This is a genomic window from Algoriphagus aestuariicola (assembly GCF_017254835.1).
GTDB classification, from domain to species: Bacteria; Bacteroidota; Bacteroidia; order Cytophagales; family Cyclobacteriaceae; genus Algoriphagus; species Algoriphagus aestuariicola.
On sequence record NZ_JAFKCW010000007.1, the window covers coordinates 55,765 to 109,152 of the forward strand.

General features: G+C 47.9%; 50 protein-coding genes, 4 tRNA genes and 1 rRNA gene (1 of these 55 only partly in view). 27 read left to right on the forward strand and 28 right to left on the reverse strand.

The genetic code is table 11. From position 1 onward, the window contains the following. The 6 genes from J0A67_RS22260 to J0A67_RS22285 form a co-directional block, all read right to left on the reverse strand. Window positions 1-598 carry the beginning of an arylsulfatase gene (locus J0A67_RS22260; RefSeq protein ID WP_206571606.1) on the reverse strand. The gene continues 1,214 nt to the left of window position 1, outside the view, so the window shows 598 of its 1,812 coding nt (coding positions 1-598); the start codon lies at window positions 596-598; the stop codon falls past the left edge of the window. A 193-nt stretch (window positions 599-791) separates the two neighbouring features. Continuing rightward, the gene (locus tag J0A67_RS22265) at window positions 792-1,154 is read right to left on the reverse strand and encodes a VOC family protein (RefSeq protein ID WP_206571607.1); all 363 of its coding nucleotides are present in this window, start codon (window positions 1,152-1,154) and stop codon (window positions 792-794) included. A gap of 112 nt (window positions 1,155-1,266) precedes the next feature. Then, window positions 1,267-1,342: transfer RNA gene (locus J0A67_RS22270), tRNA-Lys, on the reverse strand. Window positions 1,343-1,389: 47 nt separating this feature from the next. Next, a tRNA-Arg gene (locus tag J0A67_RS22275) sits at window positions 1,390-1,463 on the reverse strand. A 26-nt stretch (window positions 1,464-1,489) separates the two neighbouring features. Continuing rightward, window positions 1,490-1,563: transfer RNA gene (locus tag J0A67_RS22280), tRNA-Pro, on the reverse strand. Window positions 1,564-1,599: 36 nt separating this feature from the next. Then, window positions 1,600-1,672 (reverse strand) — tRNA-Lys (locus J0A67_RS22285). 228 nt (window positions 1,673-1,900) lie between these two features. Between J0A67_RS22285 and J0A67_RS22290 the strand changes: the two genes are divergently transcribed. Next, window positions 1,901-2,485 carry an SH3 domain-containing protein gene (locus tag J0A67_RS22290; protein WP_241265302.1) on the forward strand — a complete coding sequence of 195 codons (585 nt, stop codon included), beginning with the start codon at window positions 1,901-1,903 and terminating at the stop codon, window positions 2,483-2,485. Between the two features lie 73 nt (window positions 2,486-2,558). Here J0A67_RS22290 and J0A67_RS22295 read toward each other — a convergent pair whose 3' ends face one another. The 4 genes from J0A67_RS22295 to J0A67_RS22310 all read right to left on the reverse strand — a co-directional run bounded on the left by J0A67_RS22295 (window position 2,559) and on the right by J0A67_RS22310 (window position 6,143). After that, complete coding sequence (locus J0A67_RS22295; RefSeq protein WP_206571609.1) at window positions 2,559-3,302, reverse strand: 3-keto-disaccharide hydrolase; 744 nt, start codon at window positions 3,300-3,302, stop codon at window positions 2,559-2,561. 3 nt (window positions 3,303-3,305) lie between these two features. Beyond that, complete coding sequence (locus J0A67_RS22300; protein ID WP_206571610.1) at window positions 3,306-3,731, reverse strand: c-type cytochrome; 426 nt, start codon at window positions 3,729-3,731, stop codon at window positions 3,306-3,308. 158 nt (window positions 3,732-3,889) lie between these two features. Then, window positions 3,890-4,942, reverse strand: coding sequence for a sugar phosphate isomerase/epimerase family protein (locus tag J0A67_RS22305; RefSeq protein ID WP_206571611.1), 1,053 nt, complete (start codon window positions 4,940-4,942; stop codon window positions 3,890-3,892). Window positions 4,943-4,973: 31 nt separating this feature from the next. Beyond that, window positions 4,974-6,143 carry a Gfo/Idh/MocA family protein gene (locus J0A67_RS22310; RefSeq protein ID WP_206571612.1) on the reverse strand — a complete coding sequence of 390 codons (1,170 nt, stop codon included), beginning with the start codon at window positions 6,141-6,143 and terminating at the stop codon, window positions 4,974-4,976. A 246-nt stretch (window positions 6,144-6,389) separates the two neighbouring features. On the opposite strand from J0A67_RS22310, the gene J0A67_RS22315 reads away from it, so the two are divergent. The 5 genes from J0A67_RS22315 to J0A67_RS22335 are packed head-to-tail and all read left to right on the forward strand — an operon-like array spanning window position 6,390 to window position 11,744. After that, window positions 6,390-7,616 (forward strand): nucleoside permease, encoded by a 1,227-nt coding sequence (locus J0A67_RS22315; protein WP_206571613.1) that lies wholly within the window; start codon window positions 6,390-6,392, stop codon window positions 7,614-7,616. A 12-nt stretch (window positions 7,617-7,628) separates the two neighbouring features. Next, the gene (locus tag J0A67_RS22320) at window positions 7,629-8,504 is read left to right on the forward strand and encodes a hydroxypyruvate isomerase family protein (RefSeq protein ID WP_206571614.1); all 876 of its coding nucleotides are present in this window, start codon (window positions 7,629-7,631) and stop codon (window positions 8,502-8,504) included. A 26-nt stretch (window positions 8,505-8,530) separates the two neighbouring features. After that, window positions 8,531-10,210: a GMC oxidoreductase gene (locus J0A67_RS22325; RefSeq protein ID WP_206571615.1), complete on the forward strand. Its 1,680-nt coding sequence runs from the start codon at window positions 8,531-8,533 to the stop codon at window positions 10,208-10,210. Window positions 10,211-10,230: 20 nt separating this feature from the next. Beyond that, window positions 10,231-10,785 (forward strand): gluconate 2-dehydrogenase subunit 3 family protein, encoded by a 555-nt coding sequence (locus J0A67_RS22330; protein WP_206571657.1) that lies wholly within the window; start codon window positions 10,231-10,233, stop codon window positions 10,783-10,785. 59 nt (window positions 10,786-10,844) lie between these two features. Next, entirely contained in the window at window positions 10,845-11,744 is a 900-nt protein-coding gene (locus J0A67_RS22335) for a sugar phosphate isomerase/epimerase family protein (RefSeq protein ID WP_206571616.1), read from the forward strand. Here J0A67_RS22335 and J0A67_RS22340 read toward each other — a convergent pair. Beyond that, the gene (locus J0A67_RS22340) at window positions 11,741-12,391 is read right to left on the reverse strand and encodes an MCP four helix bundle domain-containing protein (protein ID WP_206571617.1); all 651 of its coding nucleotides are present in this window, start codon (window positions 12,389-12,391) and stop codon (window positions 11,741-11,743) included. The genes J0A67_RS22335 and J0A67_RS22340 overlap by 4 nt on opposite strands. 87 nt (window positions 12,392-12,478) lie before the next feature. Continuing rightward, a complete protein-coding gene (locus J0A67_RS22345) occupies window positions 12,479-13,273 on the reverse strand; it encodes a glycoside hydrolase family 16 protein (RefSeq protein ID WP_206571618.1) in 795 nt (264 codons plus the stop codon). A gap of 142 nt (window positions 13,274-13,415) precedes the next feature. Here J0A67_RS22345 and J0A67_RS22350 point away from each other — a divergent pair, with 142 nt between their 5' ends. After that, window positions 13,416-14,579, forward strand: a complete 1,164-nt coding sequence (locus J0A67_RS22350) for a homogentisate 1,2-dioxygenase (protein WP_206571619.1) — start codon at window positions 13,416-13,418, stop codon at window positions 14,577-14,579. Between the two features lie 155 nt (window positions 14,580-14,734). Here J0A67_RS22350 and pafA read toward each other — a convergent pair whose 3' ends face one another. Next, on the reverse strand, window positions 14,735-16,369 hold the full coding sequence (gene pafA / locus J0A67_RS22355) for an alkaline phosphatase PafA (RefSeq protein ID WP_206571620.1): 1,635 nt from the start codon (window positions 16,367-16,369) through the stop codon (window positions 14,735-14,737). Window positions 16,370-16,472: 103 nt separating this feature from the next. Here pafA and J0A67_RS22360 point away from each other — a divergent pair, with 103 nt between their 5' ends. The 7 genes from J0A67_RS22360 (at window position 16,473) to J0A67_RS22390 (ending at window position 25,362) form a co-directional block, all read left to right on the forward strand. Continuing rightward, complete coding sequence (locus J0A67_RS22360) at window positions 16,473-18,074, forward strand: aminopeptidase P N-terminal domain-containing protein (RefSeq protein ID WP_206571621.1); 1,602 nt, start codon at window positions 16,473-16,475, stop codon at window positions 18,072-18,074. A gap of 114 nt (window positions 18,075-18,188) precedes the next feature. Then, window positions 18,189-19,892 carry a hypothetical protein gene (locus J0A67_RS22365; protein WP_241265303.1) on the forward strand — a complete coding sequence of 568 codons (1,704 nt, stop codon included), beginning with the start codon at window positions 18,189-18,191 and terminating at the stop codon, window positions 19,890-19,892. Between the two features lie 59 nt (window positions 19,893-19,951). Continuing rightward, window positions 19,952-21,784, forward strand: a complete 1,833-nt coding sequence (locus tag J0A67_RS22370) for an ABC transporter ATP-binding protein (protein WP_206571622.1) — start codon at window positions 19,952-19,954, stop codon at window positions 21,782-21,784. Window positions 21,785-21,814: 30 nt separating this feature from the next. Further along, window positions 21,815-22,180, forward strand: a complete 366-nt coding sequence (locus tag J0A67_RS22375; protein ID WP_206571623.1) for a hypothetical protein — start codon at window positions 21,815-21,817, stop codon at window positions 22,178-22,180. Between the two features lie 65 nt (window positions 22,181-22,245). Then, complete coding sequence (locus J0A67_RS22380; RefSeq protein WP_206571624.1) at window positions 22,246-23,784, forward strand: YifB family Mg chelatase-like AAA ATPase; 1,539 nt, start codon at window positions 22,246-22,248, stop codon at window positions 23,782-23,784. A gap of 30 nt (window positions 23,785-23,814) precedes the next feature. Then, window positions 23,815-24,732: an ORF6N domain-containing protein gene (locus J0A67_RS22385; RefSeq protein ID WP_241265304.1), complete on the forward strand. Its 918-nt coding sequence runs from the start codon at window positions 23,815-23,817 to the stop codon at window positions 24,730-24,732. A 138-nt stretch (window positions 24,733-24,870) separates the two neighbouring features. Continuing rightward, window positions 24,871-25,362, forward strand: coding sequence for a GRAM domain-containing protein (locus J0A67_RS22390; protein ID WP_206571626.1), 492 nt, complete (start codon window positions 24,871-24,873; stop codon window positions 25,360-25,362). A gap of 99 nt (window positions 25,363-25,461) precedes the next feature. Here J0A67_RS22390 and J0A67_RS22395 read toward each other — a convergent pair whose 3' ends face one another. The 4 genes from J0A67_RS22395 to J0A67_RS22410 all read right to left on the reverse strand — a co-directional run bounded on the left by J0A67_RS22395 (window position 25,462) and on the right by J0A67_RS22410 (window position 29,672). After that, window positions 25,462-27,645 (reverse strand): xanthine dehydrogenase family protein molybdopterin-binding subunit, encoded by a 2,184-nt coding sequence (locus tag J0A67_RS22395; RefSeq protein ID WP_206571627.1) that lies wholly within the window; start codon window positions 27,643-27,645, stop codon window positions 25,462-25,464. Window positions 27,646-27,648: 3 nt separating this feature from the next. After that, complete coding sequence (locus J0A67_RS22400; RefSeq protein WP_206571628.1) at window positions 27,649-28,110, reverse strand: (2Fe-2S)-binding protein; 462 nt, start codon at window positions 28,108-28,110, stop codon at window positions 27,649-27,651. 336 nt (window positions 28,111-28,446) lie between these two features. Beyond that, window positions 28,447-29,283, reverse strand: a complete 837-nt coding sequence (locus tag J0A67_RS22405) for an MBL fold metallo-hydrolase (protein WP_206571629.1) — start codon at window positions 29,281-29,283, stop codon at window positions 28,447-28,449. Further along, window positions 29,280-29,672, reverse strand: coding sequence for a PAS domain-containing protein (locus J0A67_RS22410; protein ID WP_206571630.1), 393 nt, complete (start codon window positions 29,670-29,672; stop codon window positions 29,280-29,282). Before J0A67_RS22410 ends, J0A67_RS22405 begins: the two co-directional genes overlap by 4 nt. 135 nt (window positions 29,673-29,807) lie before the next feature. On the opposite strand from J0A67_RS22410, the gene J0A67_RS22415 reads away from it, so the two are divergent. After that, complete coding sequence (locus J0A67_RS22415) at window positions 29,808-30,248, forward strand: DUF2214 family protein (protein ID WP_206571631.1); 441 nt, start codon at window positions 29,808-29,810, stop codon at window positions 30,246-30,248. A gap of 129 nt (window positions 30,249-30,377) precedes the next feature. Here J0A67_RS22415 and J0A67_RS22420 read toward each other — a convergent pair whose 3' ends face one another. Together J0A67_RS22420 and J0A67_RS22425 are read right to left on the reverse strand one after the other, a co-directional pair. Then, the gene (locus tag J0A67_RS22420; RefSeq protein ID WP_206571632.1) at window positions 30,378-31,703 is read right to left on the reverse strand and encodes an acetylxylan esterase; all 1,326 of its coding nucleotides are present in this window, start codon (window positions 31,701-31,703) and stop codon (window positions 30,378-30,380) included. 74 nt (window positions 31,704-31,777) lie between these two features. Then, window positions 31,778-32,869, reverse strand: coding sequence for a 6-phosphofructokinase (locus tag J0A67_RS22425; protein WP_206571633.1), 1,092 nt, complete (start codon window positions 32,867-32,869; stop codon window positions 31,778-31,780). Window positions 32,870-33,057: 188 nt separating this feature from the next. On the opposite strand from J0A67_RS22425, the gene J0A67_RS22430 reads away from it, so the two are divergent. Then, entirely contained in the window at window positions 33,058-34,002 is a 945-nt protein-coding gene (locus J0A67_RS22430; protein ID WP_241265305.1) for a polyphosphate kinase 2 family protein, read from the forward strand. Window positions 34,003-34,158: 156 nt separating this feature from the next. Here the strand turns inward: J0A67_RS22430 and amaB are convergent, their stop codons facing one another. Both amaB and J0A67_RS22440 read right to left on the reverse strand, forming a co-directional pair. After that, the gene (gene amaB / locus J0A67_RS22435) at window positions 34,159-35,703 is read right to left on the reverse strand and encodes an L-piperidine-6-carboxylate dehydrogenase (RefSeq protein ID WP_206571634.1); all 1,545 of its coding nucleotides are present in this window, start codon (window positions 35,701-35,703) and stop codon (window positions 34,159-34,161) included. A 65-nt stretch (window positions 35,704-35,768) separates the two neighbouring features. Continuing rightward, on the reverse strand, window positions 35,769-36,779 hold the full coding sequence (locus tag J0A67_RS22440; RefSeq protein WP_206571635.1) for a DUF4421 domain-containing protein: 1,011 nt from the start codon (window positions 36,777-36,779) through the stop codon (window positions 35,769-35,771). Between the two features lie 302 nt (window positions 36,780-37,081). Here J0A67_RS22440 and J0A67_RS22445 point away from each other — a divergent pair, with 302 nt between their 5' ends. Continuing rightward, a complete protein-coding gene (locus J0A67_RS22445; RefSeq protein WP_206571636.1) occupies window positions 37,082-37,861 on the forward strand; it encodes a glycosyltransferase family 2 protein in 780 nt (259 codons plus the stop codon). Here the strand turns inward: J0A67_RS22445 and J0A67_RS22450 are convergent, their stop codons facing one another. Then, window positions 37,862-38,572: a glycosyltransferase family A protein gene (locus tag J0A67_RS22450; RefSeq protein ID WP_206571637.1), complete on the reverse strand. Its 711-nt coding sequence runs from the start codon at window positions 38,570-38,572 to the stop codon at window positions 37,862-37,864. A gap of 94 nt (window positions 38,573-38,666) precedes the next feature. Then, window positions 38,667-39,869 (reverse strand): pyridoxal phosphate-dependent aminotransferase, encoded by a 1,203-nt coding sequence (locus J0A67_RS22455; protein WP_206571638.1) that lies wholly within the window; start codon window positions 39,867-39,869, stop codon window positions 38,667-38,669. A gap of 222 nt (window positions 39,870-40,091) precedes the next feature. On the opposite strand from J0A67_RS22455, the gene J0A67_RS22460 reads away from it, so the two are divergent. Then, entirely contained in the window at window positions 40,092-40,946 is an 855-nt protein-coding gene (locus tag J0A67_RS22460; RefSeq protein ID WP_206571639.1) for a toxin-antitoxin system YwqK family antitoxin, read from the forward strand. On the opposite strand, the gene J0A67_RS22465 is transcribed toward J0A67_RS22460, so the two are convergent. Together J0A67_RS22465 and J0A67_RS22470 are read right to left on the reverse strand one after the other, a co-directional pair. Further along, window positions 40,947-41,465, reverse strand: coding sequence for a lipid-binding SYLF domain-containing protein (locus tag J0A67_RS22465; protein ID WP_206571640.1), 519 nt, complete (start codon window positions 41,463-41,465; stop codon window positions 40,947-40,949). A gap of 11 nt (window positions 41,466-41,476) precedes the next feature. Next, on the reverse strand, window positions 41,477-41,833 hold the full coding sequence (locus J0A67_RS22470; RefSeq protein ID WP_206571641.1) for a YraN family protein: 357 nt from the start codon (window positions 41,831-41,833) through the stop codon (window positions 41,477-41,479). Window positions 41,834-41,918: 85 nt separating this feature from the next. Between J0A67_RS22470 and lipB the strand changes: the two genes are divergently transcribed. From lipB to J0A67_RS22500, 6 genes are all read left to right on the forward strand, one after another. Then, on the forward strand, window positions 41,919-42,635 hold the full coding sequence (lipB, locus tag J0A67_RS22475) for a lipoyl(octanoyl) transferase LipB (protein WP_206571642.1): 717 nt from the start codon (window positions 41,919-41,921) through the stop codon (window positions 42,633-42,635). 80 nt (window positions 42,636-42,715) lie between these two features. After that, window positions 42,716-43,117: a hypothetical protein gene (locus J0A67_RS22480; protein WP_206571643.1), complete on the forward strand. Its 402-nt coding sequence runs from the start codon at window positions 42,716-42,718 to the stop codon at window positions 43,115-43,117. An 11-nt stretch (window positions 43,118-43,128) separates the two neighbouring features. Beyond that, window positions 43,129-43,878, forward strand: a complete 750-nt coding sequence (locus tag J0A67_RS22485) for a 3'-5' exonuclease (RefSeq protein ID WP_206571644.1) — start codon at window positions 43,129-43,131, stop codon at window positions 43,876-43,878. 49 nt (window positions 43,879-43,927) lie between these two features. Further along, window positions 43,928-46,129 carry a ribonuclease R gene (gene rnr / locus J0A67_RS22490; protein WP_206571645.1) on the forward strand — a complete coding sequence of 734 codons (2,202 nt, stop codon included), beginning with the start codon at window positions 43,928-43,930 and terminating at the stop codon, window positions 46,127-46,129. After that, a complete protein-coding gene (locus J0A67_RS22495) occupies window positions 46,092-47,078 on the forward strand; it encodes a polyprenyl synthetase family protein (protein ID WP_206571646.1) in 987 nt (328 codons plus the stop codon). Before rnr ends, J0A67_RS22495 begins: the two co-directional genes overlap by 38 nt. 3 nt (window positions 47,079-47,081) lie before the next feature. Next, window positions 47,082-47,711 (forward strand): rhomboid family intramembrane serine protease, encoded by a 630-nt coding sequence (locus J0A67_RS22500; RefSeq protein ID WP_206571647.1) that lies wholly within the window; start codon window positions 47,082-47,084, stop codon window positions 47,709-47,711. Between the two features lie 204 nt (window positions 47,712-47,915). On the opposite strand, the gene rpmA is transcribed toward J0A67_RS22500, so the two are convergent. Together rpmA and rplU are read right to left on the reverse strand one after the other, a co-directional pair. Continuing rightward, on the reverse strand, window positions 47,916-48,176 hold the full coding sequence (gene rpmA, locus J0A67_RS22505; protein ID WP_206571648.1) for a 50S ribosomal protein L27: 261 nt from the start codon (window positions 48,174-48,176) through the stop codon (window positions 47,916-47,918). A gap of 35 nt (window positions 48,177-48,211) precedes the next feature. After that, window positions 48,212-48,523: a 50S ribosomal protein L21 gene (rplU, locus tag J0A67_RS22510; protein WP_206571649.1), complete on the reverse strand. Its 312-nt coding sequence runs from the start codon at window positions 48,521-48,523 to the stop codon at window positions 48,212-48,214. Window positions 48,524-49,113: 590 nt separating this feature from the next. Here rplU and J0A67_RS22515 point away from each other — a divergent pair. The 3 genes from J0A67_RS22515 (at window position 49,114) to J0A67_RS22525 (ending at window position 53,044) form a co-directional block, all read left to right on the forward strand. Continuing rightward, entirely contained in the window at window positions 49,114-50,094 is a 981-nt protein-coding gene (locus J0A67_RS22515) for a ribonucleotide-diphosphate reductase subunit beta (protein ID WP_206571650.1), read from the forward strand. Between the two features lie 36 nt (window positions 50,095-50,130). Beyond that, window positions 50,131-52,527, forward strand: a complete 2,397-nt coding sequence (locus tag J0A67_RS22520; RefSeq protein WP_206571651.1) for a ribonucleoside-diphosphate reductase subunit alpha — start codon at window positions 50,131-50,133, stop codon at window positions 52,525-52,527. Window positions 52,528-52,603: 76 nt separating this feature from the next. Then, window positions 52,604-53,044: a DUF1569 domain-containing protein gene (locus J0A67_RS22525; protein WP_206571652.1), complete on the forward strand. Its 441-nt coding sequence runs from the start codon at window positions 52,604-52,606 to the stop codon at window positions 53,042-53,044. A 222-nt stretch (window positions 53,045-53,266) separates the two neighbouring features. On the opposite strand, the gene rrf is transcribed toward J0A67_RS22525, so the two are convergent. Then, a 5S ribosomal RNA gene (gene rrf / locus J0A67_RS22530) occupies window positions 53,267-53,378 on the reverse strand. Window positions 53,379-53,388 lie beyond the last annotated feature (10 nt).

Consider the following 53,388-nt stretch of genomic DNA (forward strand, 5'->3'; position numbering starts at 1 on the left):
TCGCCTTGTCAGTCAAGAGATCTGCCATAAATCCCTCTCCTTCGACAATCTTCCCATTGTGCTCCAACATGGGATCGAAATAGTTGCCCCAATGCCCGGAGCAAAACCCATAGAAATCCCCGAATCCCCTACCGTTGGGATGGTAGGGATACTGCGCGCCGCTGTGCCACTTTCCAAATGCGGCAGTACGATATCCCTCCCGACCCAGCACATCCGCGAGGGTGACTTCGTCAAGATCCATTCGCTCCCCTCCCTCAGAAGTGGAATACACGCCCGACCGAAAATGATACCTGCCAGTGAGTAGCTCCGCCCGCGTCGGGGAGCAAACTGGGCTGACATAAAATCTTTCAAACAAAACTCCATTCTGTGCCAAATGATCCAAGTTGGGGGTGGCAACGGATGGGTTGCCGGAAATACTCAGGTCTCCCCAACCCTGGTCGTCCGTAAGAATCAAAATAATATTGGGTCGCTCCTCGGCCCGCTCGCCTTGCGGGATGGAATCTGCAAAAAACGCGGTCGACCGCAACAAAGTGAAACAACAAATGCCGAAAATAAAGCGTACTAGGCGACGCGGTAGCGAATGCAGACTTTTATCCATGATATCAAAAAGGTATAAAATATACGACCACCACACAACAAACCTCCCTCTGTTCCAACCTTGTCTCACGAATACGATGGCTGAGGCAAAACCTAGAAATAAAAAGGGAGGATTTTGGCACTGACTCTCGGTATACCGGCAAACCAAAGTTTTTCGAACTCGACCTGCCCTCGAATCCAACTTATACCCAGAGCTACCTCTTCCCGAATTCTATCAACTCAAACCGATTACCCCAAGGATCCCTAAAAAAGCAGCGATCCCGCCCTTCTATTGCTGTCGAAAAAGCAATTTCTATTCCCTGATCGGCCAGAAATTTCTTCGCTGTTGGGAGATCCATCACTTCAAAAGCCGCATGCCTACCAGATATCCCAACAGCAAGGTCTTCCTCCCGGATATGCAACTCCGCATCCCCCGTCTCAAACCACAAGGCCCCATTCGGATGTTCTCCAGGAATTTCCCTCAGGCCTAGCTGACCGGCATAAAACTCCCTTGCCGCCTCCCTTGAATTCGGAGGAATGCAGATCAGTACATGGTCGATGCGTTTAAAATCTATCACGAGTGGCTTGTAAAAAGTAATTTCTTCCCAAATCTAATCGGGTTTTCAGGTTTGCCAAGCCATCTATCCACTAATGGCCAAAAACACAAAAAGCAGACCTTTCAGTCTGCTTTGGTGATCCCGCTGGGATTCGAACCCAGGACCCATACATTAAAAGTGTATTGCTCTACCAGCTGAGCTACGGAATCGATTAACTACAAATAAAAAGCGGAACGTAATTCCGCTCATTTTTTTGTGATCCGCTTAGGATTCGAACCTAAGACCTACTGCTTAGAAGGCAGTTGCTCTATCCAGCTGAGCTAGCGGACCGAACGACTATCACTAGTCTACTAAAGTCGGGGTGGCAGGATTCGAACCTACGACCTCCACATCCCAAATGTGGCGCGATACCGGGCTACGCTACACCCCGAAACTCTACTTTTTCACTCCTTGCGAGCAAAATCTGTGATCCCGCTGGGATTCGAACCCAGGACCCATACATTAAAAGTGTATTGCTCTACCAGCTGAGCTACGGAATCTTAAATCTTCAAAATTGGCTCCCTGGCCTTGCTTTTTGCCAGATCATTGCCGTAATTGGACTGCAAATTTATGACTCTGATTTCTAAATGCCAAGCCTCAAATCAATCTTTCTCACAAAACTTTCTATATTTTTTCTCCTCTTTTTGCAAAGCATTCATTGTCAAGCCAATGTACCACAACTCCTGGTAGCAGATTCTTTGTTTCAGCAACGGAGCTACAAAGAGGCCATGAAAATCTACCAGGAGAACTACCAGGTTGGCATCTACTCCCCTTCCATGTTGCTCAAAATGGCCTTCATCTCAGAGGGGATTGGCGACAAGGAAAACGCCACACTCTACCTGAGCAAATACTACGATCTCAGCCCAAATCAACAAACCATCACCAAAATCAAAAGTCTGACCGGTCAGTCAGAACTGGAGGGATATCAGGTGAGTGACGGGATGAGGTTTGTCCTCTTTTTGGTGGAGTACAAGGAAATCATCGTCGGCGCCCTGACCTTGTTTCTAGTGATATCCCTGATATTCCTTTGGACCAAAGGAAACAGGTTGACGGAGGCCAGATTCTACTGGCCGTCGGTGATTCTCATCACACTGATATTTGTCACCAACAACTTCCTGAAAGCACAAAATGCCGCCTTGGTCACCAACAGTCCTACTATGATCGTGTCTAAGCCCAGCGCGGGCGGAGAGATGATCGATCTGGTAGAACCAGGACACCGGGTAAAAATCAAAGCATCCAAAGACATCTGGTATGAAGTCGAATGGAAAGAAAAGATCGCCTATATCCGCAAAGACAATGTCACCAGACTTTAGGTTTTGATCACCACTCGATATCAATAACTCATACGAAAAAAATAAGCCCTGAAGATTTTCAGGGCTTTTTCGATTACAGCTTTTTAATTTGAATGTTTCGGTAGTGGACGACATCTCCGTGATCTTGGAGAGCGATTTTACCCTTCTTGTATTTTCCAAATCCGGGCATGTCCTTAAACTTGCTGTCAGCCACCAAAGCATCCCATTCTGGCGTCCAAAGCGTGGTGGAAACCACGGTGACTCCATTGAGGATTAGGTCAAGCTTGCCTTGGTTGACAATTACCTCTGCTTGGTTCCATTCTCCTACCGGCTTAGCCATTTCTTGGCTGCTGATGATCAAGTCATACAGATCACCTGCGCGATGGCTGATGATCTTGCCATCAGGATGGCCGTCGTTATCTAGCACCTGCATCTCAAGGCCGGTGTGGTAAGTTCGCTCAAACTCCGGCGATTCATGTACCAGGAAAATGATCCCGCTGTTGCCATTGGGAGAGATCTTCCATTCAGTCTTGAAATGAAAGTTTTCATACTCCTCATTGGTCACGATGTCCCCACCATCACCTTCCTGCCAACTTTCCTTGTTGGCGGCATCGAGGTAAAGCTCTCCGTTTTCAACTTTCCAAGCTTTGCCGACTTCCCCTCCACCATACTTTGACCACCCATTCAGGGTCTGCCCGTCAAAAAGGGAGATCCACTCTTCCGCAGGCTCTGCTGCAACGGCGACGGTGTCGGCGGCTGTACCTTCCTCTGATTTTGGTGCGGAGCAGGCGGCAAGAAGGCCTGCTGCCGCCAATACTGATAGATAGCTAACTCTCATCTTTTATTTTTTCAGAAGCAAGATGTAGCGAACCATATCCTTTGCATCTTCCTCGCTAAGCGCTGGATGCGGAGACATCATTACTTCACCCCAGACACCTGCTCCACCTTCGATTACCTTCTTGGCAAGCATGGTTACATTCTCCTCAGTGTTTTCGTATTTCGCTGCCACTTCCGCATAGGAAGGCCCGATTATCTTCCTTTCAACCATGTGGCAAGTCATACAGTCAGATCCTTTTACTTTTTCCACTCCTTTGATGTAGATAGGATCATCCTTGTATTTCTCTTCAAGGCTCATTTCCGGCGCGGGAGCAGTAGCCTCTGCTGTAGTCGAAGCCGCTTCAGAACTAGACTCAGCAGTTTTTTCTCCTCCTCCACATGCGAATGCAAAGCCTGCGATTATTGCGAATACCAGATTGCGTTTTTTCATTTGTTGGTTTCTAGGTTTTTTACTTTGTTTTTGAATTGAATAATTAGGTGCTTCGACTAGGAAAACCAATTTGATCGATGGAAACGTGGAAGCTCGCTCCATTCTATCCTTGGGATCCCCCGTGCCGAGGCAATTATTTTGTTTTTTTGACGGGGTAATTATATCCCCAAAATTTTTCTGTTGAAGGCTTCGTCAGCTCCGGTACCCGCGAAATCGTCAAAAGCCTTCTCCGTCACCCGGATAATATGGCTATCGATGAATGGCGCACCTTCGGCAGCACCCTGTTCGGGATGTTTGATCGCGCACTCCCACTCCAACACAGCCCATCCGCTGTAATCGTACTGCGAAAGTTTGGTAAATATTCCCGCAAAATCAACCTGCCCATCTCCCAAAGATCTAAAACGCCCAGCGCGCTCGACCCAACCTTGATAGCCACCATATACTCCCTGCTTTCCTGTAGGGTTAAATTCGGCGTCTTTCACATGGAAAGCCTTGATGCGATCGTGGTAAAAATCAATGAATTGGAGGTAATCCAGGCATTGGAGCACGAAGTGGCTTGGATCGTAAAGAATGTTGGCGCGCTTGTGGCCTCCCACTTTCTCTAGGAACATCTCGAAGGTCACTCCGTCATGCAAGTCTTCGCCAGGGTGCAGTTCGTAGCAGACATCCACACCATAGTTATCAAACTCATTCAGGATCGGCAGCCATCTCTTGGCCAGTTCGCCAAACCCTGTCTCCACCAGTCCAGCAGGACGCTGAGGCCAAGGATAAACCGTGTGCCACATGAGCGCTCCTGAGAACGTCGCGTGGGCGGTCAGACCCAAGTTAGCCGAGGCTTTGGCACCATATTTAAGCTGTTGGGTTGCCCATTCCGATTTGCCTTTGAGGTCGCCTTTTAGATTTGCCGGAGCAAAACCATCAAATAACTCATTGTAGCCGGGATGGACAGCCACCAACTGGCCTTGCAAGTGGGTGGAAAGCTCGGTGATTTCCATACCCGCTTCGGCTACGACGCCTTTGATCTCGTCTGCATAAGTCTTGCTTTCAGCCGCTTTTTGCAAGTCGATCATTCTGGCGTCCCAGCTCGGAATCTGTATTCCCTTATATCCGAGGTCAGCCATGTACTGGCTGATGTTTTTCAGGTTGTTGAAAGGTGCCTTATCGTCGGCAAACTGCGCCAAGAATACTGCGGGCCCTTTGATTGTTTTCATATTAACTGAGGATTTGAGTTATTGTCAATAATTATTTCTCTACGATAAAAGGTGTCCATTTCGTTTCGGACTTGGTACTGGCCAAGACGTGGTCGATGAAAGCCATCCCCCGAATGCCGTCTTCTATGCCCGGATAGTCTTCCCATTCCCACTTAGGTGTTTGACCTTCCCGATCCGCATAGATACATCGGGCGAAATTTCGGTAAAGGTTGGCAAACGCCTCCACATATCCCTCTGGATGGCCAGCCGGTGTACGGGTATTTTCCTGCGCTAGGGACCCGAGATAGCCTGTTCCAGCACGATAGATCTGTGCGGGCTCATTTGGAAATCTAACCGTGAGTGAATTGTTCAGCTCCTGCTCCCATTCCAAGCCTCCTTTCTCCCCGTAGACTCTCACCTTGAGATTGTTTTCGCAGCCGGTATCCGTCTGCGAAGCCATAAGAACCCCAGACGCTCCATTTTCAAATCTAAGAAGGACCACTCCGTCGTCATCGATGGGACGCCCGTCGATTTTGATATACAAGTCCGCGCAAAGCTGGGACACTTTCTCACCGCTGATGTATTCCGCCATATGAAAGGCATGGGTTCCGATATCTCCCATACATCCCGCCAAGCCATTTCGGGCGGGATCGGTTCTCCATTCCGCCTGCTTGTTGTTTTCTGTCTCCAAAAGTTTGTACAGCCAGCCCTGGGGATACTCGACGTAGACTTTGCGTACTTTGCCGATCTTCCCCTCGGCCACCATCTGCCGGGCCTGTTTGATCATCGGATATCCCGAATACGTATGGGTGAGCAAAAAACGCCTGTCCGATTTTCCTACGGCATGATAAAGTTCCTTTGCCTCTTGGTAATTCAATGTCAAAGGCTTGTCCAAAGCGACATGAAATCCATAATTGAGAGCCTTGACAGTGGGATCAAAGTGCACATTGTTAGGGGTGACGATAGCCACCACATCCATGCGCTGCCCCTCGGGCAATTGGGATTCCTTTTCGTACATCTCGTCGTAGGAACCGTACACTCTGGCTGGATCCAGCATGAGCTCTTCGCCTCGCTGTTTGGATTTGGCAGGATTGGAGCTAAACGCACCGCAGACTAGTTCGAACATTCCGTCCATCAATGCCCCATTCAGGTGGATCGCGCCGATGAAGGAACCCGGTCCTCCGCCTACGAGTCCGAGTTTCAATTTTTTAGCTGTTGACATCGGTCAAAAGATTAGTTTATTAGGTTATTTGAGTTGAAAATTTGAATTCTGGATGGAAATTCCGGAGTTCCTGAGAGTTAGCACAGGTTAATATGATCAATTGTCACAAGGGGTTATGAGTGGCTTTGACAAAACTTTTAAGTCGCTTTCTTAGGAATCTCAAAGGAGATGCTTAAAATACGGCAAAAAGCCCAAAATCTAAATTTCAGCTTACAATTTCGATTTTTCAACCCAAAAAACCAGCCCATGAATTTCTCCACCAAGTTTCGTCTTTCCCTGATGATGTTTATGGAGTTTTTCGTTTGGGGGTCTTGGTATGTGACGATGGGCACCTTCTTGGGAACCAATCTCGCTGCGAGCGACGGGGATATTTCCTTGGCATTTGCGACCCAGTCCTTCGGGGCGATCATAGCGCCATTTGTCGTAGGACTCATCGCCGACCGCTATTTTCAGGCCCAGCGTATCTTGGGAGTCATCCACCTAGTCGGGGCTTGGCTGATGTACCGCATGTACGAAAGCGGGGAATTCTCGGAGTTCTTCCCCTTTTTGCTCGTGTACATGATACTGTTCATGCCCACTTTGGCGCTTGTGAATTCCATTTCTTTTAACCAAATGACCAACCCCGCCAAGGAGTTTTCGATCGTGAGGGTCTGGGGCACCATCGGCTGGATAGCCGCGGGGATTTTGATCAGCGCATTTTCCTGGGATAGTCCCGAGGGACTTGCTGAGGGCTTACTGAGAAACACCTGGCTGATGACTTCCATCGTTTCCCTGGCCATGGGCCTGTACAGCATGACGCTGCCCGAGACACCTCCCAAAAGCAAACGAGAGGGAGAATTCAGGCTTTCGAGAGCTTTGGGCCTTGACGCGCTGGCAATGCTCAAGGATCGTAACTATACCATTTTCTTCATCTCTTCCATCCTAATCTGCATTCCCCTAGCCTTCTACTACCAAAATGCCAGTCCGTTTTTGACTGAGATCGGCGTCAAAAACTCCACGGGCAAGATGGCCTTGGGGCAAGTGTCAGAAGTCTTGTTTATGCTGGCGTTACCGATATTTTTTTACCGATTTGGACTCAAAAAGACGCTGATCGTCGCGATGCTGGCTTGGGCTTCCCGCTACGTGCTTTTCGCTTTGGGCGATGCGGACTCTGGCTTATGGATGCTGATGGGCGGCATTCTGCTACATGGCGTCTGCTATGACTTCTTCTTTGTCAGTGGACAGATCTATACCGACTCCCATGCCGGGCAGGAATTCAAATCCTCCGCCCAGGGATTGATCACTTTGGCCACCTATGGCCTGGGGATGCTGATTGGCTTCTGGGCCGCCGGGCAGATTTCGGATTACTACCTCAATCCGGCCGGACTTCACGACTGGAAATCAATTTGGCTGGTTCCGGCTGGCATTTCCGTTTTGGTTTTACTATTTTTCATCTCTTTTTTCAAAAGAGAAAAAGAACCCTCTCACCAATAAACCCCGTTAACTATGAATTTTGACTCAAGCAGAAGGTCTTCCTTCAAGAAAATGATCTTGGGAGGAGCTGCGATGGGCACGATGTCTTCTTTCGACTGGAAAGCAGACCAAGCACCGCTTCAACTCAAGGGAAATATCAAACACGGTGTCTGTGCTTGGACCATGCCTTCCTTCAGCCTGGACGAGCTTTGCGTAGCTGTGAAAAAAATCGGCTTCAACGCAATTGACCTCGTCGGACCAAAGGACTGGGACACGCTCAAAACCCACGGAGTCGAATGCTCCATGTGCAACGGAGCTGAGCTGGGCATTCCCAAAGGATGGAACGATCCCCAGTACCACGAACAATTGATAAAAAACTACACCGAGCTTATTCCCCAGGTAGCCAAGTATGGCTACAAAAACCTGATCTGCTTCTCAGGAAACCGCAACGGCATGGACGATGAAGTCGGTATGAAAAACTGCGCCCAAGGGCTCAAACAAATCATCGGAGTAGCAGAAAAGCATGGAGTGATCATTCAAATGGAACTGCTCAACAGCAAAGTAAACCACAAAGACTATATGTGCGACCTCTCCCCATGGGGCGTCGAGCTCTGCAAGATGGTCGGAAGCGAAAACTTCAAGCTTCTCTTTGATATTTACCACATGCAGATCGACGAGGGCGACCTCATCCGGAGCATTCAGGCCAACCACCAATACTTTGGTCATTACCATACGGCCGGAAATCCAGGCAGGAACGAACTCGACGAAAACCAGGAAATCAACTACCCAGCCGTCATGCGGGCCATTGTGGCTACCGGATACCAAGGCTTCGTTTCCCACGAATTCATCCCAAAATCCGATGATAAAATCGCCGCACTGGCTCAAGCGGTGCAGGTCTGTGATGTTTAACTAATTAAACCAAAATACCCATACTTATGGCAAATGAAGCGTATGACGCAATCGTAGTTGGGTCAGGCATTAGCGGTGGATGGGCCGCTAAAGAGCTGACGGAGAAGGGACTTAAAGTATTGCTCCTGGAGAGAGGCCCAATGGTCGAGCATGTAAAGGATTATAAATCTGCAACTTTGGCGCCGTGGGAAGTCCCCCACAGAGGAAGAAGAACCCAAGAGCAACTGGAAAACCACCCAAATCTCAGAAGAGATTATGTTCTTAATGAGCTCAATCTAGACTGGTGGGCCCACGAAAGTGATTCCCCCTATGTCGAAGAAAAGCCTTTCACTTGGTTTAGAGGCTATCAAGTCGGTGGCCGTTCCCTGCTGTGGGGAAGACAATCTTACCGTTGGGCAAATGTGGACTTCGAAGCAAATGCCAAAGACGGCATAGCCGTAGACTGGCCGATCCGCTACAATGATGTCGCCCCATGGTATAGTTATGTTGAAAAATTCATCGGTGTATCCGGCTCCAAGGACGGGCTGCCCATACTTCCCGACGGGGAGTTTCAGCCTCCTATGCCGATGAACTGTGTGGAAATCGACGCCGCCGAGAAAATCAAAGCGCATTACAAAGGAGCCCGGACTTGGACCATTGGCCGTCCAGCCAATATCACCCAGCCCCTCCCCGGTCGTCCCGGATGCCAATATCGAAACAAGTGCTCGCTGGGGTGTCCATTTGGAGGATATTTCAGCACCCAAGCTTCCACCCTTCCAGCTGCCAAGGCAACCGGCAACCTCACCCTCAGACCTTGGTCTATTGTGAGACGTCTGATCTACGACAAAGACAGCAAAAAAGCCACCGGTGTGGAGGTACTGGATGCCGAGACCAACCAAACCATTGAGTACGACGCGAAGATTGTCTTTCTCTGCGCATCGGCATTCAACTCCACAGCCATACTCATGAGAACAGCCACCGACATTTGGCCGGGAGGATTGGGCTCCTCATCCGGAGAACTGGGACACAATGTGATGGACCATCATTTCCGATTGGGCGCAAATGGAACCATGGACGGCTACGAAGACAAATACTATTTTGGCAGAAGACCCACTGGACTTTATATCCCGAGATTCAGAAACCTGGATGGAGAGAAGCGTGACTACATCCGTGGCTTCGGCTATCAAGGAGGCGCAAGCAGAAGCGGATGGGGTAGAGATGTAGCCGAGCTCGGCTTCGGTGCTCCGATGAAAGAGGCCCTGACCGAGCCGGGTCCATGGAGCGTCGGATTTACCGCATTTGGAGAGATCCTTCCCTATCATGAAAATACCATCAAGCTCTCCGACACGGTCAAGGACAAGTGGGGCATGGAAGCACTCGTGATGAATGCCGAAATCAAGGACAACGAGATGAAAATGCGTAAAGACATGATGGCTGATGCAGCCGAGATGCTTGAAGTGGCCGGATTCAAAAACGTGAGAACCTATGACGCCGGATACACCTTTGGACAGGGAATCCACGAAATGGGAACCGCCCGCATGGGTCGCGATCCGAAGACTTCCGTTCTCAATGGAAACAACCAAGTCTGGGAAGCGAAAAACGTTTTTGTCACTGACGGAGCCTGCATGACTTCGGCAGCCGCGCAGAACCCCTCGCTGACCTACATGGCGCTGACTGCCCGTGCGGCAGCTTTCGCAGTGGATGAACTGAAAAAGATGAACCTCTAATCCGAATCGACATGACTGTAATGAATAGAAGAGACGCGTTGAAAAGCGTCGTCCTGATGATGGGAGGAACAATGATCGGAGCCTCAGCCATCCTCACCGGTTGCTCCCCGGAGCGACAAATCAAAGACCTAAACTTCTCTCCAGAGGATCTTGCTTTCCTGGATGAGATCGGAGAAACCATCATTCCGACCACGGACACCCCCGGCGCCAAGTCCGCTAAAATTGGGGAATTCATCGTAATGATGGTCAAAGACTGCTATGACGCCGACCAGCAAAAAGCCTTCATTGATGGACTGAATGCGCTAAGCAAGGACTTCAAAGATGAAAATGGCAAAGACTTCATGGATGCAAGTCCGGAAGAACGCCTGGCTTTTCTCAATGCTATGCAGCAGAAATTTATCACTAGCGGCGATGCCCGCGAGCCAATAGTGATCAATATGCTCAGAGACCTGACCGTGCTCGGGTATTTCACCTCAGAAGTTGGCGCGACACAAGCGCTGCGCTTCATTGAGGCCCCGGGACGCTACGACGGGTGTGTGGACTATAAAAAAGGCGACAAGGCCTGGGCACTTTAATCCTATCTTTTGCAAAACCGGCCTGCCTCCTCCGAGGCAGGCTTTTTCTTTAAAACAATATGAAAAACCAACGAAGAAAATTCATCCAAATGGGAGCCATGCTCGGAGTGGGCGCGGCCTTCATGCCTCTGCAATTTTGTGCAGCTCCCAAAAAAGAGGGGGAAGCAGTAGCCGAATCCGAGCCGATCATGTCCAAGCTGGATAGTTTTGGCATACAGCTCTACTCCGTGAAAGAAGACATGGGAGCCGATGCCCAAGCTACAATGAGAGCTCTGGCTGGATACGGGTATAAGCAGCTGGAAGGATTTGACGGAGGCAAGGGGATTCTTTGGGGCATGCAGCCTACCGAATTCAAGTCCCTCATGTCCGAGATCGGCACTACTATGGTGGCATCCCATGCCAATGTCTATGAAAACTTGGACGCCCAAGCGGCACAGGCTGCAGAGGTGGGAATGAAATACCTGATCTGCCCCTGGATCGGCCCCCAAAAATCCCTCGATGACTACAAAAAAAGAGCGGATGAGTTTAACCAAATCGGCGAAAAGCTTAAATCCCACGGACTCCGCTTTGCTTATCACAACCACGACTACAGCTTTGTGTCCCAAGAGGGCGGTCTAGGTCAGGACATCCTGATGAACAACACCGATCCGGCGCTGGTTGATTTCGAAATGGACATCTATTGGGTGCATGTGGCCAATGCGAAGCCAGCCGAATACCTCGCCAAGTATCCAGGCAGATTCAGACTGTGCCATGTGAAAGATGCCGAAGCAGGCACTGGAGATCCCCATGAGCGCGGGGTATTGCTCGGCGCCGGGGAAATCCCTTATGCCGACCTGATCAAGCAGTCCAAAGACCTAGGAATGGAATATTTTATCGTGGAACAGGAGCGATTCCCAACCGGCACTCCAATGGAAGCGGCTGCAGCCAATGCCAAATACCTCGCAGCACTTGAATTCTAAACGATCCCCTGGTTTCTCTCAGACTTTCTAAATAAGAGGAGAAACATCACGACCACCAAGATAATCAGCAGAGCCACCTCAAACTGCGCCCAGATCTGGGATCGGTTGATCAGGATTTTGGCTTTGCTGATTACTTTTTCGCCCTCGTCCATTTGGATTTTGCTCAGGTTTTGGAGGTCCCCGCGGGCTTGGGAAATCTTCTTATCATAAATCTTGACTTGCTCACGGTTTACTCCAGAAGAGTCCGAGTACAGCAGGTCGTAGTTTTTGATCACCAAGTCCTTCTGTATGATTGCCTTGAAATCAGCAAGATAAGAAGCTTCCTGATCGGTCAGCTTTGTCTTTTCAAAATCGACAATGGTAGCCAAGATGGAGTTTTCATGCTGGGTGATTTCGTTGATCACCTTTGAGTAATCGTAGTCGATATTGCAGTGGTCAACTAGTTTTTGGATTTGGAAAAGGTCATCCGAAATTTCAAAGATATACCCCTCTACTACTAGCCGGTCATTGTAGACTTCTGTAAAAGCGCTGCCTATGCTTCGGAAAGACTTGCGTTCCAACATGTTTTTGCCATACAGCAGCAGGAGCAAAATACCTATGATAACAAATGCCCTTACTTTCTTCTGGATTAGACTAGAATCTTGCATGTGTACTATATAAATCGAAAAACGACAACTTCTTACTATATAACTCTCCCTGCCTACCTAATGTTAGGCAGTAAATGGCTCGATCAATCACGGCTTTTCTTCATAAACTCTCACAAAATCCACCTCCATTCTCTGTGGCCAGATGCTGGTATCCACTCCTTTGGCTCCGCCCCAGTTACCTCCGACCGCAATGTTTAGGATCAGATGGAAGGCTTGATCAAAAGGCCACTCTTTGTAGCCTTTGCCTGTATTGGCGAAGGTAAAATACTTGTCTCCATCGATGAAAAAATCAATCTTCTCCGCCGTCCAGTCAATGGCATAGGTATGAAAGTCCGAGGAAAAATCGGGCACCATTTTTTGACCTCCCTTTTGCGTCCCAATCGTGTGGTTGAAGGCCTCAGTATGCACCGTGCCATGAACTTTGCCTGGTTCGTAGCCCACATGCTCCATGATATCGATCTCCCCGTCATTGGGCCAACCCCCGTACCGGCTTTCCTCCGGAAGCATCCAAATAGCTGGCCAAGTGCCTACCCCCTGGGGCAGCTTAGCCCTGATCTCGATGTATCCGTATTGCCAAGCGGCTTTACCCTTGGTCACCAGTCTCGCCGAGGTATAACCTTTGGGACGGGTCGGGTCTGCATGTGCTTCGATGACGAGAACGCCATTTTCCACCCGTGCATTTTTCAGGTCCGCTTTCGAATAATACTCCAGTTCGTTGTTACCCCAGCCGTGATCTCCAACATCGTAGCTCCACTTTTTAGGGTCAGGAAGGCCTGCTTCGGAAAACTCTTCCGACCAAACCAAACCCGGCTTGGGCGGGTCTTGGGCGAGGCATGATATAAAAAGGACTTGGGAAAATAGGATGAACAGGGTCTTTTTCATCTGGTTTTTGAAGGATTCGGAAAATACAAAACTTTCCCAAAAACACCGAGTTATTCTCCCGCCAATACGAAAATCGAAGTGCAAGGGTGCTTTCGCCCTCGCCCAAAAATGGTAATTTAGCAGAAGATATAAACCCAAAACCATGGCCTACTACTTTAGACTGGGGCAAATCCCTCCCAAACGCCACACACAGTTTCGCCAGCCAGACGGCAGTCTTTACAAAGAGGAACTGGTCAGCTCGAAGGGCTTCTCCGGGATCTATTCCAACCTCTACCACATCCACAATCCCAACGAAGTCAAAGCAATCGGAAAACCCATCCCCTATAACTGGGAGGCCTCAAAAGACCACGGACTGCAGCAAACCCACCTGAAGACATCCGGAGTGGAGAATACCGGCGAGGACTATCTCGGCGCACGACGCATGCTCATGATGAACAATGACGTAATGATGGGAATCTGCTCTCCCCGCCAGCGTAAGATGGATTATTACTTCAAAAATGCCGACGGAGACGAGATCATCTTTATCCACGACGGTGAAGGTGTACTCTATTCGCAATTTGGCAAACTGGAAGTGAAAAAAGGCGACTATGTGGTCATTCCCAGGACGACCATCTATCGCTTTGAGTTCTCGGAAGAAGGCCCCTTGAGGCTTTTGGTAATCGAATCCCACGGCCCGATAGAGACTGTCAAAAGATACCGGAATGAAATTGGACAGCTTCTCGAACACTCGCCCTATTGTGAGCGGGACATCCGTCCACCGCATGAACTTCACGTTGAGGAAGAAAAAACAGATCACCTAGTGCAGATCAAAAAGCAGGGCTACCTCCACCAATACACCTATGGACACAGTCCTTTGGACATAGTAGGCTGGGATGGCTATCTCTATCCCTACGCGCTTTCCATCCATGACTTTGAGCCAATCACGGGGCGGATCCACCAGCCGCCACCAGTACACCAAACCTTCCAAGCTTGGGGATTTGTGATTTGCTCTTTTGTCCCGAGACTCTTCGACTATCACCCGCTTTCCATTCCTGCCCCTTACAATCACTCCAATATCGATTCGGATGAGGTGCTTTACTATGCGGAAGGAGAGTTTATGAGTAGAAAAGGAATAGACCGGGGCTCCTTTACCATCCACATGGGCGGTCTTCCCCATGGCCCTCATCCCGGCACAGTGGAGAAATCTATTGGAGCAAAAGAAACCCACGAATACGCTGTCATGCTGGACACCCATCGGCCGCTTTTCATCACAACCGATGCGCTGGAATTTGTCGACAAGGACTATCCCATGAGCTGGACGGAGTAGGGAAAGGGTGGGAAGACCGAGGACGCGAGACAGAAGCCGTGCCAACGATACTGTCTTCCCTTCATTCAAACTTTCCTCATTGCCGCTAGGCGAAAGCAAAAAAAACGGCTGCCAGAATCAGTGACAGCCGTTTTTGATTTTCCCGCGAAGACCAATCACTTACTATCCACAATTTCGAAAATCGGCTCTCCGTCGGCTGCGTTAGGATACTTGATCTTGAGTAGGGCTGATACCGTAGGCGCGATGTCAGTGATAGAAGCTTTGCGCGAGCTGGAACCGGACTTCACTCCCCAACCGAAGAACACAATGGGCACGTTGGTGTCGTAGTTATAAGGTGAACCGTGGGTGGTGCCCCTGGCTCCGCCTACCATCCAAGCAGGCTCAAATACCAATAGCAGGTCACCGGAAGCCTTATGGTTGTATCCCATCTGGAGCAGGTGTGCCCGACCGTAGGGAAACTGTTGCGTCCGCATGTCCTCGGCGGTATAGACTTCCTTGATTCCGTTGAACCTGAGCATATGGTTGGCCAGATCACGCTGCAGGCTCACAAAGTCCACATTTTTCTCATCCGCCAGCGCCCGGTTCAAAAACACCTGATCGCCGGTATATTTCAGGATCCAGTCGCCTTGCCCGTACTTGGCATTGCAGTAGCCTGAAAGCTGGCCAAAGATATAATTCGTGTTCAAGTTTCCCGCGGGTACATTTTCGCTGACCATGTAATTGGCCACGTCCGCTACCGCATGGTCTGCGGAGAGAAATACCAAATACTGTCCTTCTCCATAGGCCTGGTCAAGGTATTTGAAAAGGCGTTCAAACTCCCTATCCAAGCGCAGGTAGTTGTCTTCCACTTCCACGGATGCAGGACCGAATCTGTGCCCGATGTAATCCGGGGAAGAAAAGCTCACTGCAAGGAAGTCGGTCACGTCTCGCTGCCCCAGCTTTTCACCCTCTATCGCGGCCAAGGCAAAATCCAAGGTCAGGGAATTGCCGTAGGGAGTGGAGGCAATCAGCCCATAGCCACCGTTTGCGGCCTTGAGCGAATCCAAGTTGTAAGGAAAGGTCGGGGTTTCTTTTCCTACAAAAATGCCTTCAAAGTCATTGTTGTCGGCGATGCTGTTGACATAGGTATCCAAAGGAAAAAGCGTTTCCCAAGTCTTGGAAAGGTATGAATCAGGGACTTTCTTGGCGTTGAATGCCACCACCCAATCCGGCAGTGTGCCGTAGTAGTAGGTTGAGGTCATAAATTCCCCGTTGATGTCATCGTACCAGTAGGCATCGCCCGTGTGCCCGGCGGGAAGACTTGCGCCACGGTCTTTGATCGCGATACCCACCACTTTGGACCGCTTGCCGGTGGAGAATCTGAGCTCGTCTGTGACGGTAGTGGTGAGCAGGTTTCTTGGGCTTATATTCCCGTTTTCAGGGGTACCGCCAACATTGGTGACAGTGCTATCCTCCGCACAGTAGATATACTTGTTGAGCTTTCTGTCATACCAGGAGTTGCTGATGATGCCATGTGTGGCTGGGGTAGTACCGGTATAGACGGAAGTGTGGCCGGGTCCGGTGACCGTAGGCGCGTAGTTATAGTGTCCATTGGTCATCATGAATCCTTCTTTCATCATCCGCTTAAAGCCCCCCTCGGTATAGCGATCCGCAAAACGATAGAGGTACTCCTGCCTCATTTGGTCGACTATGATTCCGACGACCAGTCTGGGCTTATCATTTGGGGTCTGGGCATTGGCAAAAATGCCTGAGGAGAGAGCCAGTAGTGCGATGGCTAAAAATTTTCGCATGGTATTGAGATTTTTCCCAAATATAAAGATACCTGTCTCTCCAGACATTAACACTTTGTTAAATGGCCAAAAGGATGCAGATTAAGCGCAAAACAAGTATCTAATGAAAAAATGCCTTCTATTTCTTTGTTTGGTTTTTAGCCTAGTTGCACCGGTTTTGGCTCAGTCCTACTTTGAAGATGGCCTTTCTGCTGACTTCCATAGTGGGCGCAGACAGGCCCTTCGAGCACAGATGCCCGCAAACAGCGTCGCGGTTATTTTCACCAATTCCCAGAAGAACCGCTCCAACGATGTAGATTTCATCTACCATCCCAATACCGACTTTTACTACCTGACGGGCTTTCGCGAGCCAAATGCAGCTTTGGTGATTTTCAGCGAAAGACGGGATTTCGGAAGCTTCTCCACGGACGAAATCCTTTATGTCCAAAACCGTGATCCGCAAGCCGAAATGTGGAATGGGAAACGCCTCGGCATAGAAGGGGTGAAAGAAAAGCTTGGCTTTGAGCAGGTCTTTCTGAATGACACCTTCGGAAAAACGCCAGCCCTGGAATTAGGCAAATTCGACAAGATCCTATCTTTCGACTTGGCCAATGACATCGAAGACAGTAGAGCCAATACACCCTTGGCGGCCATGCAGGCAAAGTTCAAAACCGAATCCGGGTATTCGGAAGGGCTCTCAGTCAATACCCAGCAGCTCTATGAACTGATCCGCACCACACCTATCGAAAACTCCGCCAACGTCGCCCAAGTGATTGGTAGAAACCGCCGCTTCTATCCGGAAGTGGAAAACGACCCTATTCTCAATGACTTTGTGAATGCCGACTCCCCGGAAAAACGACAGGAGATCAAGGCTAAACTGCCTGACTCCAAGCTCAACATCATTGCGCTGGAGCAGATCATGAACTCCCTACGTGAAATCAAATCCGAAGAGGAAGTAGCCCTACTCAGCAAAGCCGCCCAAATATCAGCCATCGGCCAGGTAGAGGTGATGAAGGCTGCCCAGGAAGGTATGTCGGAGCGGGAAATCCAAGGCATCCATGAATTCATCTACAAGCGCTATGGCGCAGAAAACGTCGGCTATCCCTCCATCGTCGGCGCCGGCAACAACGGCTGCATCCTCCACTACATCGAAAACGACCTCAAAAACGTCAACGAAAGACTCTTGCTCATGGATTTGGGAGCCGAGTGGCGGGGATATACGGCTGATGTCACGCGGTCTATTCCTATCAGTGGCAAGTTCAATTCTGAAGAGAAGGCCATCTATGAGCTCGTACTGAAATCCCAAGAAGCGGGCATCAAGCTCTGCCAAGCTGGAACGGAGTTTTCGGAAATTGGCCGAGTCACCCGTCAAATCATCAATGACGGCCTCACGGAATTGGGCGTGATCAAAGAAGGGGAAAACCACAACTATTTTCCACATGGGACTTCGCACCACCTTGGCCTAGACGTGCACGACCGCGGAGGCTATGGCCCGCTCAGAGAAGGCATGGTACTCACCGTGGAGCCGGGCATCTACATTCCCGAAGGCAGCGACTGCGACCCCAAATGGTGGGGCATCGCAGTCCGTATTGAGGACGACATCCTGGTCTCTGCCAATGGCCCGGTTAATCTTTCGGCGGATGCCCCTAGGACAGTAGCTGACATCGAGGCGCTGATGCTGCAGAGCAGTCCGCTGGAAAATTGGACCTTGCCGGGGATCAAGTAAAATGAAAATAGCTGTGCAGGATAGGCCGTGCGGAGCGTAAAGCCTCAAAACCAAGCCTGACGGACTTTGCGCCGTCGGGCTTTTTTAGTGGCAATTCTTTTTTAGATTTAAGCGATGCAAAAAACCACCTCCATCCGACAGTTTGGGCTATTTGCCTTTGGGCTGGCCTTTTTTTTCTCTATTCATTCCAGCTTGGCCCAAGGAGCCTACGTTCCTTACGACAGGGACTATTACCACAAAGTAGAGCGCTATGAAATCCTCCAGGGCACCAACAATCCCTTTTTCAATAGCGGATACAAGCCCTATCGAAGGGACATCCTGGCAAAATACCTAGACAGCTTGGCGGCAAACCCAGAGGTGATCCAATCCAAGGCCGATCAATTCAACCTCGACTACCTAAGTCAGGACAACTGGGAATTTTCAGAAAGGGAAATACCAGCCTCCAAAAAGCCATTCCTAAAATCCCTATACCGTCAACCTGGGGATTTTGCACACTACGAGGGGGAGGACTTTGGAATACATCTCAGCCCGGTGATCTATCTGAGCGGGGGTACCGAGACGGACAACGACCGAAACCCGGCGCGACTCGCCAGAGGTTTGGTGGTGCGGGGCTCAGTGGACAAAAAAGTGGGATTTTACACCTACCTGACCACTTCGGAGGTCTTTTTCCCCAGTTGGGTAAAAGACTATGCGGAATACAACGGCGCAGTACCGGGAGAAGGGTTTTGGAAAGAGTATAAAGATGAGGGTTACAACTACTTTTCCGCACTTGGGCATGTTTCCTTTCAGATCACCAAGCATATCGAGATTCAAGTTGGGCACGATCGCAATTTTGCAGGCGAGGGCTATCGCTCTTTTCAGATCTCTGATTTCTCCAACCCCTACATGTTTGTCAAGTTCAACACGAAAGTTTGGAAGTTCCAGCTGACCAACCTCTGGACCCAAATGACTGCCGATGTATTCTACGACCGGGGAAGGCCAACCGACGGAAGATACCCTCAGAAATATTTCGCGTACAACCGTCTCGGTTTTAATGTTGGGAAAAACGCCAATCTCGGCTTTTTCTCCTCCATCATGACCGACAAAATCAACTTCAACTACTTCAACCCATTCATCTTCCTGCGCTGGGTGGAGCAGCAGCAGGGTACGCCGGACAAAGTCATGCTGGGCTTGGATGCAAAGTGGATTTTTGTGCCGGGGATGGAGGTCTACGGACAGTTTGCGTTGGATGAGTTTGTTTTCAACGAGTTCTTTGAAATCGACGGAGACGGGTCAAAACGCAACAAATATGGCGCTCAGCTGGGCTACAAGTACATCAACATCTTCGGCCTGAGAAACCTGGATTTTCAGCTAGAATGGAATCAGGCGAGACCTTATACTTTCCAGGAAAAATTTGAACACCAATCCTATTCCAACTGGAGAACGCCCCTCACCCATCCAAGGGGAGCAAATTTCAGGGAGTTTGTCAGCATTTTCCGCTATCAGCCTCTGCCAAGACTTGATCTGAATCTCACGGGCTTGTACCAGTATTTCGGAGCGGATGAAAGCACCGAAGTCAACTGGGGCGGAGACGTGTTGAAAAACCGACTGGAGGATAGTCCCACCGGGCTGTTTGACAATTACATTGGACAGGGAGTAGAAAACAAGGTCATCCAATCCAACCTGACAGCTTCCTACATGCTAAAGCACAATTTCTTTGTCGATGCTTCACATACCTTCCGAAGGAGGACAGCCCAAGACTTGGATGAGCCGCTGAGTAGCCACTACTTGCAATTGGCTTTCAGGTGGAATTTCGTCAAACCCGATTTCAACTATTGACAAAAACCCATGCGATCAATTTTGCGTAACTTGCGGGTCTAATTACCCCAACTCGCTTGATGAAAACCTACCTGCGAATCTTGTCCTATGCACGTCCTTTTGGCAGATTCGTTCCCACATATATCTTCTACACGCTCTTTTCGATCATCTTTGGCTTGATCAACTTCACGTTGCTCAAGCCGCTTTTTGACGTCATCTTCGAGCAGGTAGAGCCTGCCACTCTGGAGCAATACCGTACCCTGCCTCCTTTTTCCTTTTCCGTGGAATATTTCACCGGACTATTCAACCATTTTTTCCTAACCGTACAGGACGACTATGGGAAAATGGGAACGTTGGTATTCGTCTGTATTATCATCGTGATCTCAGTGTTCCTGTCCAATCTGTTCACCTATCTCTCGGGAGTGGTTTTGGCCAAGGTCCGCGCAACGGTCATCAAAGGCATGCGGATGGATATATTCAACAAAGTTGGGACGCTTCATATCGGCTACTTTTCCAACGAAAGAAAAGGGGATCTGATGTCTAAGATGACCAACGACGTACAGGAAGTCGAGAACACCATCGTACAGTCCCTTCGAGTAGTCTTCCGCGAGCCAGCGACGATCATCCTCTATTTCTCCGTGTTGTTTTTCATGTCGGTCAAGCTGACGCTCTTCACGATCTTGATTATCCCCATCTCGGGAGCAATCATAGGCGGGATCACCCGGAGATTGAAAAAGCGCGCGGTACAAAGCCAGCAGTCCCTTGGGCGTATCGCGAATATCCTGGATGAAACTCTGGGAGGAATGAGGGTCATCAAGGCCTTCAATGCGGAACGTTTTATTGCGGAAAAATTTGACGAGGAGACGGACTACTACTCCCATGTCAACGTGAGCATGGCCCGTAAAAACGAGCTGGCTTCGCCTATTTCCCAGTTTCTGGGAGTGAGCGTGGTGGCTGGGATTCTTGTCTATGGGGGCAGTCTGGTACTCAGCGGGGAGTCGGATTTGGGAGCGTCGGACTTCATCACCTACATCATTATCTTCACCCAAGTGCTTAATCCCGCCAAGGAAATCTCTCGCGCTGTATCGAGCATTCAGCGCGGCATCGCCTCGGCTGAGCGTATTTTCGAGGTCATCAATACCAAAACCCAAATCGAGGCGCCGACGAACCCCAAGCCCATCAGCGGTTTCCATGAGGCCATCGAATTCGATCAGGTATCGTTTGGCTATGAGGACAAGCTGGTACTGAGGAATGTCAATTTCAAGCTGGAAAGAGGGAAAACAATCGCGCTAGTAGGGCCATCTGGCGGCGGAAAGTCCACTTTGGCGGATTTGGTTCCGAGATTTTACGACCCGACTTCTGGGTCGATCCGCCTAGATGGCACGGATATCCGGGACTTTTCCCCCTCCGATCTCAGGAGTCTCATGGGGATAGTCACCCAGGAATCCATCCTGTTCAACGACACCGTGTTTAACAATATCGCTTTCGGTATCGAAAATGCCACCGAGGAGCAGGTCATCGAGGCAGCCAAAATCGCCAATGCCCACGGATTTATTTCCCAGCTGGAGAATGGCTACCAAACCTCCATCGGCGAGCGAGGCTCCAAGCTATCCGGAGGACAAAGACAGCGCTTGAGTATTGCTAGAGCGGTACTAAAAAACCCTCCCATTTTGATTTTGGACGAGGCGACATCGGCGCTGGATTCGGAATCGGAGCTGTTGGTACAGGAGGCATTGACGAAACTCATGAACAACCGCACAACTCTGGTGATTGCCCATCGCCTCAGCACGATACAGCATGCCGATGAAATTCTGGTCATCGAACAAGGCCAAATCGTCCAGCGAGGATCCCACTCCGACCTGATGGCAGTTGACGGACTTTACCAAAAACTATCAAGTATTCAGTCAGTTTGATTAAATTAGAAATCACCAATTGTTCTACTCATGAAAAAAATCGCGCAATTTCTTCAAATCGCACTTTTGCTCTATTTCCTGTTATTCCTTGTTTTTTTCTTTTCATTTGACTCTCTCGGCTCCGCATTTGGGATGGATCCGATCACCCCTGAGTCCATGGTGAAAGTGTTCTTAACAGGCTTCATCCTGTTCGTGGTTACTTGGGCTGCCAGCCGGATGCACCAGAGCTCCATGGACACAGAAGCGAAAAAAATGCAAACCAAGATGAATGAACTAAAAGCAAAGCTCTATGATTTCGAGCACCCCAAGACAACGGTTATCCCCAATCCTGCACCTCCGAAGAGTCAGGAAGACACGGGAGGGATTATTCGCCCAAGAAAAAATGTCACAGATTAATAAAGATTTAATTTTCGCAATCCAGTATATTGAGGAGACCAAACATCTCCTCTTTTATTTTTCCTATGGTCGCTAAAACCTTTGGGAGCGCCGTCTCCGGAGTCGATGCCAATCTCATCACCATCGAAGTCAATGTAGGACAGGGCACTAGCTTTTTCATGGTGGGCCTGCCAGATTCTGCCGTAAAAGAATCCCAGCAGCGTGTGGAGTCCGCCCTGAAATATTTCAACTACCGCATGCCCCGTCAGAAAGTGGTCGTCAACCTGGCCCCTGCGGATATCCGCAAGGAAGGCTCAGCCTACGACCTGCCCATTGCCATGGGGATACTTCAGGCTTCAGAACAGGTCTCATTTTCAGAACTGGAGCGCTACGTGATCATGGGTGAGCTGGCCCTTGACGGAAATCTCCGTCCCATCAAGGGCGTTTTGCCCATCGCCATCGAAGCAAGAAAACGGGGATTCAAGGGTTTTATCCTCCCTCTGGAAAATGCCAAAGAAGCTTCCATCGTAAACAACATTGACATCATCGGCGTGGAGACCTTGGATCAGGCAGTCGATTTTCTTCAAGGGAATCTGGAGATCAAACCCTTGGTCACCGACACACGGGAGATTTTTTACAATTCTTTGGATGATACTGAATTCGACTTTGCAGACGTGCAGGGCCAGGAAAACATCAAACGGGCCATGGAGATCGCCGCCGCAGGAGGACACAACGTGATCATGATAGGGCCTCCCGGAGCTGGCAAAACCATGCTGGCTAAGCGCCTGCCTTCTATTTTGCCTCCTCTTTCTCTTCAGGAAGCCTTGGAGACTACAAAAATCCACTCCGTGGCCGGAAAGCTCGGAAAACATGCCTCTCTTTTGGCACAAAGGCCATTTCGCAGTCCCCACCACACCATCTCCGATGTGGCCTTGGTAGGTGGCGGTGGCAATCCTCAACCCGGGGAAATATCACTTGCACATAACGGAGTTCTATTTCTCGACGAATTGCCCGAGTTTAAGCGTACGGTACTGGAAGTGATGCGTCAGCCTTTGGAGGAGCGCAAGGTCACCATCTCTCGCGCGAAAGTCTCGGTGGACTACCCGGCTAATTTTATGCTGATCGCCAGCATGAACCCCTGCCCCTGCGGCTATTATAACCACCCGGAGAAAGAATGTGTCTGCGGCCCAGGAATCGTGCAACGCTACCTAAACAAGGTAAGCGGACCGCTGCTCGATCGTATAGACCTTCATGTGGAAGTGACGCCGGTTAGGTTCGAGGAAATGACTTCGACCCGAAAAACCGAACCGAGCAAGGTCATCCGAGAACGAGTCATCAAAGGACGCGAGCGCCAAAAGACCCGATTTCAAAATAATCCTGAAATCTACTGCAATGCGATGATGCCTTCCCACTTGGTCAAAGAAATCTGCCAAATCAACGAGGCTGGCAAAACCCTACTCAAAACTGCCATGGAGCGCCTCGGCCTCTCAGCCCGCGCCTATGACCGCATCCTCAAAGTAGCCCGAACTATCGCCGACATAGCGGATAGTGAAAATATCCGAGTGGAGCATCTGGCCGAAGCCATCCAATACCGAAGCTTGGACAGAGAAGGCTGGGCGGGGTGAGTCTTTAGAGGGAAGACAATGGAACAAGTAATGAAGGAACATATCGAAGAAAAGATCTATACGATAAGAGGTGTACAAGTCATGCTGGACCAAGATTTGGCAGGTCTGTACCAGGTCACTACTTCAAGACTCAATGAGCAGGTAAAAAGAAATAAGAGTCGTTTTCCAGATTCTTTTGTTTTTCAGTTGACCGAAGCTGAATGGAGAAACCTTATCGCTCAGCTAAATATTCCCGGGGGTAATACTTTGACATCGCAAATTGCGACATCAAGTCGAAGGCATGGAGGAAGAAGACATCTCCCATATGCCTTCACCGAACAGGGAGTTGCGATGCTTTCGGCGGTATTGAGAAGTGAAGTAGCCGTGCAGGTCAGTATCCAAATCATGCAGGCCTTTGTCAACATGCGCAGCTTTCTGCTGAAAAATGCTTCCGTATTTCAACGTCTTGACCAGCTGGAACTAAAACAACTGAAAACCGAAGCAAAATTTGAAGAAGTATTCAGGGCCTTAGAATCAAGACAGGACAAACCCGAAAAAGGAATTTTCTTTGACAGCCAGATCTTCGATGCTTATGTCTTTGTCGCCGAACTGATCAAAAACGCAAAACAAGAAATTATCCTGATCGACAACTACGTCGACGAGTCAGTACTGCTACTATTATCCAAACGCGATCCCGGTGTTCAAGCCACTATCTATACCAAGACTTCTAAACAGCTGGAACTGGACTTGAAAAAACATCAAGCCCAATATGCGACTGTAGCCATCAAGCCTTTGGAAAAAAGCCATGATCGCTTTATGATCATCGACCGACGGGAACTGTACCATATCGGGGCCTCCCTCAAAGATCTTGGCAAAAAATGGTTTGCCTTTTCTCGAATGAACGGCATGACTGCAATCCTCTTGGCACAACTCGAAGTAGAAAGAAGTAAAGCTGACAATAGCATTTAAAAAACAATTGCTCCTTCAAACTGAAACCAACATTTTAGCATATCGAAATAGTAAAGCCCAACAAGGCAAAGAGTCAACATGGAAATAGGAACAGAAATACCAACACTGAGTACAAAACAAAAAATCACCTCTTCGATTTTGCCAGCAATCCTTTATGGAGGGCTAGACTTCCTATTTGATTATCTGATGAATGGCGAAGTAAAACACTTTTACAGCCATATAATTCAGGGAGTTTGTTTTGGAGCATTGGTGGGTTTTGGATTCCCTTATCTGACCGGAAAATTCGGGCCTCGCTATGTCGCAAAAATCGGAAAAAGCATCAAACCCGACTTGGCGGAAAATGAGCAAATCGAAGTAGAAGGCCCTGCCAATCTCTTCCGCGGAATCGAAGGAGTTGGCGGAAAACTATTCTTGACGAATGAAAGGCTCATCTTCAAATCCCACAAACTCAATATCCAAAACGGCCAGACTGATATCGACTATAAACACATAGCCGAGGTCTTTGGAAGAAAAACAGCAAACCTAATTGACAACGGAATCCGAATCAAAACCACAGACAGAAAGGAATATGACTTTGTCGTCGGAGATAGGGATTTGTGGATTGAGAGAATCAACGAGAAAGCACGGTAGAATTGTGCGATTCCAGTCTAGGTTAGCGAAAAAAGACCTTCTGAAGGATAATTTCTTCAGAAGGTGTTCTTGATTTTTTTGAAAAGTGCTTTGCTAGCATTAAGAATTCAAAGCTTCTAACACCCGATCTGGGGTGAATGGCATATGTCGTAAATATTTTCCGGTTAATTGTAGGAAAGCATTGGCAATGGCTCCAGCCACCATGGGGGTAGCTGTTTCTCCAACTCCTTGGGGAGTTTCTCCAGATGGAATTAAAACTGTTTCAATGATGTCTGGCGAATCCTGCATTCTCAATAAAGAATAATCATTGAAATTATTTTGCTGGATGTGACCATCGACCACGGAAATTCTTTCTTTGAGAGCACTGCTGATGCCCATGATAATTCCTCCTTCCATTTGGGCTTTGACATTGTCGGGTTGAATGATGGTTCCAGCATCCAAAGCAATCCAAACGCGATGCACTTTGATTTCGCCAGTTTCCTTATTTAGAGAAATCTCACAAACTCCGGTGCCCAAAGAGCCATGTTCCACAAAAGAAATCCCTTTGGCAAAACCCTCAGGAGAAGGTTCAGCCCAATTAGAAATTTCCACTGCTTTTTCCAAAGTAGCCAAAGCCCTAGGAGAATTGGCCATCAGCTTTCTCCGAAGATCGACTGGATCCATTTTTTGGTCATAGGCAATTTGATCCAATATGGATTCAATGGCGAATTTATTCGGGCCATGTCCGACCGAACGCCAATGCTTCAATCGAATCCCGTGGGTAGTTGATCTCCAATCGGCAAACTGATTCGGAATGGCATAGTGATCATTTTGGATTCCACTGGCCACCAGGTTTCCTCCATCTCCCACCACTGTATGGGAAAATGCATTGATATTTCCTGAAGCGTCAACACTTGCTTTGATTCGTTGTAGCGACATCGGTCGGTAAGTACCATAGCGTAGGTCATCTTCTCTGGTCCAAATGAGTTTGACGGGTTTTGGAGCTACTTCTTTTGCTAAAACAGCACATTCTTCCACAAAGTCACTGAGGCTTCTTCTTCCAAAACCGCCTCCCAGATACTGCAAATGGACGTTGACATTTTCTGGTGGGATTCCCAATATTCCTGGAACCCCGAGTTTCGTATCCATTCCCTGTTGGCTGCCGACCCAGACTTCAGCTTTCTGCAGATCCTCCGAAACTTGAATAACTGCATTCAGTGGCTCTAATTGAGCATGATATACATAGTCGTTTTTATAATCGGCTTGGTAGACTTTGGAGGCATTTCGAAGGGCCTTTGAAACATCCCCTTCATTTGTGATGACCTCTCCCGACTGATTTTGATTGGCAATCTTTTCGTATTCCTGATAGATTTCTTCGGAATTGAAACCTGAAGCATCTGAACTGCTCCAATCAATTTTGAGTTGGCTTTTCGCTTTCAAAGCTTGCTCTAATTTGGAAGCTATCACACCGATGGCATAGTCAAAAGGAACAAGTTTGATCACTCCCTCCATGCCCAAAATTTCAGACTCATTGAGCAAAGTGGGTTTTGCGCCATGGAGATTTCCTCTTTCCAAAACTCCATAAACCATGTCAGGAAGCCGGACATCAATGGCAAACTGCGCAGTGCCATCAACTTTTGAAGGGATTTCCGTCCTAGGGATTTCATGACCGATCAACTTGAATTTGTCCAGGGCTTTCAGTGGCACTTCTGATAAATCCGGCAAAGTTTCTCCAGCAACCAAATAGGGGATCAACTCTCCGTAGGAAATCGTTTTAGCCGATTCAGTATGAGAAACCACACTGTTTTCAACGCTTAACTCTTTTATAGGCACTTTCCAATGCTGAGCTGCAGCATGGAGCAAAATAGCTTTTGCTTGGGCACCTGCTGTTCGCATCGTATTGAAATAACTATTGGTAGTTCTGCTACCAACCGTAAACATCATCTTGCTGCCAGGAGACCAACCGGGAGAACCATAAGTTTCACTTTCCTGAGGGGAAAACTCCACTTTTACTTTAGACCAATCGGCATCCATTTCTTCGGCAAAAATCAAAGGCAAAGAAGTCATGGAACCCTGTCCCATTTCTGAGGCAGGATTATAAATTATGATCTGACCATCTTCTGAAATCTTTACCCATGCTGTAATGGCATGTTTTTCGAATTGTTGTTGGATCGTCTTGGAGTCTGAACAGGAAACCAACGCGGGAAAAATCCCAGATGCTCCAATAAATAATGCGATCCCGCTTGAAGATTTTAGAAATTCTCTACGGTTTAAGATTCCGTTTTTTTGTGATGTTGGAAGCATGGTTTATTGATTTTGCGCTGCTAGTTGGATCGCTTGTACAATTCTCAAATAAGTACCACAGCGACAAATATTTCCATTCATATGAGCCTTGATTTCCTCTTTGGAAGGACTTGGATTGTTTTCTAACAAGGCTGCAGCTTGCATAATCTGGCCAGAGTGACAGTAGCCGCATTGGGGTGCCTGCACTTCCACCCAAGCTTTTTGAAGGGGATGGTCTCCTCGTTCAGATAAGCCTTCTATGGTTTTGATCCTTTCTCCCTTCGAAAAATCGTCTACCGAAAGTACACAGGCCTTCATAGGAGAACCATCCACATGAATGGTACAAGCACCGCATTGCGCAATACCACATCCATATTTGGTTCCAGTCAAACCCAAATGTTCCCTAAGCACCCAAAGCAAAGAAGTACCTTTATCTACCTCTACTGTATGATTTTGATCGTTGATCGAAAGTGTATAGGATGGCATAGATTGACTTTTTTTACTATTCAAATTACTGAAAAAAAGCCAATTGCCAAATTGATGAATTTGCTACACTATCAACAGACATATCTAAGTAGAATCAAAAAATGGTTGTTACATCAGGGTGGGATTTGCCTACTTTAATAGTTCCATCACCTCTCCAAGAGGGAAGTGTTTAGGCATCGATGGTGCTAGTGCAGATTTCTTTTGCCAGTTGTTTAATGGTCTTCATTGCCGTTCCAGTTTGGGCTAAACCAAAAAAACTTCTGAATTGTCGAGGCCTTCAGAAGTTTTATTTTTTATCACTTGTCAATCCAAGCAAGGCATCCAGAAAGCTAAGTCCTAGTCCAACTCAAACTCGTCACCCTCAGCGCACATTCGCACTTCTATATCAGACTCACGCTCCAGGCAGGCGGTTTCGAGCATTTCATCGATCTCGACGTCAGTACGAGTAGGTTCATGGTGGATAAGCTGTAGTTTCTTGACTTTGCACAGCTCTGCAAAGGCAATCGCATCCTGCACTGAGCAATGCCCCCAGCCCGTCTTGGCAAAGTACTCTCTATCGGTATAGCTTCCATCGTGGAAAAGAATATCTGCCGACTTGGCAATCTCAAAGCCAGAAGTCCATTCCGGATCATTGGGAAAGTTGCATGATCCCAATTGTAGCTCATGGTCGGGAATATATGCGACGACCGACCTCTCGGTCATCAGGCGATAGCCCAAAGTTGGCCCCGGATGGCAGATATATTCGCTTTGGATCATGACCTCACCTATGGAAAATTCCTCGTTGTTCAATTCATGAATGACAGGGTGCTTCGGAAGTTCATTGAATCGGATCGGAAACAACGGAGGAGAAAAATACCTTCGAAGACGATTAATCAACGATTCGCAGGATGCGGAGGGCCCCCAGATATGAACTGTCACGTCCGGGTTGTACAGGGGGAGAAAAAAGCCCAAGCCCATCATATGGTCAATATGTAGGTGGGTCAGTAAAATGTGGATCTCCTTTAGTTCTGTGCTGAGATACCTGCCCAAACGCTGTATCCCTGACCCCGAATCCAAAATGATGCAGGCATCCCCATGCGTCACCTCAAAGCAGGAGGTGTTACCGCCAAAGCGATAATTTTCAGGCCCAGGTGATGGAAGGGAACCTCTGCATCCCCATACTTTTACCTTCATGACTCGCTTTTCCAAAACATCGCTATGGCACCCAGATACCTATTGGGTCTCCCCTCCAAGGGAAAGGAAGTGACCGTGATGACCACTCTTTCGCCTTTGACATTGTCTATGCTAAACGATCCGTGAGCAGGCTGGCGTGTGTTCAACGTACGAACCAACGGCAGGTCTTCTGGGGGCATGGGATTTCCATCAAGATCTGCTGGGCGGAACATCGTCGCCCATTCCTCTACTCTCATCCCTCCTGTGTCTGTAAACCTCAATCCCAAAATCCCTTCGGCGGCCTCATTGTAAAAAAGAAGGTTTCCTTCGGGATCTACCAAAAAAAATGGCATGCTAAGGCTGTCTCCAAATTGCCTGGCCAAAATCAATTCCAAAGGCTGTGCTGGCATGGTCGAGAGGGTCTATATAAAAATCAAGAAAAGTTAAACATTTTTCAGGATAGCATACTGTTCATTTTTAGGGAAATGCCTGGCTGAAATCCCAGAAAAATTTCAAAACTTTAGGATTCCCTCTCGCAGAACCAGATGAGTACAGAATTGCTCCTAAGATTTTTTCATTTTGTCAGCATTTTTGCCATCGTGGGTGTATTGGTATCAGAACACCTACTGTTGAAGCCCCGGTTAAGCAAAAAAGAAATCGGCCAACTCGCCAAAATTGATGGGCTATACGGTTTTGCTGTATTGACGCTATTGGGGGCGGGGCTGACGCTGTGGCTGGGAGGGTTTGGAAAACCAACTGAATTTTACACCGAAAATCCAGTCTTTCACCTAAAATTGACCCTGTTTATCTCCATTGGACTCCTTTCAATTTACCCTACCGTCTTCTTTCTGAAAAATCGAAAAGGAAATCCACAGGATATAGTAGACATTCCAAAGGCTATTTTTTGGCTGATCCGAGCGGAACTGTTGCTGCTCTTTCTCATTCCGATTTTAGCAGGCATGATGGCCAAGGGAATCGGTTTGTAACAGAAATATGACAGCTGAATGCGGAAAACGCGCCAGTTGCCCAAGCAATTCCCCTATCCGGTCATCCTAGATACGAATGAGCGCAAAACCCAAAAATATCCCTTCGAGAAAGCCAGGATTATCGGATCCTTACTTTTTCAACTTTTCAAAAAGCCAATCTTCGGATTTCTTGCCTTGCTCCGGGTAAGTCCAGTGTCCTGTCTCGGGGATCACAAAAACCTCCTTTGGGGCCTTGATTTCATTGTAAGCAGAATAATAGGAAGTCGGGGGACAGGTGTCGTCGTTGTAGCCCCAACTATAGAATCCAGGTGTCTTCAATATTCTCGCGAAATTTACCACGTCATAGTAGCTCAGGGTCTCAATCGCTTCAGGATAGTTGTAATACTGGAGGTTGTTTCCCGCAAACATGTGCGGCCAACCTCCCGCTCTACCATGGAGATAGCCGGTCATATCGCTCAGAGCGGGATACATGGAGGAGAGATACTTGATCCGCGGGTCAAGGGCGGCTGTGATAATTGACAAAGCCCCACCTTGACTTCCTCCATGGATTCCCAAATTACTTCCGTCAAACTGTGGCAATGAAAACAAAAAATCCACCGCGCGAATACAGCCCAGGTATACACGCTTGTAGTAGTAAATTTCCTTGTCCGAAATATTGAAATTCCAGTAACCGTTTAGCGCTCCACTGGCCAAATTGCTATATACATCCTGAGGCAAGTCAATCGGAATTCCGTGGATGCCGATCTGCAGCGTGATTGCGCCACGAGCTGCCTTTGCCATATCACCAAAGTAAGGGCGTATACCCGCTCCCGGCACCTGTAGAATTGCGGGGAACTTCCCAGCACCCTTTGGCACGGTTAGGACCCCATAAACCCGACTGTTTCTGATATTCTGGAAGTTTACATGATAAATATCCACCGCTTCCGTGCTTCTCTCCGGTATATGGATGATCTTGGCATCCAAGGGAACCTCCGCCAATTCCGCTTTCCCTTTGTCCCAAAAAGCCTGAAAGTCCTCGGGCATCTTCACCGTCGGCTTGATCATTTCAGGCTCAAAGGCTGCGGTCCCCAATCCCCTGTATTCCTTTCCGTCAATCGTGGCAAAAACTTCGCATCGGAGAAATCCGGGCGCTTTCATACCGGGAGCGGAAATTGAAGCCTTACCGTCTTTGAGTTGTAAAGGTCCCTCTTGGATAGGTTCCATTTTTTCCTCTTTGACAAAATAGCGAACGTTTTTCACCGGAACAGGCCGACCAGATTGGGTGACGGAGACGATAAAGTCTACTTTTTCCCCGACTTTGTACGTCCAATCCATCTTGTCCGGAGAAACAGAAATATCCAAATATTGCTTTTGGATCTGTGCAAAAGATGTCGCCGAAAAACTGACAACAAGTAGTATTAGAATTGCGAGTTTCAGGCTTTTGGTCGCCTTGATCGAAGAATGGGAAGGGGTCATTGTTTGGGGAAAAGATTAAAAGTTAGAAATTTTTATTTTTTGGGGAAATCAAATGTCTTGAACCTTCGCGAAACCTAGTCTCCGAAGAAAATACCGAGACCTTTCGCAGCCTCCACCAAAGTCCCCTTGGGATCGACGTAGTTGTAAGCGCTGATCGCTTCTTTGATTGGCACAGAGGTGTATTGGTTGTTTTTGAGCACGACTAGTTCTCCGTATTTCCCGGCCAGCACCAGCTCCATGGCTGTGACCCCGAAAACCGATGCAATCACCCGGTCATAAGCTATCGGCGTACCTCCCCTCTGTGTGTGCCCCAACACCGTCTCGCGAATATCAGCGGTGATCCCCGCATCCTTGAGCTGCTGGCTGAGCGCATAGCAGACGCCACCCAGACGGACCGCATGCCTTCCTTCCTCTCCCTTGGTTGCCGTGATCGTTCCGTCTTTGGCTTTTGCTCCCTCAGCTATCACAATATTGACAAAGCCACGTCCATCTACATAACGTTCGTTGATCTTGGATACCAGTGCTTGCAGATCATATGGAATCTCTGGGATCAGACAGATTTCAGCCCCGCCTGAGATGGCCGTGTAGAGAGCAATCCAACCCGCATCCCTGCCCATCACTTCCATGATCATTACCCGGTGATGACTGCTTGCAGTGGTCACCAGGCGATCGAATGATTCGGAGGCCGTTTGAACAGCGGTTTGGAAGCCAAAAGTAAAATCCGTGGAATTAAGATCATTGTCAATCGTCTTTGGAACACCCACTACGGGCATTCCCGCCTCAAACATCGCCTGGGAAATGGCCTGTGACCCATCCCCCCCAATATTTATCAACGCCTCAAAACCCTTTTCCTTCAAGCGGTCTACCAGCCAGGGTATCCGATTGATATACTTTATGTAGCCATCAGCTTGTTTTTCCGGATAGTTCATCGGATTGCCTTTGTTTGTTGTGCCGAGTATGGTCCCTCCTTTCACATGGATCCCCGCGACTGTTTTCTTATCTAGTCTGATCAAGCGGGTAGGTTCCTCCATCAGCCCATTGAGCGCTTCAAAGCTTCCCCAGACTTCCCAATCCTCCTCCTTGGAAGCTCGTTTTACAATCCCGCGGATGACCGCGTTGAGGCCAGGGCAGTCTCCGCCACCGGTGGCAACCAATAGTTTCTTCATAGCTTAATTCACGAGATTTTCAGTCGACAGCTTTTTTTTTAGTCGGTTTAAAAAAAAGAAGATAGGGAATATTTCAGGATTTTCCCTGTATCTTTTTACAAGCTTGGAGCGAATTTGAACGCAGGATTTACACCTATTTTCCAGCGCAAAGTCGCCTCAGCCTTATTTTTCCTTTTGAACAACAGACTATGATAGGCGAAGAAAACCTCACAGCGAAGACATTCAAAAAAATGAGCGACGAAGAGCTGATCAAGCGGGCGAAGAAATTTTCCAAACGCTACTGTGTCGGCAATGGCAAAGACTTCAAACTCAAAAACTTTTCCAGCTCACCAAAAAAAACGTTTGGTCCAGAAGACAAATCCACCTTCAAAGAAGCCTTGGAACAGGGAATCGACGCCTTGGCGGAGCTGCAGGAAGTGTTGTACGCCCAAGACAAATGGTCTCTGCTGGTAATCTTTCAAGCGATGGATGCTGCAGGAAAGGATGGCGCGATCAAGCATGTACTGTCCGGAGTCAATCCCCAAGGATGCCATGTCAACTCCTTCAAGGCACCAAGCGCGGAGGAACTGGACCATGATTTTCTCTGGCGCTGCATCACCAAATTGCCAGAACGGGGAAAAATCGGGATTTTCAACCGCTCCTATTACGAGGAAGTGCTGGTGGTGCGGGTACATGAGGGAATTCTGCGTAACCAAAAACTTCCACAAAAGCTAGTGACCAAAAAAATTTGGGAACAGCGCCTGGAAGACATCCATAATTTTGAAAAATACCTGCACCGCAACGGGACCAAGGTCATCAAAATCTTCCTCAACGTCTCCAAAGAGGAGCAAAAGTCGCGCTTTCTAGAGAGAATCGAAGAGCCGGACAAAAACTGGAAGTTTAGCTCATCGGATATCAAAGAAAGGGGCTATTGGGATCAGTACATGAAGGCTTACGAAGATGCGATCAGAAAAACCTCAACCAAGGACAGTCCTTGGTACGTGATTCCGGCGGACAACAAGCCCTATGCGCGCATTGCCGTGGCTTCAGCCATCATTCATGCCTTGGACGAAATGGACTTAGCCTTCCCCCAGCTGTCGGCCGAAGAGCAAGCCAAGCTTCAGGAGATGAAGCAGCTGCTGACGGAAGAATAGACAGCCGGAGTTTTAGGTAGCCATTCGCGATGATCAGCAGGTAGCTTGTACGATATTCTATAAAGTTAATTCTTGGTCAAGATGGGATCAAAACACCATATACGCTATGCTCAGGCATACCCAAGTGCTTGATACTAATATCTTGCTACTTGTTACTCAAATATCAAACTTGATCCCTTGCGCCAGCGGCAACGATGTACTGTAATTGATGGTATTGGTCTGGCGGCGCATGTAGGCTTTCCAGGCGTCCGAGCCTGATTCCCGCCCACCTCCGGTTTCTTTTTCTCCACCAAAGGCCCCGCCTATCTCGGCCCCGGAGGTTCCGATGTTGACATTGGCGATACCGCAGTCAGAGCCTGCGGCCGAAAGAAAAGCCTCTGCTTCTCTCATATTGGTAGTCATAATGGCCGAAGAAAGCCCTTGGGGAACTCCGTTTTGCAGTGCGATAGCCTCTGCCAAAGTTTTGTATTTAATCAGGTAGAGGATGGGGGCGAAAGTCTCATGTTGGACGATCTCAAAGTGGTTTTCAGCTTCAAAGATCGCCGGCTTCACGTAGCAGCCAGATTCAAAACCTTTCCCTCCAAGAACCCCTCCATCCACTACAGCCTTTCCTCCCTCGGCTTTGACTTTATCTATGGCAGCAAGGTAGCTCTCCACAGCGTCCCGATCGATCAAGGGGCCGACGTGGTTTCTCTCGTCGAGGGGATTGCCTATCACCAATTTGGAATAAGCCGAAGCAAGCCGGGTTTTGACTTCTTCGTAGACGGACTCTTGTATGATCAGGCGGCGTGTCGTGGTACATCGCTGTCCTGCGGTGCCTACTGCGCCAAAAAGGGCGCCCCGAATCGCGATGTCCAGATCGGCATTTTCAGTGATGATGATCGCGTTGTTACCGCCCAATTCCAGCAGTGATCGGCCAAGTCGCTCTCCCACCGCTTTGGCAACGAGTTTTCCCATTCGGGTGGACCCGGTCGCCGAAACCAATGGAACTCTTGGGTCATGCGATAGAAGTTCACCTACTTGGTGATCGCCTATGATCAGGGAAGAAATGCCTTCCGGCATCCCGTGTTGGGCGAATATTTTTCCGACGATGTGCTGGCAGGCCACCGCGGAGAGCGGTGCCTTTTCCGAAGGCTTCCAGACGCAGACGTCGCCGCAGACCCAGGCCAAAGCAGCATTCCATGACCAAACGGCAACGGGAAAATTGAAGGCAGAAATAATCCCCACGATCCCCAGCGGATGCCACTGCTCGTACATCCTGTGCCCAGGACGCTCGGAATGTATGGTCAGCCCATACAGCTGACGGGACAGTCCGACGGCAAAGTCGCAGATATCTATCATCTCCTGCACTTCTCCGAGCCCTTCTTGGTAGGACTTGCCCATCTCGTAGGAGACCAGCTTTCCCAAGTCTTCCTTGACTTCGCGTAGGGCATTCCCGATCTCCCGTACTATTTCCCCCCGCTGAGGAGCCGGTACCGTGCGCCATTTTTCAAATGCCAAATGTGCCTGTGCAATAACCGCTTCATAGGTCTCTGTATTGGCAGGTTGCACTTTCGCAATCAATTCTCCGTCAGCCGGTGAAAAAGACGAAAAGGAGGTTTCAACCGAATCCAGCCAGTTTATGCCGGTAGAAGAACCGAGATTTTCAGGCTTTATCCCTATTTTTTGCAAAGATTGCGAAATACCAAAGGTGTTAGTCATGGGAATGCTATGGAATGTTACTTAGCCCAAAGCTAAAAATAAAAGCGCTGATCGGCGACTTCGCGTCAGTTCAATATACGCTGGAGAATATTCAGTGGGTTAAATTTGGTATAGGTTTTCGTCAGCTTTGGGCCCGGGTTGATCTTATAGACCAAATTGATCCGGTAGTTGCCGGTATTGACGGACTGGGCGACCTCCTGCTGTTTGACTAGATTCAGATGCTTGTATACATAGCTTCCCGTAATCGAAAAGCGGTCGCCGTTATAACCCGCGAATCCCCTTAAAAAATATCCCGGCATCACTTCGACGCGCCGGGTTTCTTTGTCCTTGTCTGCTTTGGAAATCCCCAAGCCGAGATTTCCAGAGGCAGCACCGGTGAGAAAAAAACCTTTGCCCAAAACAAGCGTCCCAGCCATCCCCGCATTCGGACCAACCTGGAGAAAATCCCCTCGGGCGTAGTTCCCAGGAATCGCCCCATCTCGTTCGGGCAACACCAGAGAATCCCCGCTGATCCGCACATGATAGGATTCAAATCCAACCATTGGAGAGAATGCCGATTTTTTCTGAATGGAGGACTGGTGAAAAGCGGCGGACAGGGAAAGTTTTGAGCCATTGAAGAGATAGCTCCCGCTCACCCCGAGCTTTACCACACGAATATCTTCCCTCAGGTAATCTTCGTCCAGATTGTAGTAGTCCCTAATCATATAGCCATTGTAAAATTGCCCAAAGAGATCCACTATCCAATCCGTCAAGTACACGTGGGACTGTAAATCCAAAAAACCAGGCCAATCTTCCTTTCGGTCAGGGTTCATAAATGAAAGCGGAAAACCCACATTGAGGGTGAATTTTTGAAACGTGACACCCACCCCAAGATTCAGTCCGCTGTTCGGATCGTAAGTCCCAATCGGTTCTCCGTAATTGATAGCGGTGTATTTCCGGGAGACATAAGTCCTCAAAATCATCTTTTCAGGAGTCTCTTTAATATAGGTGGTATCTACGCCTTTACTCTGCGCAAGCAAAAAACCACCGTTAGCCACAAACAACAAAACAAGAAAAAAGCGATAAACCGACCCCATAGAAAATTTTTCAAACCCAATATAAAAAAAAGAACCCTGACCGAGGCCAGGGTTCCTTCAAAACTGTCAGAGTTCGAAAAATGGATCCGTGAGAATCTCATTTTTGAAAAAGAGAGATAGAGAAAAGTTGTTAATCACCAGACATAAAATTAGAACTTCCCTAATACTAAACAAATTATTCTTTGGATTTTTCTGATCGATAAATCTCGAAAGGATTCTTTTTCTATGATTTTTAAAAGAAATCGTAACCAAACCATGAAAAATAATTTCAATAACTTTCCGCTTCTAAAATCCGCCACCCCATGTCGACCCCTTTGGTTTCAATAGTTGTCCCTTGCTATAATCAGGCGAAATATCTGCGAGAAACGGTCGAAAACGCCTTGAAATCCACATATCGCCCTATTGAGATCTTGATCATCAATGACGGATCAAAGGACAATTCCTTGGAACTTGCACATCAATTGGCACAGGAGCATCCTGAAATCCGAGTGCTAGACCAGCCTAATGGGGGAGTGTCCGTGGCCCGAAACAACGGAATCAACTCCGCAAAGGGCGAAATCATCCTACCCTTGGACGGGGATGACTTGATCGCGCCAAACTATATGGAGGAGGCGGTCAACGTGTTGACGACTCGTCCGGAGGTCAGAGTAGTCTACTGCAAGGGGATCAAATTCGATGAAAATGGACAGAAAAAATGGAAACTAAAGCCTTTCAGCCTTTACAACCTTGCCCGTGACAACATGATTTTTCCGGCAACTTTCTTTCGCAGAAAGGACGCGCTAGAAGTGGGCGGCTTCTCGGACGACATGACCATGGGACGGGAAGACTGGGAGTTTTGGATCAAAATGCTCAAAAACGGAGGCGAGGTAGTTCAGCTCCCCTTCATTGGATATTTCTATCGGCTCACCCCGACCAGCAAGCGGAAGAAAACAGCGACTCACCAGAAAAAAATCGAACGTCTCGCTTACCTCAATTCAAAGCATAGGGATTTTTTCGAGCGTGAACTGAATGGACCACTGCGAATCCAAAGGACCTGGTCCAAGCCCTACAACACCCTGATGAGATGGCTCGGGCTGCTCTGATCAGATCTTGTCAAGTCCCTTCCAGAATTTGAAAAAATAATACTTTATAGGATTCGTGTACTTCAACTGCTTCCAGGGTCGACTCGCATGGGGTCGATGCCAAACCGGCGCATTCATCAATACAGAGTTTTCAAAACCCAACTCTAAAGACTTTTTGGAAATAAAAGTGTCGTACCAATCTTTCGCCTCGTCCAAGCCCGTAAAATCATAAAGATTGAGAAACTCCAATGAAAACAAGGTACAGCAAAAACTGAGGCTCCGCTGGGTGTTCAAGACTGACTCTTTCGCATCCTTGAATTTCAAATAGGGAAAGTTCACCGCGCCTTTTTCATCTACAGTCACCGACCCCACGAGACCTGAATTAGGATTATTTCTCTGAAATAAAAGGAGGTTTGAAATCGTATCAGGCTTAACCATCACATCGGATTCTACCACCAGTAGCGGCATGCCACCATCCAAAGCCATCTGTTGGGAAAGCTGCAACACGAGCTTGTAGTTTGGAGATGGATGGTCGGTGAGGTCTTCGATATGGATGAGCTCATAGCCGATCTTGGTTTTGTTTTCCTCCAGCTGCTGTTTGGTCTCCGGAGTGCTGAAGTCATTGAAGATCACATGGCGCACCAAAACGTCGGAAGCCGCGATAGCCCTTGCAGTATCCAAGGTCGTTTCAATGGAATTCTTTACCGGGGTAATTACGAGGACTTCAGCCATGAAAAGAGATTTTGGCTAAAATTAACTCATTCTGCCAAGGCAAAAAAATAGCCCCAGCTAATGCCAGGGCTAAGAAATTTGTTTTTGATAGGACTTAGGCTAGTTCGCCCAAAGCTTTTTTGATTCTTTTCAGTGCTTCCACCAGGTCCTCCTCGGAAGCGGCATAGGACAACCTAACGCAATTTGGAGCTCCAAATGCTCCGCCTGTCACGAGGGAAACATTGGCTACGGAAAGCAGGTACAGGCAAAGGTCATCCGCATTGTTTATAGTTTGTCCATGGGCGGATTTGCCGAAGAATGCGGTCACGTCTGGGAAGAAATAAAAGGCTCCCTCCGGAACGTGGGTTTTGATCCCAGGGATATCTCTCAGCAAATCCAAAACGAGTGCCCGACGCTTGAAATAGGCTTTGGTCATCTCTCTTGAAGGTCCTTGGTCTCCAGAAATCCCAGCCAGCGCCGCACGCTGTGCAATACCTGTGTTACCAGAAGTAAACTGGCCTTGCATCTTTTCCACCGCCTTGGCTATCTCCAAAGGAGCACAGATATAGCCCACTCTCCAGCCGGTCATGGCATAGCCTTTGGAAAATCCGTTCACGGTGACGGTTCTTTCAAACATTCCGGGGAAAGACGCGATGCTGTAGTTTTTACCTTCGAAATTGATCAACTCGTAGATCTCATCGGCGATGACGACGATATTTTCATGCTTCTTCACCACGTCTGCGATGGCTTCCAGTTCCTCTTTGGAAAACACGGAGCCGGTTGGATTGCAGGGAGATGAGTAGATGACTGCTTTGGTCTTTGGCGTAATCGCTGCCTCCAGCTGCGCCGCGGTAGCCTTGAAGTTGTTTTCCAAGGTCCCCTCGATCAAGACCGGCACGCCTCCGCAAAGCTTGATGATCTCCGCGTAGCTCACCCAGTAAGGAGAGAAAATGACTACCTCGTCTCCCTCATTGATGATGCACATGAAGGTGTTGGCAATGGAATGCTTCGCACCGACGGAAACCACGATATTTTCGGCCTTTGCCTGTTCGATGGAATTCTCTTCGCGGAGCTTTTTGGCTATCGCTTCTCTCAGATCCTGATACCCCGCCACTGGAGGATAGGCAAAATATTTTCCTTCATCAATAGCCGCCTTCGCTGCCTCCTGGATATGCTTGGGTGTTTTGAAATCTGGCTCACCCAAACTCAAGCCGATAATATCAATACCTTGGGCTTTCAACTCCCTAGCCTTTTTTGCCATGGCGAGGGTAGCTGACTCCTCCATATTCAGGATGCGATCCGAAAGAATAGAATTCATTTTTTCAATAGGTTTTTTACAAATTCCTCAAAAATAGCCAGAAGATTATTAATTCTAAACAAACCCGAGGAATTGATGCTGAAATCGAGCTCGGGGCATCAACCCCAAAACAAAATACTGATCTTCAAAGCGAGATTCCATCTGACCAATAAAAGCCATACATGTCAGATGAAATGTTATTTTTGAAGAAAATAGTTTGCCATTTCCGCCGTTTTCCCTTCGATGAACAGAAGATTTCTTGTTTTTCTGGTTGCCCTGTTACTTTCCGGCAAATTCGCTTCTGCCCAAAAAAACGAAGTCGAGAAAACCTCAGATCCAGATTCCTCAGGTGTAGTGAACTCCGCTCTTTTGCCATCGGTGGCCCCGCTGCTGCTATTTGACGAAGAGAAGGAAAAGGAAGAGAAAAAGGAGAAAAAGAAAAAAGCCCGCAAAAACATCTGGTTTGGCATCAAAACCCAGCGTGGCTATACCCGAAGAGAATTGCGAGGCCAGACCTATTTGGAATATTTCAACTATACTGACATCGCCCAAACTCCCGACCCCTACATCCGGGACGTGTATTGGTATGACACGCGGGACAAGAGCATCAAGACTACCGGTTACACCAAAGGGACCGGCTATTTGCTACATGGCCCTTATGAACGGATTGTCAACGAAACCGTGGTCGAAAGCGGGATGTTTTACTACGGTACGAAGCATAAGACTTGGATGCTATTTGACGAAAACAACGTCCTTCAGGACAAAAATCACTACTCCGAGGGCTGGCCTGAGGAATCTCGGATAAGTTATTATGACCAATCTTCCCGATCGATTGAAGAGATTATTCCCATCCAGTATAGCCTGGAGGAGGGCAACTATTTCTACTTCTACGACAACCAGCAAGTCGCCGTCACCGGTGAGTATCAATATGGGGAAAAAGTCGGCCTCTGGACTGAATACTGGGATACTGATAACACCAAGGCCATCCGAAAGCGGGAAATACAGTATAAGGAAGAGCCTTATACAAAAAATTTCCGCCCGTACATTCGGGCGGAATGGGATAAGGAAGGCAACCTGATCTATCGCAGGGAGCTATAATTATTTTTCTGTGAACTTGAACTGCTGTCCTCCGACAGAGGCTTCGTACATCAACCCGCCCTTGGTTCGGGTGAAGACAGCTACGCCTTCGACATATTTCGCATTGGCAGAGGCTCCCGAGGCTGCTGCAACTGCAGACACTTGCGCAGACATCTCTACCTTGTTTTCCTTGAATCGGTCAAAGGCTTCCTTATTTTCAAAAAAAATGACCTCGCTGTACGCCTGTCCTCCCAACTGAAATCCGATTGTCACCTGAGTCATTTTTGCAAAACCCACCAGCTCTCCTCCCTCATATGCAGTTCCATTGCCTGCTGCTCCGCCAATTCCGATCCCGCCTTTCCCCACATTTGGCAAGATCACGTAGCCGTACGCGGAACTGAACAATTCCTCCATGCTAGGGTCGTCTTTGAGAAAGGCTGCTTTCGCTTCTTCGGAGTCATTGATGATTTTGTCGTCCTTTTGCGCAAATGTTGAAGTGGCAATAAAGGCCAAGACTAGGCCCAGAAATAGATTTTTCATATGGTATAGTTTTAGTAAAAAGCGTCCTCAAAATGTCGGAAATTGACTGTGCCCGTCCGATCCTTATAGACGCCAACAATGTCAAAACGGATATCTTTTTTCCAGTCTTTTTCAAAAATATAGTGATCTGCCGCCTTTACCAAGAGCTTCTTTTTGGTGGAATCCACAAACTCCTCGGCATAACCAAAGCCTGTCCCCGAACGGAACTTGACCTCCACAAACACCAACAATCCCTTGTGCTTCATGATCAGGTCTATCTCCGCGTAGCCATGTCGATAGTTTGCATCCATCAGTTCATAACCTTGGCCGCTGAGCCAAACAGCCGCCAGCTCCTCGGCAAGTCTCCCAGTGTCATTGTGCTCGGCCATACCAAAATTGCTTAATTTTGAAAAATCTCAGAACCCAACAGAGTCTACTTCTGTTTTAAAAATCAGTTTTCCTAGAGGAAAAAAGATGAACGAAATTATCAATAAAAGAGTAGAATTCCGAGATCTGGGCCGGATGGATTACCAAGAGGCTTGGGACTATCAGGAAGGCCTTTTTGCGGAGACAGTTGCACTGAAGATCAAAAACCGGAGCCTGCCCCCCGAGTTGCAACTTCCATCTCCCAACTATTTGCTTTTCGTGGAGCACCCCCACGTATACACACTTGGAAAAAGCGGAAAGCCGGAAAACCTTCTGCTGAATGAAGACGGGTTGAAAAGCCACATGGCGAGCTACTACAAGATCAATCGTGGAGGCGACATCACCTACCACGGACCTGGCCAGCTCGTTGGTTATCCGATCTTGGACTTGGACAATTTCTTCACCGACATCCATCGGTATCTGAGATATCTGGAGGAGGCGATTATTCTTACTTTGGCGGATTATGGAATTGAAGCGGGACGGATCGAAGGTCTCACTGGCGTCTGGATAGACCATTCGGAGCAGAAAAACCCACGAAAAATCTGTGCCATGGGAGTCAAGTCCAGCCGCTGGGTGACCATGCATGGCTTTGCCTTCAATCTCAATGTGGATCTGAGCTACTTTGGCCACATCATCCCCTGCGGCATCGACGACAAGGCCGTAACATCCCTTCATCTGGAGCTCGGAAGACCTATAGACGAAAAGGAAGCAAAGGACAGGGTGCGTAAACATCTGGTTGACTTGTTCCAGATGACACAGATCTAATAGAATAGCATCCAGAACGCTCGTCAGGCACACCCATACGTCGCCTTCTCGACAGATCTGGTAAATCCCTAAAATAAACTATGAAAAAAGACATAGACTTCTCCCCAGTGACGGGAGTAAAACTGGCCATCGCCAAAAACCAGACTGACAAAGGAGCTGAGTGGGCGGTCTACCTCATCAATATGAATCTGATCGAGCTGAGTACCGTGATGGTCACCTCCAGAGGTTATGGCCTACTCAACGGGGAAAAACGACAAACCTCTACGCTTCGCCACATGATACAGGAAGTCGGCGCACAGGCCATAGCAAAGATAGAACCGATCGACCCTAGCGTGTTCGCTTTGACTAACGAATTCTGGGTAAGCTACTACATTCTGGATCAGATTTTTGACAAAAAGTTTATCTTTACTCCAGGCAGTTTTGACCCCGAACACCTTAGTGTGATTCCTGAACTGAGATTGGAGGGTATATTGCACAGTTAAACCACGAGCATATGGCTGATTTTTTAGACCAATTGGGAGAAATCCTGTTTTTAGACATAGAAACCGCCTCACTGACCGGGAAATTTGATGACTTGGATCCCAGACTGCAAGACGAGTGGATCAAAAAAGAACGACTAATCCACTTGGAAAAGCCAACAGAGGCCCCAGGATCACTGTATTTTGATCGCGCGGGAATCCATGCCGAATTTGGGCAGGTAATCTGCGTGGGCGTAGGCTTTTTCCAGTCAAAGAAGAAAGACAAAAAGATCATTTTCAGGTCGAAGGTTTTTGCGGATCCGGAAGAACGGGAACTTCTTTTGGGATTGAAGGCTTTGCTAGAAAAGAAAAAGTGGGTGCTTTGCGCACATAATGGAAAGGAATTTGATTTCCCCTACCTTTGCAGGAGGATGCTGATTCAGGGAATATCGCTGCCCGAGCCACTTCAGATTTCAGGGAAAAGACCTTGGGAAGTTCGCCATCTGGACACGATGGAAATGTGGAAATTCGGCGACTACAAGCACTATACCCGTCTAGAACTTTTGGCGGCAGTTTTTGGAATTCCTACTTCAAAAGAGGGCATCGATGGCAGCCAGGTCAACAGCGCATTTTATCTCGAAAACAACCTTGAAAAAATCAAAAAATATTGCCTTCGCGATGTGGAGGTCACTGCCCGCATCTATATGGCTATGCACCCACAGCTGGACGAGCTCGTGATAGAAGTGGGCCAGCCACAAGAAACAAAAAAAGATCACAAAGATTAATGTCTAAGGCATACAAATCTTTTTACCTTAGAAAAAAGTCACCCACATCATGGGAAGAAAACCAGACAGAAAAAACTCAAAACATAAAAAAGGCGGTCCGTCCAACGATGCAGCCAACTTGGCCAGAAGAATCCTCCAGTTTCTGGACGCACATTACGGGGAGGAATTCAATTCGAAGCAAATCATCAAGCGCTTGGAGATCCGAGACTCACTCAACAAGGGGGGAGTCGAACCAGTCCTCTACAAGCTGGTGGAGTCAGGCGCGGTGTCCCGCAATTCCAGGAACTACTTCAGCTCCACCAAAGATCCGGATTTCGTAACAGGCACGGTCGACTACGTGAATCCCCGGTTTGCCTTCATCATCCAGGATGATCCGAATGCAACGGGCGGCGATATCCTGGTCAAAGAAGCCGATCTCAAGCAAGCTCTTGATGGCGACAAAGTCCGGGTGATGGTTTTCCCATTAAAAGGCAAAACAGGCAGGACGGAAGGTAGGGTGCTTGAAATCCTCGAACGGAGCAGGGATGAATTCGTCGGCCGGGTAGAGATTTCCCCTCGTTTCGCCTTCATCGTACCGGATTTCAAGAAGATGCACAAGGATATCTTCGTGCATCGGGGAGACCTCAAGGGTGCCGAGCACAACGAAAAAGTAGTGGTCAAGCTCACCGAGTGGCGAGAGGGTGACAAAAACCCGACCGGCGAAGTAATTCGCGTATTAGGCAAAGCTGGCCTACATGAAGTGGAGATCCATTCGATCATGGCCGAATTTGGTTTGCCCTTCGAATATCCACAGGAGCCCGACGCAGAAGCCAATGCCATCTCCGACAAGATTACGGCGAAGGAAATAAAGGCGAGAAAGGATTTTAGGGATGTGCTAACCTTTACGATAGACCCGGCTGATGCAAAAGACTTTGATGATGCCATTTCCTATCGAGAGTTGGAAAACGGCAATATCGAAGTAGGTGTGCACATCGCGGACGTCACACATTATGTAAAACCCAAGACGGCTTTGGAAAAAGAGGCCTACAACCGCGCGACATCCGTCTACTTGGTAGACCGCACGATCCCGATGCTGCCCGAGCGATTGAGTAACGGTCTGTGTTCGTTGCGGCCGAAGGAGGATAAGCTGACCTTCGCTTGCGTCTTTGAGATGGATAGAAGCGGGCATGTGGTAAAGCACTGGATAGGCCGAACCGTGATCCATTCCGATCGAAGATATGCCTATGAGGAAGCGCAGGAATGCATCGATACGCAATCCGGTGACTTTTTCCAAGAACTGACACTTCTCAATGAGATAGCCAAAAAAATCCGCAAGAAGCGCTTTGATCATGGTGCGGTCAACTTCGAAACAGTCGAAGTCAAATTCAAACTGGACGAGGCAGGAAAGCCATTGGGGCTTTTTGTCAAAGAGCGCAAAGACATCCACAAGCTCATCGAAGAATTCATGCTCTTGGCCAACAAGTATGTGGCAGAATTCATCTACAAGAAAAACAACGGGACGGATACCTTTGTCTATAGAACACACGACAGCCCGGACCTGGACAGGCTGGAGACCTTCTCTGGCTTTGCAAAGCGCTTTGGACACCAAGTAGAGGTCACCAATGTCCAAAAAATCTCCGCTGCGCTTAACAAACTCATGGACGAAATCCAGGGTAAGCCAGAGCAAAATGTCCTGGAACAGCTCGCTATACGCAGCATGGCCAAGGCAAAGTACACCACCGAGCCCAAGGGACATTTTGGGTTGGCTTTCGCACACTATACCCACTTCACCTCCCCGATTCGGCGCTACCCCGACATGATGGTACACCGCCTATTGGAGCACTATCTTGACGGAGGCAAATCACCCGATGCGGAGCCATGGGAGCAAAAATGCCTGCATTCGTCCGAGCGGGAAAAACGTGCTGCAGACGCCGAACGCGCCTCCATCAAATACAAGCAAGTCGAATACATGGCACTCGCAGAGCAGAAAGACTACGAAGGCATCGTCAGCGGCGTGACCGAATGGGGAGTATTTGTGGAAATCACCGAGACCAAGTGCGAGGGAATGATTCGAGTGCAAGACATGGATGACGACTACTATGAGCTGGACGAAAGAAACATGCGACTCATAGGCAGCAAAAGTAAAAAAATGATCACTTTGGGCGACAAGGTGATGGTCCGTGTGGTGAATACAGACATAGACCGACGAACAATCGATTTGGAATTTGCAGACAATGACAGAAAAAAGCCTCGCTCACGCGCTTTTAGTTAAGCTCGAGGATCATATTACCTCCCACAGTTTTGGACAATCCCCTTCTGAACTTTACGACCCGATCAGCTATATCTTGAGCTTGGGAGGCAAAAGAATCAGACCACTTCTCACCCTTTTGGCTTACGGACTTTGCGGGAAAAAACCTGAAGAAATTCTCGATCAAGCCTGCGCAGTTGAGGTCTTTCACAATTTCACGCTGATGCATGACGACATCATGGATCAGGCTCCCCTGAGACGAGGCAAGGCGACGGTGCACGAGAAATGGAATGCCAACACGGCTATTCTTTCCGGTGACGTCATGTTGGTCAGAGCATACGACCTGCTCCTTGGCACGGACCCTGCGCTTCTTCCTGAGGTCATCGGCCTGTTCAACAAAACTGCCGCAGAAGTCTGCGAAGGGCAGCAGTTTGACATGAACTTTGAGAAATACGGAACCGTAAGCGAGGAAGAATACCTCAAGATGATCCGATTGAAGACAGCAGTTCTCTTGGGTTATGCTCTGCAGCTAGGGGCCGTTCTTGCTGGGGCAAAAAAGGATGACGCAAGGAAGCTTTACGATTTTGGTGTCAATATCGGTGTGGGCTTCCAGCTCAAGGACGATCTTCTGGATGTCTTTGCGGATCAGGCAAAATTCGGCAAGCAGGTTGGCGGAGACATCATCTCCAACAAAAAAACCTTTCTGCTGATCAAGGCACTGGAGTTGGCAAAGGGAAAGGATGCTGAGGAACTGAATTTTTGGCTCTCCCAACGGGAGTTTGACAAGATGGAAAAAGTAAGAGCCGTCCGGGCACTTTACATCAAACTTGGTATTAGGTCGCTGACTGAGGGAAAAATGGAGGATTATTTTAAAACCGCATTTGAACAATTGGACGGCATCCATTGCGCAGACCAAAACCATCTAAATGCTTTACGAGCTATCACCCACGATCTGATTCACAGAGAGAAATAGACCATGGAATTTTCGCTGACTACTGCTTTGATTGGGATCACAGCGATCACGAGCATCGTGGCTTTCAATCGCCACGAGATGATGGATCGATGGATGTTTATGCCCTATCGGATCAAAAAGCGCGGGCAATGGGACAGATTTATCCTCTCCGGCTTTATCCACAAAGACTACATCCACCTGCTCTTCAACATGTTTACGTTCTACTTCTTTGGAAGAGTCGTGGAGATGTTTTTAGGCTATACCTTTGGGGAAGCACTTGGCGGACTATTTTTCGTAGGGTTTTATCTTTTGGGAATCGTTATCTCAGATATACCAACTTATAAAAAGCATCAAGACGACAGCCACTATCGGGCACTAGGCGCATCTGGCGGTACTGCGGCCGCAGTTTTTGCCAGCATTGTGATCATGCCCCTTTCGGATATCTGTCTGTTTGGGATCATCTGCCTCCCGGGATTCATTCTCGGCGTACTTTTTCTGATCTATTCCTATGCACAGGGTAAGAAGGGCGGTGACAACATCAACCATGACGCCCACCTCTATGGTGCCATCTTTGGGATTATTTTCATCCTTGTTCTATCTCCCTCCAGCGCGGGTACTTTTATAGAGCAGATCAGGGATTTCAGGTTGTTCTAAGCAAACCGCACTTGTATTTATAGTCCTTAATTAGGGCGAACGCATCCCAATCATCCGAAATGATGGTAAGAAAGAGTCTAAGAAATTACCAATGCCGAAAGCATCTTTTTCTGAAGAAATGAGTCCAAATGGTATAGCAATAAGATTTGGGCAAAAAAAAGCCTCTTCACAGGGAAGAGGCTTGATTTTCTTAAGTAGGTAGGCTTATGCCTCAGCAGGCAAAACGCTTACATAGGACTTGCCGTCAGCTTTGGTCTTGAAAGTCACAACACCATTCGACAAAGCGAACAATGTATGATCTTTACCAACTCCAACATTAAGGCCAGCGTGATGCTTTGTACCTCTTTGTCTTACGATGATGTTACCGGCAATGACCACCTCACCACCGAATTTCTTCACGCCCAATCTTTTGGAATGTGACTCTCTACCGTTTTTGGAACTACCTACACCTTTTTTGTGTGCCATGGTTATATCAGTTTACGTCTTCCCAGAGGGAAAACTTAGAATGTAATATTTTCGATGAGAACTTTGGTGAAGTCTTGTCTGTGACCATTCTTCTTCTTGTAGCCCTTACGGCGCTTCTTTTTGAAGACAATCACCTTGTCACCTTTTACATGATCTAGGATTTTCCCAGATACCTTGGCTCCTGATACGATAGGAGCACCTACAGACACAGTGCCGTCGGCTTCTGCCAACAAGACCTGGTCAAATTCCACGGAAGCGCCAGCGTCACCGTCCAGCTTGGGAGCATAGACGTACTGATCTTTTGTTACTTTGAACTGCTTACCTGCGATGTTTACAATTGCGTACATGATTCTTGGATTCTTTGTAGAAATCGGAGTGCAAATATAAGAAAGTGATTTTGAACAAAAAAACATTCTGCCAAAATCCAAAAAGGAAGCTGTCGCGTACCTTTGGGTTTTGCGGGATCTCCTCTAACCCACGTCGAATTTGCCTTAATAGAATCCGTGAATCTTAGAAATGTAAACTTAGCCTTTTGCAAAGCACGAGAGCTAAAGAGCTGGGATTCAGTCAAAGAATTTACTCGGCTCCGCTGATATTTTAATGACTACCGGTCAATTTTTTGATCGATTTGAGTTGTGGAAAACTTTTTTTAAAATGTTGAAAATTATTAAAAAGCCCATAAATGGGCAAAATGATTAATTTTATGATTTACCTCAACGAATATTTATTCCTGATTTATAGGACACTAACCGTTTTTCGACTTCTGTTCAAAAAATAGCTGAAACGGCGGCATTCCCGTTTTTTTTTCCCTTTTTGCTTTACATATTTGTTCAAAGGCTGTTCTAAAAAGGCAGCCTTTGCCATCACCGGACCAGAATGAGGACATGATTTACCGCCTCAAAACCATTTTAAGAACTTCAATATAATTCAGAGTAAGATGCAGCAAGAACCAATTTTAGAAGAAAACAGTGGCCGTTTCGTGCTTTTCCCAATCCAGCATAACGACATCTGGCAATACTACAAGAAAGCCGAGGCGAGTTTTTGGACCGCGGAGGAAATCGACCTAGGCCAAGATATGACGGACTGGAAAAATTTGAACGATGGGGAAAGACACTTCATTTCCCATGTATTGGCTTTCTTTGCGGCAAGTGATGGTATTGTCAACGAAAACCTGGCCGAGCACTTTGTTTCCGAGGTCCAGTACACCGAGGCCAAGTTTTTCTACGGATTCCAGATTGCGATGGAAAACATCCATTCTGAAACCTATTCCCTTCTGATCGATACGTATATCAAGGATTCCGCAGAAAGAGATCGGCTTCTCAATGCCATCGAACACATAGACTGTGTCAAAAGAAAGGCAGAATGGGCACTCCGCTGGATCGACAACGGAAATTTCCAAGAAAGGCTGATCGCGTTTGCCGCTGTGGAGGGGATTTTCTTCTCAGGATCTTTTTGTTCCATTTTTTGGTTGAAGAAACGGGGCTTGATGCCCGGCCTCACTTTCTCAAACGAATTAATTTCCAGAGATGAAGGCTTGCACTGCGACTTTGCATGCCATCTCTATACTAAACACGTGGTCAATCCGCTGCCAAAAGAAACCGTTCGTGAGATCATCATGGATGCGGTGGCAATCGAAAAGGAATTTGTAACCGACGCTCTGCCTGTAAGGCTGATCGGTATGAACTCGGACTTGATGTGCCAGTATATTGAATTTGTAGCTGACCGATTATTGATGGAATTGGGCTGCGATAAAGTCTGGAACAGCACCAATCCATTTGACTTCATGGACATGATCTCCCTGCAAGGCAAGACCAACTTCTTTGAAAAGCGAGTCGGAGACTATCAAAAAGCCGGGGTAATGAAATCTACCGAGGCGAGTGAATCTTCTTCCAGATTTTCCATCGAAGAAGACTTTTAACCAATTTCTTTCCACCTATCCAAAAATCAGCCGAACATGCTTGTAATCAAACGCGACGGAAGAAGAGAATCTGTAAGATTTGACAAGATCACCGCAAGGATCGAAAACCTCTGCTATGAATTGGATCCTAAGTTTATCCAGCCCATAGAGGTGGCAAAGAAGGTGATTGACGGTCTTTATGACGGAGTCACTACCTCTGAACTGGACAATCTCGCAGCGGAAGTCTGTGCCTCACTTACGGTGAGACATCCAGACTATGCCATCCTAGCTGCAAGGATTGCGATATCCAACCTCCATAAAACCACCAGCCAGTCTTTTTCAAACACCATGAAAAGATTGTACACCTACGTCAATCCAAAAACCGGCGAAAACGCCCAGCTGATCGACACTGAGGTGTACGGCATCATCAAAAAGAACGCAGCCCGCTTGGACGAGGCGGTGGACTACAGACGTGATTTCGGCTACGACTACTTTGGGTATAAAACCCTTGAAAAAAGCTACCTGATCCGCCTGGATGGCAAGGTGGTGGAACGCCCCCAGCACATGCTCATGCGTGTGGCCGTAGGAATCCACCGAGAAGATATGGACGCAGCAATCGAAACCTATAACCTGCTTTCAGAACGTTGGTTCACGCACGCTACTCCTACGCTATTCAATGCCGGCACTCCAAAACCGCAGCTGTCTTCCTGCTTCCTGTTGACGATGAAAGACGACAGCATCGACGGGATCTATGACACATTAAAACAATGTGCGAAAATCTCCCAATCTGCAGGCGGAATCGGGCTCTCAATTCATCATGTCAGAGCCAAAGGTAGCTACATCAAAGGAACCAACGGAGTCTCCAATGGTATCGTGCCTATGCTGAGGAACTTTGACATGACCGCTCGCTATGTGGACCAAGGCGGAGGAAAAAGAAAAGGGTCATTTGCCATTTACCTTGAACCATGGCACGCTGATATCAAGGATTTCCTGGAACTGAAGAGAAACCACGGCAAAGAGGAGATGCGCGCTAGAGATTTGTTCTATGCCCTTTGGATCCCGGATCTTTTCATGAAGCGGGTGGAGCAAAACGAAGACTGGCCCCTTTTCTGTCCAAACGAAGCGCCGGGGCTGTCTGACTGCCATGGTGAGGAATTTGAAAGGTTATTTGAAAAATACGAGCGTGAGGGAAGGGCAAGGGAAACCGTAAAAGCTCAAGAACTTTGGTTTGAAATTCTAGAATCCCAAATCGAGACAGGTACCCCTTATATGCTTTACAAGGATTCTGCTAACGGCAAATCCAACCAAAAGAATCTGGGTACGATCAAGTCGTCTAACCTTTGCACAGAAATCATCGAATACACCGCGCCGGACGAAGTAGCAGTGTGTAACCTCGCATCTATTGCCATTCCAAAGTTTGTAACTAGCGGACCAGATGGTAAGCCGATGTTTGACCATAGCAAGCTATACGAAATCACTAAGGTGGCAACGCGCAACCTGAACAAGGTAATAGACATCAACTACTATCCTGTAGAGGAGGCCCGCCGATCCAACTTTAGACACCGTCCAATTGGATTGGGGATTCAAGGACTCGCAGATGCCTTTATTATGCTTAGAATGCCATTCGACTCAGTAGAAGCCAGAGGATTGAATGAGGATATCTTCGAGACGATCTATTATGCCGCGGTGGAGACATCTATGGAGTTGGCCAAAACACAAGGGACCTACGAGACCTATGAAGGTTGTCCAGCATCCAAAGGTATCTTGCAATTTGACATGTGGGGCGTTACGCCCAAGTCAGGAAGATGGAACTGGGATGCACTAAAAGAGAAAGTGAAAAAGTACGGAATGAGGAATTCTCTGCTAGTAGCTCCAATGCCCACTGCATCGACTTCGCAAATTCTGGGGAACAACGAGTGCTTTGAGCCTTACACTTCCAACCTATACACTCGAAGAACACTTTCCGGTGAATTCATCATGGTAAACAAACACTTGATGAAAGATCTAATCAATCTGGGTATGTGGAATGACACCATGAGAAACAGGCTTATCTCTACCAATGGCTCGGTTCAGAATGTCCCAGGTATACCTCAAAACATCAAAGACATCTATAAGACTGTGTGGGAAATCTCCCAAAAAGTCATCATAGATATGGCTGCAGATCGTGGAGCTTATATCTGCCAATCCCAAAGCATGAACATCTTCATGCAGGATCCAAACTTCGGCAAATTGACCTCAATGCATTTTTATGCCTGGAAAAAAGGCCTGAAAACCGGTATGTACTATCTGAGATCACAAGCCGCTACGGCAGCCATCAAATTTACGCTAGACAAAGCTTCCCTAGAAACCAAGCCTGAAAAGACTGTGGAAGCCGAACAGTCCAAGACACAAAAGCAAGACGCCATCTCCTGCTCTTTGGACGATCCCGAGGGCTGCGAAATGTGTGGAAGCTAAAATCTAGAGTTCGTAAAATGGATAAAAGGCGTTTGATAGTTTCAAACGCTTTTTTTTGTCATTAAAATCTAAGACGATGGATAAAAATTCAATTGAATTGAGAATTGCCCGGCTAACCAAAGATAGTGTGGCTAAATTTGGAATAATGACGCCACAGCACATGTTAGAGCACCTGGCGCTTACGGTTAAAATATCCTATGGGAGGATAAAAATTCCCGATTTTGAACCAACTGAAAAGCAGCTTGCCCAAAAACAAATTTTGATCTATTCGGAAATTGATTTCCCAAAAGGAATAAAAGCACCTGGTATTGGGGAAAATCTCTTAGACCTCAGGTACGCTGACATGGAAACGGCCAAATCAGAATTGCTTAAAAGTATTGATCAATTCAACAAGCATTTTAATGAATTCAAAGACGATCTTACAATTCACCCACGATTTGGAAAACTGAATCATGGTGAGTGGGAAAGATTTCATAGGAAACATTTCCACCATCATTTGGGCCAATTTGGGATATGATCAAAAATCAATGTATGGAAAAAACTGCCTGCCTTTTTAATGTCAAGATATTTGAAAAATTGGAGCTATGCAGTGACTTCCAAATATTGGAATTTGGAGCAACTGACTTAATCCAGAAGACAAGACACGTTTCCGATAGTACGAACTGAACAGAAATCTCCTTGCTAAAAAGATCCGGTGTCAGGAAACGAAAAAAACCAGCTCGATGAGCTGGCTTGAATAATGTGGCGGCGACCTACTCTCCCGGGTGTAACCCCAGTACCATCGGCGCTGCAGGGCTTAACTTCTCTGTTCGGGATGGGAAGAGGTGGGACCCCTGCGCTAGGCCGCCTAAATTGTAAGTA

Bases quoted from the DNA above. Each gene is read 5' to 3' on its own strand.
- rnr (WP_206571645.1), top strand. From the start codon at position 43,928: ATGGGAAGAAAACCAGACAGAAAAAACTCAAAACATAAAAAAGGCGGT.
- J0A67_RS22320 (WP_206571614.1), top strand. From the start codon at position 7,629: ATGAATTTTGACTCAAGCAGAAGGTCTTCCTTCAAGAAAATGATCTTG.
- J0A67_RS22380 (WP_206571624.1), top strand. From the start codon at position 22,246: ATGGTCGCTAAAACCTTTGGGAGCGCCGTCTCCGGAGTCGATGCCAAT.
- J0A67_RS22290 (WP_241265302.1), top strand. From the start codon at position 1,901: ATGAAAATCTACCAGGAGAACTACCAGGTTGGCATCTACTCCCCTTCC.
- J0A67_RS22455 (WP_206571638.1), bottom strand. From the start codon at position 39,869: ATGAATTCTATTCTTTCGGATCGCATCCTGAATATGGAGGAGTCAGCT.
- J0A67_RS22410 (WP_206571630.1), bottom strand. From the start codon at position 29,672: ATGCCAGCACAGCCTTTGGAATTGATTTTGGCCAGGCAATTTGGAGAC.
- J0A67_RS22325 (WP_206571615.1), top strand. From the start codon at position 8,531: ATGGCAAATGAAGCGTATGACGCAATCGTAGTTGGGTCAGGCATTAGC.
- pafA (WP_206571620.1), bottom strand. From the start codon at position 16,369: ATGCGAAAATTTTTAGCCATCGCACTACTGGCTCTCTCCTCAGGCATT.
- J0A67_RS22450 (WP_206571637.1), bottom strand. From the start codon at position 38,572: ATGGCTGAAGTCCTCGTAATTACCCCGGTAAAGAATTCCATTGAAACG.
- J0A67_RS22465 (WP_206571640.1), bottom strand. From the start codon at position 41,465: ATGAAAAATCTATTTCTGGGCCTAGTCTTGGCCTTTATTGCCACTTCA.
- J0A67_RS22335 (WP_206571616.1), top strand. From the start codon at position 10,845: ATGAAAAACCAACGAAGAAAATTCATCCAAATGGGAGCCATGCTCGGA.
- J0A67_RS22480 (WP_206571643.1), top strand. From the start codon at position 42,716: ATGAAAAAAGACATAGACTTCTCCCCAGTGACGGGAGTAAAACTGGCC.
- J0A67_RS22470 (WP_206571641.1), bottom strand. From the start codon at position 41,833: ATGGCCGAGCACAATGACACTGGGAGACTTGCCGAGGAGCTGGCGGCT.
- J0A67_RS22440 (WP_206571635.1), bottom strand. From the start codon at position 36,779: ATGGGGTCGGTTTATCGCTTTTTTCTTGTTTTGTTGTTTGTGGCTAAC.
- J0A67_RS22295 (WP_206571609.1), bottom strand. From the start codon at position 3,302: ATGAGAGTTAGCTATCTATCAGTATTGGCGGCAGCAGGCCTTCTTGCC.
- J0A67_RS22400 (WP_206571628.1), bottom strand. From the start codon at position 28,110: ATGCCATCCTATACACTTTCGATCAACGATCAAAATCATACAGTAGAG.
- J0A67_RS22485 (WP_206571644.1), top strand. From the start codon at position 43,129: ATGGCTGATTTTTTAGACCAATTGGGAGAAATCCTGTTTTTAGACATA.
- J0A67_RS22340 (WP_206571617.1), bottom strand. From the start codon at position 12,391: ATGCAAGATTCTAGTCTAATCCAGAAGAAAGTAAGGGCATTTGTTATC.
- J0A67_RS22330 (WP_206571657.1), top strand. From the start codon at position 10,231: ATGAATAGAAGAGACGCGTTGAAAAGCGTCGTCCTGATGATGGGAGGA.
- J0A67_RS22310 (WP_206571612.1), bottom strand. From the start codon at position 6,143: ATGTCAACAGCTAAAAAATTGAAACTCGGACTCGTAGGCGGAGGACCG.
- J0A67_RS22415 (WP_206571631.1), top strand. From the start codon at position 29,808: ATGAGTACAGAATTGCTCCTAAGATTTTTTCATTTTGTCAGCATTTTT.
- lipB (WP_206571642.1), top strand. From the start codon at position 41,919: ATGAACGAAATTATCAATAAAAGAGTAGAATTCCGAGATCTGGGCCGG.
- J0A67_RS22365 (WP_241265303.1), top strand. From the start codon at position 18,189: ATGCAAAAAACCACCTCCATCCGACAGTTTGGGCTATTTGCCTTTGGG.
- amaB (WP_206571634.1), bottom strand. From the start codon at position 35,703: ATGACTAACACCTTTGGTATTTCGCAATCTTTGCAAAAAATAGGGATA.
- J0A67_RS22375 (WP_206571623.1), top strand. From the start codon at position 21,815: ATGAAAAAAATCGCGCAATTTCTTCAAATCGCACTTTTGCTCTATTTC.
- rplU (WP_206571649.1), bottom strand. From the start codon at position 48,523: ATGTACGCAATTGTAAACATCGCAGGTAAGCAGTTCAAAGTAACAAAA.
- J0A67_RS22500 (WP_206571647.1), top strand. From the start codon at position 47,082: ATGGAATTTTCGCTGACTACTGCTTTGATTGGGATCACAGCGATCACG.
- J0A67_RS22300 (WP_206571610.1), bottom strand. From the start codon at position 3,731: ATGAAAAAACGCAATCTGGTATTCGCAATAATCGCAGGCTTTGCATTC.
- J0A67_RS22520 (WP_206571651.1), top strand. From the start codon at position 50,131: ATGCTTGTAATCAAACGCGACGGAAGAAGAGAATCTGTAAGATTTGAC.
- J0A67_RS22460 (WP_206571639.1), top strand. From the start codon at position 40,092: ATGAACAGAAGATTTCTTGTTTTTCTGGTTGCCCTGTTACTTTCCGGC.
- J0A67_RS22350 (WP_206571619.1), top strand. From the start codon at position 13,416: ATGGCCTACTACTTTAGACTGGGGCAAATCCCTCCCAAACGCCACACA.
- J0A67_RS22360 (WP_206571621.1), top strand. From the start codon at position 16,473: ATGAAAAAATGCCTTCTATTTCTTTGTTTGGTTTTTAGCCTAGTTGCA.
- J0A67_RS22430 (WP_241265305.1), top strand. From the start codon at position 33,058: ATGATAGGCGAAGAAAACCTCACAGCGAAGACATTCAAAAAAATGAGC.
- J0A67_RS22445 (WP_206571636.1), top strand. From the start codon at position 37,082: ATGTCGACCCCTTTGGTTTCAATAGTTGTCCCTTGCTATAATCAGGCG.
- J0A67_RS22345 (WP_206571618.1), bottom strand. From the start codon at position 13,273: ATGAAAAAGACCCTGTTCATCCTATTTTCCCAAGTCCTTTTTATATCA.
- J0A67_RS22395 (WP_206571627.1), bottom strand. From the start codon at position 27,645: ATGCTTCCAACATCACAAAAAAACGGAATCTTAAACCGTAGAGAATTT.
- J0A67_RS22525 (WP_206571652.1), top strand. From the start codon at position 52,604: ATGGATAAAAATTCAATTGAATTGAGAATTGCCCGGCTAACCAAAGAT.
- J0A67_RS22315 (WP_206571613.1), top strand. From the start codon at position 6,390: ATGAATTTCTCCACCAAGTTTCGTCTTTCCCTGATGATGTTTATGGAG.
- J0A67_RS22370 (WP_206571622.1), top strand. From the start codon at position 19,952: ATGAAAACCTACCTGCGAATCTTGTCCTATGCACGTCCTTTTGGCAGA.
- J0A67_RS22405 (WP_206571629.1), bottom strand. From the start codon at position 29,283: ATGAAGGTAAAAGTATGGGGATGCAGAGGTTCCCTTCCATCACCTGGG.
- J0A67_RS22495 (WP_206571646.1), top strand. From the start codon at position 46,092: ATGACAGAAAAAAGCCTCGCTCACGCGCTTTTAGTTAAGCTCGAGGAT.
- J0A67_RS22515 (WP_206571650.1), top strand. From the start codon at position 49,114: ATGCAGCAAGAACCAATTTTAGAAGAAAACAGTGGCCGTTTCGTGCTT.
- J0A67_RS22305 (WP_206571611.1), bottom strand. From the start codon at position 4,942: ATGAAAACAATCAAAGGGCCCGCAGTATTCTTGGCGCAGTTTGCCGAC.
- J0A67_RS22385 (WP_241265304.1), top strand. From the start codon at position 23,815: ATGAAGGAACATATCGAAGAAAAGATCTATACGATAAGAGGTGTACAA.
- rpmA (WP_206571648.1), bottom strand. From the start codon at position 48,176: ATGGCACACAAAAAAGGTGTAGGTAGTTCCAAAAACGGTAGAGAGTCA.
- J0A67_RS22425 (WP_206571633.1), bottom strand. From the start codon at position 32,869: ATGAAGAAACTATTGGTTGCCACCGGTGGCGGAGACTGCCCTGGCCTC.
- J0A67_RS22420 (WP_206571632.1), bottom strand. From the start codon at position 31,703: ATGACCCCTTCCCATTCTTCGATCAAGGCGACCAAAAGCCTGAAACTC.